The 57,178-nt window shown below is 68.4% G+C and carries 51 protein-coding genes (1 of these 51 cut by a window edge); 20 read left to right on the forward strand and 31 right to left on the reverse strand.

Annotation, left to right across the window (positions count from 1 at the left end; genetic code table 11):
• Window positions 1–132: 132 nt before the first annotated feature.
• Window positions 133–303 (reverse strand): hydrophobic protein, encoded by a 171-nt coding sequence (locus ACFXJL_RS33455; protein ID WP_329014540.1) that lies wholly within the window; start codon window positions 301–303, stop codon window positions 133–135.
• 254 nt (window positions 304–557) lie between these two features.
• Between ACFXJL_RS33455 and ACFXJL_RS33460 the strand changes: the two genes are divergently transcribed.
• From ACFXJL_RS33460 to ACFXJL_RS33495, 8 genes are all read left to right on the forward strand, one after another.
• Window positions 558–1,349: a SigB/SigF/SigG family RNA polymerase sigma factor gene (locus ACFXJL_RS33460; RefSeq protein ID WP_358882361.1), complete on the forward strand. Its 792-nt coding sequence runs from the start codon at window positions 558–560 to the stop codon at window positions 1,347–1,349.
• Window positions 1,350–1,424: 75 nt separating this feature from the next.
• Window positions 1,425–1,934: a DUF6328 family protein gene (locus ACFXJL_RS33465; RefSeq protein ID WP_384698958.1), complete on the forward strand. Its 510-nt coding sequence runs from the start codon at window positions 1,425–1,427 to the stop codon at window positions 1,932–1,934.
• Between the two features lie 260 nt (window positions 1,935–2,194).
• Window positions 2,195–2,683 (forward strand): beta-class carbonic anhydrase, encoded by a 489-nt coding sequence (locus ACFXJL_RS33470; protein ID WP_384698962.1) that lies wholly within the window; start codon window positions 2,195–2,197, stop codon window positions 2,681–2,683.
• A 257-nt stretch (window positions 2,684–2,940) separates the two neighbouring features.
• Window positions 2,941–4,044 (forward strand): TetR/AcrR family transcriptional regulator, encoded by a 1,104-nt coding sequence (locus tag ACFXJL_RS33475; protein ID WP_384698965.1) that lies wholly within the window; start codon window positions 2,941–2,943, stop codon window positions 4,042–4,044.
• The gene (locus tag ACFXJL_RS33480; protein WP_384643806.1) at window positions 4,041–4,673 is read left to right on the forward strand and encodes a transcriptional regulator; all 633 of its coding nucleotides are present in this window, start codon (window positions 4,041–4,043) and stop codon (window positions 4,671–4,673) included. Before ACFXJL_RS33475 ends, ACFXJL_RS33480 begins: the two co-directional genes overlap by 4 nt.
• An 80-nt stretch (window positions 4,674–4,753) precedes the next feature.
• Window positions 4,754–6,385: a pyruvate, phosphate dikinase gene (locus ACFXJL_RS33485; RefSeq protein ID WP_384698968.1), complete on the forward strand. Its 1,632-nt coding sequence runs from the start codon at window positions 4,754–4,756 to the stop codon at window positions 6,383–6,385.
• Window positions 6,386–7,108: 723 nt separating this feature from the next.
• Window positions 7,109–10,591 (forward strand): phosphodiester glycosidase family protein, encoded by a 3,483-nt coding sequence (locus tag ACFXJL_RS33490; RefSeq protein WP_384698971.1) that lies wholly within the window; start codon window positions 7,109–7,111, stop codon window positions 10,589–10,591.
• A gap of 229 nt (window positions 10,592–10,820) precedes the next feature.
• Complete coding sequence (locus ACFXJL_RS33495; protein WP_384643883.1) at window positions 10,821–12,923, forward strand: SpoIIE family protein phosphatase; 2,103 nt, start codon at window positions 10,821–10,823, stop codon at window positions 12,921–12,923.
• Between the two features lie 89 nt (window positions 12,924–13,012).
• Here ACFXJL_RS33495 and ACFXJL_RS33500 read toward each other — a convergent pair whose 3' ends face one another.
• The 3 genes from ACFXJL_RS33500 to ACFXJL_RS33510 all read right to left on the reverse strand — a co-directional run bounded on the left by ACFXJL_RS33500 (window position 13,013) and on the right by ACFXJL_RS33510 (window position 15,811).
• Window positions 13,013–14,059, reverse strand: a complete 1,047-nt coding sequence (locus ACFXJL_RS33500) for an enoyl-CoA hydratase/isomerase family protein (protein WP_384698974.1) — start codon at window positions 14,057–14,059, stop codon at window positions 13,013–13,015.
• A 90-nt stretch (window positions 14,060–14,149) separates the two neighbouring features.
• On the reverse strand, window positions 14,150–14,770 hold the full coding sequence (locus ACFXJL_RS33505) for an L-threonylcarbamoyladenylate synthase (protein WP_384698977.1): 621 nt from the start codon (window positions 14,768–14,770) through the stop codon (window positions 14,150–14,152).
• A 69-nt stretch (window positions 14,771–14,839) separates the two neighbouring features.
• On the reverse strand, window positions 14,840–15,811 hold the full coding sequence (locus ACFXJL_RS33510) for a LysR family transcriptional regulator (RefSeq protein WP_384698980.1): 972 nt from the start codon (window positions 15,809–15,811) through the stop codon (window positions 14,840–14,842).
• Between ACFXJL_RS33510 and ACFXJL_RS33515 the strand changes: the two genes are divergently transcribed.
• The 7 genes from ACFXJL_RS33515 to ACFXJL_RS33545 all read left to right on the forward strand — a co-directional run bounded on the left by ACFXJL_RS33515 (window position 15,810) and on the right by ACFXJL_RS33545 (window position 22,370).
• Window positions 15,810–16,076, forward strand: coding sequence for a putative leader peptide (locus tag ACFXJL_RS33515; RefSeq protein ID WP_384698983.1), 267 nt, complete (start codon window positions 15,810–15,812; stop codon window positions 16,074–16,076). The two genes, ACFXJL_RS33510 and ACFXJL_RS33515, sit on opposite strands and share 2 nt — an antisense overlap.
• A gap of 170 nt (window positions 16,077–16,246) precedes the next feature.
• Entirely contained in the window at window positions 16,247–17,389 is a 1,143-nt protein-coding gene (sfnG, locus tag ACFXJL_RS33520; RefSeq protein ID WP_358882371.1) for a dimethylsulfone monooxygenase SfnG, read from the forward strand.
• Window positions 17,390–17,557: 168 nt separating this feature from the next.
• The gene (locus ACFXJL_RS33525; protein ID WP_384698986.1) at window positions 17,558–18,778 is read left to right on the forward strand and encodes an acyl-CoA dehydrogenase family protein; all 1,221 of its coding nucleotides are present in this window, start codon (window positions 17,558–17,560) and stop codon (window positions 18,776–18,778) included.
• Window positions 18,779–18,875: 97 nt separating this feature from the next.
• Entirely contained in the window at window positions 18,876–19,427 is a 552-nt protein-coding gene (ssuE, locus tag ACFXJL_RS33530; protein WP_384698989.1) for an NADPH-dependent FMN reductase, read from the forward strand.
• 1 nt (window position 19,428) lies between these two features.
• A complete protein-coding gene (locus ACFXJL_RS33535) occupies window positions 19,429–20,622 on the forward strand; it encodes an SfnB family sulfur acquisition oxidoreductase (RefSeq protein ID WP_384698993.1) in 1,194 nt (397 codons plus the stop codon).
• Between the two features lie 24 nt (window positions 20,623–20,646).
• Window positions 20,647–21,816: an LLM class flavin-dependent oxidoreductase gene (locus ACFXJL_RS33540; RefSeq protein ID WP_384698996.1), complete on the forward strand. Its 1,170-nt coding sequence runs from the start codon at window positions 20,647–20,649 to the stop codon at window positions 21,814–21,816.
• A 383-nt stretch (window positions 21,817–22,199) separates the two neighbouring features.
• On the forward strand, window positions 22,200–22,370 hold the full coding sequence (locus ACFXJL_RS33545; RefSeq protein WP_358881894.1) for a hypothetical protein: 171 nt from the start codon (window positions 22,200–22,202) through the stop codon (window positions 22,368–22,370).
• A gap of 129 nt (window positions 22,371–22,499) precedes the next feature.
• Here the strand turns inward: ACFXJL_RS33545 and ACFXJL_RS33550 are convergent, their stop codons facing one another.
• From ACFXJL_RS33550 to ACFXJL_RS33560, 3 genes are read right to left on the reverse strand one after another with little or no spacing between them, the layout of a single operon-like run.
• Window positions 22,500–23,792: an amidohydrolase family protein gene (locus ACFXJL_RS33550; RefSeq protein WP_384699000.1), complete on the reverse strand. Its 1,293-nt coding sequence runs from the start codon at window positions 23,790–23,792 to the stop codon at window positions 22,500–22,502.
• Complete coding sequence (locus ACFXJL_RS33555; protein ID WP_384699003.1) at window positions 23,785–24,399, reverse strand: uracil phosphoribosyltransferase; 615 nt, start codon at window positions 24,397–24,399, stop codon at window positions 23,785–23,787. The genes ACFXJL_RS33550 and ACFXJL_RS33555 overlap by 8 nt, the downstream gene beginning before the upstream one ends.
• Window positions 24,396–25,688: a 4Fe-4S cluster-binding domain-containing protein gene (locus ACFXJL_RS33560; protein ID WP_384699007.1), complete on the reverse strand. Its 1,293-nt coding sequence runs from the start codon at window positions 25,686–25,688 to the stop codon at window positions 24,396–24,398. Before ACFXJL_RS33560 ends, ACFXJL_RS33555 begins: the two co-directional genes overlap by 4 nt.
• A 356-nt stretch (window positions 25,689–26,044) precedes the next feature.
• Here ACFXJL_RS33560 and ACFXJL_RS33565 point away from each other — a divergent pair, with 356 nt between their 5' ends.
• Entirely contained in the window at window positions 26,045–27,217 is a 1,173-nt protein-coding gene (locus ACFXJL_RS33565; protein ID WP_384699010.1) for an MFS transporter, read from the forward strand.
• A gap of 156 nt (window positions 27,218–27,373) precedes the next feature.
• On the opposite strand, the gene ACFXJL_RS33570 is transcribed toward ACFXJL_RS33565, so the two are convergent.
• The 5 genes from ACFXJL_RS33570 to ACFXJL_RS33590 all read right to left on the reverse strand — a co-directional run bounded on the left by ACFXJL_RS33570 (window position 27,374) and on the right by ACFXJL_RS33590 (window position 33,011).
• On the reverse strand, window positions 27,374–28,003 hold the full coding sequence (locus ACFXJL_RS33570; protein ID WP_384643832.1) for a histidine phosphatase family protein: 630 nt from the start codon (window positions 28,001–28,003) through the stop codon (window positions 27,374–27,376).
• Window positions 28,004–28,066: 63 nt separating this feature from the next.
• Window positions 28,067–29,803, reverse strand: coding sequence for an asparagine synthase (glutamine-hydrolyzing) (gene asnB, locus ACFXJL_RS33575; RefSeq protein WP_384699013.1), 1,737 nt, complete (start codon window positions 29,801–29,803; stop codon window positions 28,067–28,069).
• 41 nt (window positions 29,804–29,844) lie between these two features.
• Window positions 29,845–30,975 carry a hypothetical protein gene (locus tag ACFXJL_RS33580; RefSeq protein ID WP_384699017.1) on the reverse strand — a complete coding sequence of 377 codons (1,131 nt, stop codon included), beginning with the start codon at window positions 30,973–30,975 and terminating at the stop codon, window positions 29,845–29,847.
• Window positions 30,972–32,009, reverse strand: coding sequence for a hypothetical protein (locus tag ACFXJL_RS33585; RefSeq protein ID WP_384699020.1), 1,038 nt, complete (start codon window positions 32,007–32,009; stop codon window positions 30,972–30,974). The genes ACFXJL_RS33580 and ACFXJL_RS33585 overlap by 4 nt, the downstream gene beginning before the upstream one ends.
• A gap of 249 nt (window positions 32,010–32,258) precedes the next feature.
• Complete coding sequence (locus ACFXJL_RS33590) at window positions 32,259–33,011, reverse strand: SDR family NAD(P)-dependent oxidoreductase (protein WP_384699023.1); 753 nt, start codon at window positions 33,009–33,011, stop codon at window positions 32,259–32,261.
• A 265-nt stretch (window positions 33,012–33,276) separates the two neighbouring features.
• Here ACFXJL_RS33590 and ACFXJL_RS33595 point away from each other — a divergent pair, with 265 nt between their 5' ends.
• Complete coding sequence (locus ACFXJL_RS33595; protein WP_384699026.1) at window positions 33,277–33,849, forward strand: hypothetical protein; 573 nt, start codon at window positions 33,277–33,279, stop codon at window positions 33,847–33,849.
• A complete protein-coding gene (locus tag ACFXJL_RS33600) occupies window positions 33,846–34,835 on the forward strand; it encodes a phosphotransferase (RefSeq protein ID WP_384699029.1) in 990 nt (329 codons plus the stop codon). The genes ACFXJL_RS33595 and ACFXJL_RS33600 overlap by 4 nt, the downstream gene beginning before the upstream one ends.
• Here the strand turns inward: ACFXJL_RS33600 and ACFXJL_RS33605 are convergent.
• From ACFXJL_RS33605 to ACFXJL_RS33670, 14 genes are all read right to left on the reverse strand, one after another.
• Complete coding sequence (locus tag ACFXJL_RS33605; RefSeq protein WP_384699031.1) at window positions 34,830–35,978, reverse strand: hypothetical protein; 1,149 nt, start codon at window positions 35,976–35,978, stop codon at window positions 34,830–34,832. The two genes, ACFXJL_RS33600 and ACFXJL_RS33605, sit on opposite strands and share 6 nt — an antisense overlap.
• 28 nt (window positions 35,979–36,006) lie before the next feature.
• Window positions 36,007–36,816: a histidinol-phosphatase gene (locus tag ACFXJL_RS33610; protein ID WP_358881881.1), complete on the reverse strand. Its 810-nt coding sequence runs from the start codon at window positions 36,814–36,816 to the stop codon at window positions 36,007–36,009.
• A gap of 3 nt (window positions 36,817–36,819) precedes the next feature.
• On the reverse strand, window positions 36,820–37,608 hold the full coding sequence (locus ACFXJL_RS33615) for an SDR family NAD(P)-dependent oxidoreductase (RefSeq protein ID WP_384643847.1): 789 nt from the start codon (window positions 37,606–37,608) through the stop codon (window positions 36,820–36,822).
• The gene (locus ACFXJL_RS33620; RefSeq protein WP_384699035.1) at window positions 37,605–38,615 is read right to left on the reverse strand and encodes a hypothetical protein; all 1,011 of its coding nucleotides are present in this window, start codon (window positions 38,613–38,615) and stop codon (window positions 37,605–37,607) included. The genes ACFXJL_RS33615 and ACFXJL_RS33620 overlap by 4 nt, the downstream gene beginning before the upstream one ends.
• Window positions 38,612–39,802, reverse strand: a complete 1,191-nt coding sequence (locus tag ACFXJL_RS33625; RefSeq protein ID WP_384699037.1) for a methionine adenosyltransferase — start codon at window positions 39,800–39,802, stop codon at window positions 38,612–38,614. The genes ACFXJL_RS33620 and ACFXJL_RS33625 overlap by 4 nt, the downstream gene beginning before the upstream one ends.
• A gap of 32 nt (window positions 39,803–39,834) precedes the next feature.
• The gene (locus tag ACFXJL_RS33630) at window positions 39,835–40,902 is read right to left on the reverse strand and encodes an inositol-3-phosphate synthase (RefSeq protein WP_358881877.1); all 1,068 of its coding nucleotides are present in this window, start codon (window positions 40,900–40,902) and stop codon (window positions 39,835–39,837) included.
• A 111-nt stretch (window positions 40,903–41,013) separates the two neighbouring features.
• On the reverse strand, window positions 41,014–42,030 hold the full coding sequence (locus ACFXJL_RS33635) for an NAD-dependent epimerase/dehydratase family protein (protein WP_384699040.1): 1,017 nt from the start codon (window positions 42,028–42,030) through the stop codon (window positions 41,014–41,016).
• A complete protein-coding gene (locus ACFXJL_RS33640) occupies window positions 42,027–42,470 on the reverse strand; it encodes a type II toxin-antitoxin system RatA family toxin (protein ID WP_384643858.1) in 444 nt (147 codons plus the stop codon). Before ACFXJL_RS33640 ends, ACFXJL_RS33635 begins: the two co-directional genes overlap by 4 nt.
• A 33-nt stretch (window positions 42,471–42,503) precedes the next feature.
• On the reverse strand, window positions 42,504–43,673 hold the full coding sequence (locus ACFXJL_RS33645; RefSeq protein ID WP_384699043.1) for an acyl-CoA dehydrogenase family protein: 1,170 nt from the start codon (window positions 43,671–43,673) through the stop codon (window positions 42,504–42,506).
• A 372-nt stretch (window positions 43,674–44,045) separates the two neighbouring features.
• Window positions 44,046–44,702 (reverse strand): HAD family hydrolase, encoded by a 657-nt coding sequence (locus tag ACFXJL_RS33650; RefSeq protein ID WP_358881873.1) that lies wholly within the window; start codon window positions 44,700–44,702, stop codon window positions 44,046–44,048.
• A gap of 101 nt (window positions 44,703–44,803) precedes the next feature.
• A complete protein-coding gene (locus tag ACFXJL_RS33655; protein WP_358881872.1) occupies window positions 44,804–45,586 on the reverse strand; it encodes an ABC transporter permease in 783 nt (260 codons plus the stop codon).
• Complete coding sequence (locus tag ACFXJL_RS33660) at window positions 45,579–46,685, reverse strand: ATP-binding cassette domain-containing protein (RefSeq protein WP_384699047.1); 1,107 nt, start codon at window positions 46,683–46,685, stop codon at window positions 45,579–45,581. The genes ACFXJL_RS33655 and ACFXJL_RS33660 overlap by 8 nt, the downstream gene beginning before the upstream one ends.
• Window positions 46,675–47,247 (reverse strand): hypothetical protein, encoded by a 573-nt coding sequence (locus tag ACFXJL_RS33665; RefSeq protein ID WP_384643866.1) that lies wholly within the window; start codon window positions 47,245–47,247, stop codon window positions 46,675–46,677. The genes ACFXJL_RS33660 and ACFXJL_RS33665 overlap by 11 nt, the downstream gene beginning before the upstream one ends.
• The gene (locus tag ACFXJL_RS33670; protein WP_384699051.1) at window positions 47,244–48,287 is read right to left on the reverse strand and encodes a hypothetical protein; all 1,044 of its coding nucleotides are present in this window, start codon (window positions 48,285–48,287) and stop codon (window positions 47,244–47,246) included. Before ACFXJL_RS33670 ends, ACFXJL_RS33665 begins: the two co-directional genes overlap by 4 nt.
• 329 nt (window positions 48,288–48,616) lie before the next feature.
• Here ACFXJL_RS33670 and ACFXJL_RS33675 point away from each other — a divergent pair, with 329 nt between their 5' ends.
• Window positions 48,617–49,891: an aspartate aminotransferase family protein gene (locus ACFXJL_RS33675; RefSeq protein ID WP_384699054.1), complete on the forward strand. Its 1,275-nt coding sequence runs from the start codon at window positions 48,617–48,619 to the stop codon at window positions 49,889–49,891.
• Window positions 49,892–50,108: 217 nt separating this feature from the next.
• Entirely contained in the window at window positions 50,109–51,005 is an 897-nt protein-coding gene (locus ACFXJL_RS33680) for a class I SAM-dependent methyltransferase (protein ID WP_358881867.1), read from the forward strand.
• A gap of 204 nt (window positions 51,006–51,209) precedes the next feature.
• Here the strand turns inward: ACFXJL_RS33680 and ACFXJL_RS33685 are convergent, their stop codons facing one another.
• The 5 genes from ACFXJL_RS33685 to ACFXJL_RS33705 form a co-directional block, all read right to left on the reverse strand.
• Entirely contained in the window at window positions 51,210–51,941 is a 732-nt protein-coding gene (locus tag ACFXJL_RS33685) for a helix-turn-helix domain-containing protein (protein WP_358881866.1), read from the reverse strand.
• A 686-nt stretch (window positions 51,942–52,627) separates the two neighbouring features.
• Window positions 52,628–53,749, reverse strand: coding sequence for a PP2C family protein-serine/threonine phosphatase (locus ACFXJL_RS33690; protein WP_384699059.1), 1,122 nt, complete (start codon window positions 53,747–53,749; stop codon window positions 52,628–52,630).
• A 181-nt stretch (window positions 53,750–53,930) separates the two neighbouring features.
• Window positions 53,931–54,899 (reverse strand): alpha/beta hydrolase, encoded by a 969-nt coding sequence (locus tag ACFXJL_RS33695; RefSeq protein WP_384699062.1) that lies wholly within the window; start codon window positions 54,897–54,899, stop codon window positions 53,931–53,933.
• A 173-nt stretch (window positions 54,900–55,072) separates the two neighbouring features.
• Window positions 55,073–55,900 carry a hypothetical protein gene (locus ACFXJL_RS33700; RefSeq protein ID WP_384699065.1) on the reverse strand — a complete coding sequence of 276 codons (828 nt, stop codon included), beginning with the start codon at window positions 55,898–55,900 and terminating at the stop codon, window positions 55,073–55,075.
• An 86-nt stretch (window positions 55,901–55,986) separates the two neighbouring features.
• Window positions 55,987–57,178 carry the 3' portion of an LLM class flavin-dependent oxidoreductase gene (locus ACFXJL_RS33705; RefSeq protein WP_384699068.1) on the reverse strand. It continues 359 nt past the right edge of the window, so the window shows 1,192 of its 1,551 coding nt (coding positions 360–1,551); its start codon lies beyond the right edge, outside the window; it ends in the stop codon at window positions 55,987–55,989.

The following is a 57,178-nucleotide window of genomic DNA, read 5'->3' on the forward strand; positions in this document are numbered from 1 at the left end:
CTTTACAACCCCACCCCCCACTCCCCCTTCGGGAGCTGTTGGGGGGGCTGGTTTTTTTTTACAAGAGCCCGCCCGGGAGGGGGGGCCCCCCGAACGTTCGTCTGCCCCCCCTTCCCTGCGCCGCCTCGGGAACTACCAGCGGTACCAGCGTGACCGGCCGCCCGCCGGTGTGGTGCTGCGCATGGCGAATCCCAGCAACCAGACGACGAGAACCGCCAGCGCTATCCACCACAACGCCTTCACCGCGAATCCCACACCGAAAAGAAGAACGGCTAGCAAGAGCACGAGCAGAATGGGAACCATGGGTGTCACCTCCGTGGGAGCGGCTTCCCCCATTCAACTGCCCTACGCATAGCCGCTGTCGGAGAATCCATGCGGATGCAGCCGTGTTTGCCGGATCGAACCCGGGGCAGGCGCGCTTTGTGCTTCGGACCGGAGGCACGCCCGCGGAGAAGGTGACCACCGCGAATGCCGGAGATCGCACGCGACATTCGTTGATGTCCCCCCTTTCGCGGTCGCCAACATCCGTCCGCACCGCTGAGGGAGTGGCACACACCATGCCCACACAGGCGAACCCCCTGCGCCCGCACGACGACGCGCCCGACACCGAGGCCGCTTTCGTTCGATTGGCCGATACACCGTCCGGCCCGGAACGGGATGCCCTGCGGCAGGAGTTGATCCGGGCCTGGCTGCCGATGTCCGAACGGCTCGCAAGCCGGTTCAAGAATCGCGGGGAGACATTCGAGGACCTCTGCCAAGTGGCAGCGCTCGGCCTGGTCAAGGCGGTCGACCGCTATGACCCGCAGCGTGGCAGCGCATTCGTCAGCTTTGCCGTGCCGACCATCACGGGAGAGGTGAAACGCCACTTCCGTGACCATATGTGGACCCTGCATGTGCCGCGGCGCGTTCAGGACCAGCGCAATCGCGTCCGTACCGCCCAGCGCGAACTGCTCCAGACCATCTCGGGTCGCACTCCCACGGAGGCCGAGATCGCACGCCGGGCCGGTCTGACCGTGGCCGAGACCAAGTCGGGAATGGAAGCCCTCGGCTGCTACAGCACTCTTTCCCTCGATGCCCAGCCGTCGGGCGGCGACCACGGCGTCGCCCTCGCGGAGGTCATCGGCGCGCCCGATCACGCGCTGGACGTCGTCATCGATCGGGAAGCGGTCAGGCCGCGCCTACGGAAACTGCCCGAGCGGGAACGCAAGATCCTGTACATGCGGTTCTTTCGCGATATGACGCAGAGCAGCATCGCGAAGGACCTGGGCATCTCCCAGATGCACGTATCCCGATTGATCAGCAACTTATGCGATCGGCTACGTCGGGAAATCATCCAGGATGCCGTGTAGAAGGTAGAAGTCGATCAGCATGGATATCCGGACCGAGGATATCTTCGCGACAGAACTTTCCCGAAGGGTCCTTCTGTGGAGTCCAGTGATCAAGCGAAGAGGCGCGGTCGACACGAGACGGAGGAAGAGCGGGCCGATCGACGCTGGAGTGATCTCCTCCAAGAATTGCGGGTCGCCCAGAACGGCGTGCAGATCCTCTTCGGATTTCTGCTGACGATGGTGTTCCAGCCGCGCTTCACCACCCTCTCGGAGACCGACCAGAACATCTATCTGACCACGGTCATGCTCGGCGCCGCTGCTACCGGCGCCCTGATCGGCCCGGTCTCCTTCCACCGGCTCCTCGCCGGTCGCCGTCTTAAACCGCAGACGGTCGTCTGGGCTTCGCGGCTGACGATGACCGGGCTGGTCCTTCTCCTCTTCACCATGGCTTCCGCACTGCTCCTCATCCTGCGGGTGGTGCTCCACAACGATGTGGCGGTCTGGCTGGTCATCGGCATGGTGTTCTGGTTCGTCCTGTGTTGGTTCATCCTGCCGTTGTGGACCAGGGCACGACACGCGAGCGAGATGGAGGCCCCCTCGAACTGACGGCAGGGTTTCAACGGCAGTGCTCGAACGTCACGATGGCGCGTGATATCCGTGAACCACCAGACGGTGAGACCTGCTTCGTACAAGCGTGCGTCGATGGTGTGTACGGTTCCTGAATCGCTTCCCAGCTGCCGTTATGTCGTCACCCGACGGCCGTTGTTGCCGGCGTATTGCGGTCTCGTGGCGAGTGCGGAAGGGACGTTCCGGTCGGTACGGGGCGTCACTACGTTGGCAGCTTCGTCGAAAGAAAGCGAGACGAGATGTCCGTCACCGACCGGTACCTCGCCAACAACGAAACCTACGCGGCCTCCTTCAACGGGCCACTGCCCTTGCCTCCCGCCTCCGGTGTCGCCGTCGTCGCCTGCATGGACGCTCGGCTCAACGTCTACGGAATCCTGGGTCTCGAAGAGGGCGAAGCCCACGTCATTCGCAACGCGGGCGGTGTGATCACCGACGATGAGATTCGATCGCTGGCCATCAGTCAACGGCTGCTCGGTACCCGGGAGATCATCCTCATCCACCACACCGACTGCGGAATGCTGACCTTCACCGACGATGCCTTCGCCGGTCAGTTGGAGAAGGAGACCGGGCAGGCGCCGACCTGGGCGGCTGAAGCCTTCCCCGACCTCGACGACGATGTACGGCAGTCGGCCCACCGCATCACATCGAGCCCGTTCCTGCTGCACACCGACGCGGTACGAGGCTTCGTCTTCGACGTCGCCACCGGGAAGCTCAACGAGGTCGTCTGACCGGACCGACCTGCCCGCGCGGGGCAACCCGTCTTCGAGCCGCCCGTGTACCGGCCCGCCCCACGAGGGCGAGGACCGGGGCACGGGGGTCGGGGCAACGGGGCGAGGGGCACGGGGGCCGGGGGTCGGGGGTCGGGGAAGAGAGGCGCACGGGGGCGGGCATCGCCCCGGTTCGGCTTTCACGGCGTCTCAGATGTCGTCATCATCGGGATGTTCTGTGTATCTTGGTTCCCCGGGGCGAGGGAGGCAAGCAGGGCATGGTCCGACTGACACGGGCTCAGCAGCAGGAACGCACGCGCGCAGCCGTACTGGTCGCGGCGGCGGCGGAGTTCGCCGCCCACGGTTTCGTCGCGGCCAAGGTCGACCAGATCGCCGAGCGGGCCGAACTGACCCGCGGCGCGGTCTACTCGAACTTCCCCAGCAAACGCGCGCTCTATCTGGCCGTGCTGGTCGAGACGGTCGAGGGCGAGGCCGTCGCCGATCTCCCTACGGCCTCCCCCCGGACCACGGCCGAAGCGCTGGGTTCGTTCGCCCGTGCCTGGCTCGAACGACTGCCCCTGGTGGACGACACGGAAACCCAGGTGCATCCGCGCTCGCTCGCCGCCGTGGTCGATGACACCCCGAGCCGCATGGCCCTGGCGCGGGTCGCCCGTCTGGAGGTGCTGCTGCTGGCTCTCGCGCTGGAGTCGTGCGCGCCCCCGGATGCGGAACCGATGCGGCAGGTACGGCGGGCCGATCTTGTCCTGAGGTTGTTGAACGGCTCGGGCCCGCTGGCCGATCCGGTGCTCGGATCGGACCCCTTCGACGTGGCAGCCGCTTGCCGGCACCTCGGCGGGCTCGATCTCGCTGATGTCTGGGACCCGCCACACCTGCCCTACATCGCTGCCGCGCTCCCCTGCCGGGAACCGTGGGTGGCTCCCGCGGAGTTGCCGGACCTGATCACCGGACGTGGGGTGGGCTTCGAGGAGGACGGCGTGATCGCGGTCCTCGGCACCCACCGGCTGGACGCGGCCGAAGAGCTCGTCAGAGCCGCCCGCCCGGGCGAACGGGTCACCGTGGCAGTGGTGACGAGTGACCCCGACGAGATCGGGCGCCTCATCCGGCTCAGGATCGGTGACTTCGCTCGTTGTCTGCGCCGGGTGTTCGCACCGGACGATTCACCGCGCCTCCGTCTGGTCCTCGATGACGGTGCCCTGCTCGCATCGGCCGTCACGGCGGCGGGTGTCGACGATGCAACCGAGCACGCGGTACGCATCCATCAGGGCGAGGTAGTCGCCCGGGCCCAGGGCCGCGGCGCCGCGCACGCCGCGGCAGCCGTCGATGCCGCGGCCATCGTCCGCCCACCCGGGGGAACACCGTGAAGCCGCCTGTTTCACCCCATGCGACCAGCGCCGACCTCCTGGTGCTGCACACCCTCCGCTGTATCGGCTTCACGAGTCTCGCTCGAGTTGCCGCAGCCGTGGGGCTACCTGCGGATGAGGTCCAGTCGGAGTTGATCGACCTCGCCGTGGCCGGACTCGTCACCCACACGGCAGGTGACTTCGGTGGTTGGGGTCTCACCGAAGCCGGACGTGCCCAGGACGCCGAACAGATCACCGCAGAGCTTGAAGCAGCCGGCACCCGCGCCGTGGTGAACACGGCGTACGAGGGCTTTCTGGTGCTCAACCCCGAACTGCTCGATCTGTGCACGGCATGGCAGTTGCGGACCGTTGACGGTGTCATGATCATGAACGACCACACCGACTCCGACCACGACCGCCGTGTTCTGCGCCGGCTCACGGATCTCGACCAGCGGGCCGAGACGGTCTGCGCCGACCTGTCCGCGACGATGCTTCGATTCCGGCGCTATCGGGCCCGCTTCACCGGCGCACTGGATCGTGCCAGGTCCGGTGAGTTGGACTATGTCGCGGACAACCTGGACTCCTACCACACGGTGTGGTTCCAGCTCCATGAAGACCTGCTCACCACCTTGGGGATCCCACGGCATTGAAACCACCGGCCGGCGCGTCGTACCTCCCGGCTCGTCGCCGGCGGGACGTCGAGCGCGGCCACGGGAGGTCGAACGACGAGATGAACTGGATTCACCCGCTCGCGGCAGAAGTCGATGAACCGGCGGATGTCCTGGGCGGCAAGGCCCATGGTCTGGTGGTGCTACGGCGCCTCCGGCTTCCCGTCCCACCAGGATTCGTCATCGCCACGAACGCGTGCCGGGCGTTCCTCCGCGACGGACGACCACCCCGGGACCTCGCTGCCGAACTCACAGCTGCCACCGCCGAACTCGAAACGGCCACACACCGCAACTTCGGCGGCCCCTCAAGGCCCCTGGTGGTGTCCGTACGCTCCGGTGGCGCCGTGTCCATGCCGGGCATGATGAGCACCGTCCTCAACCTTGGGCTCACCGCCGAAGCCACCGTCGGCTTGGCCGATGAGACGGGTGACGCGCGGTTCGCTCTCGACTCACGGCTGAAGTTCCTGTCCAGCTTTGCCAGCGAGGTCGCCGGCGTGGACCGCGGCAGCCTCGAAGACATCGAGCGAGGGACCCGCGAACGGAACCTCGTCGACGCCGAAGCCCTTCTCACCGAGGGAATCCGAGCCGTCGAAGCCCTGATCAGGAAACACACCGGGGAGCCCGTCCCGGAAAGCGCGCCTCGACAGTTGGAGCGCGCGATCGAAGCCGTCTTCTCCTCGTGGAACACCCCACGGGCGAAGACCTACCGCGATCTGCACGGTATCCCGGGCGACCTCGGCACGGCCGTGACCGTACAGACGATGGTGTTCGGGAACCGTGACGAGCGCAGTGGGACCGGAGTGGTGTTCAGCCGTAGTCCCAACACCGGTGAACCGGTTCCCTACGGTGAGGTTCTGTTCGGCAGCCAAGGGGACGAGGTCGTCTCCGGCAGGTCCTTGACGCGGCCACTGACCGAAATGGCCGACCGGGAGCCGACGGTGTGGGCGTCGCTTCTCGATGCTTTGAACCGGATCGAGGAGCACTATCGCGACGCATGCTATGTGGAGTTCACCTTCGAGGCGGGCGAGCTGTGGATCCTCCAAGTGCGCCCGGGACGACTCGTCGGACGCGCCGCAGTCCGGGTCGCGGTCGACCTCGCCGACGACGGTGTGATCGGACGACGAGAGGCGCTTTTGCGCGTATCCCCCCATCACCTCTCCCAAGTGCGTACCCCGCGCCTGGAAGTCGCGGACTCGGTTGACCTCCTCACCCGAGGGCTGGGCGCGTCTCCGGGGGTTGCGATCGGTGCCATGGCCACCACCGCCGACACCGCGGCCCGAATGGCTTCGAGGGGCCCGGTCGTCCTGGTGCGGCCGGAGACCTCTCCTTGCGATATGCACGGCCTGGCCGCCGCCGCGGGCGTCCTCACGACGCGCGGCGGGCCGACCAGCCACGCCGCCGTGGTCGCCCGCGCCATGGGTAAACCAGCCGTCGTGGGGGCCGTGGAACTCACCGTCGACGTGACCGCGGGCCGTGTGCGCGCCGGTCGACGAACCATCCACGAAGGGACGCTCATCGCCATCGACGGGACAGGTGGTGAGGTCGTCGTCGGTGCTCCGCGCATCGCCTCGAACTCGGCCGATCACCATCTGGGACGACTGCTGCGCTGGGCCGACGACGTCGCGGATGGTCCCACGGGCCACAGTGAAGAGGCCCGCCTCACTGCGGCACACCGCGTCCTCGGATCAGCCTAGGGACCATGGTTCAGGTCGTGATGAGTCGGCCGGTCGCGATGTGTGGTGGGTGAACGGTTGCACGGCGAGGCGCGGTCTGTGCGCCGGTGGTCCCACTGATCATCGCGGCCCTCGCCGAACCCGGCTCGCCCGCCCGTCTGCCGACAGCGGACCATCGGCCGCCATGAGGACAACCTTCTCCGACGGGCTCGCCCCCTACGAGCCCATGTCCTTCGGGCGAGAGCTTCCAGGCCGGCGTTTGCTCGCTCAGCCGGGCGGGAGTTCACCCGAACTGGGCAACGGTTGGGCAAGTCCCGGTGGTGTCCACCAGCTTCGGCCGAACTCCCCTGGCGCTGGCTCGTTGTCCTGTGCGAACCCCTGCCGCTCGCCGTGTGCTGCGGCGGTCCACGGCAGCCAGCGCCGAGGGGCTCATCACCAAGGGAAGGCGGAGTGCCTTGACGAGGTCAGCCGCGACTACGCGCCGCCCGGCTCCGGGCGGTGCGTCAGCCCCCGGGGCGTCCAGCCCCAGGAAGGTGCCCGGCACACCCGAAGGCCCTGGCCATGATGCCGAAGGCGAAGCGGACTGCCCTATCGCAGCCGGAGGCATGGGCAGCGCGGACGGCCGTCGGGCGATGGCAGGCGAGGTCCGTGCAGAGCTGCGCCGGTGCAACTCCTTGAAGCGCCGCCGCGCCGCCCTCGACACCCAAGGCCCTGAACTCGAACGGACCGTATCCAGGAGTGGTCGTGCGCCCAGGTCGTAGAAGTCGGCGGGCAGTCGCACTCCTCGCCACCCTCACCGCCCTGACGGCGGTCTCCATGCCCGCCTCCACAGCGGATTCCGGCGTCGACCCGCATCCGCAGCGACCCGCCGAAGTCCAACGCCCCATTGCGCCTCCGGCTGCCAGTACCCCCGTGGGGCCCTCCCGCCCGGTGAGCGACCCGAGCGGCATCGAGACCGCCCGCACCTCGCGCCCCGTCGCCCCCGGCATCCGGCTCACCTCGTACGACCGGTTCGAACCCGACGGATGGCTCCGGGTGGACGCGCTCGCCGTCGACCTCACCGGCGACATCACGGCGGACTACCTCTCCGCCGACAAGGTCTCCGAGCGCGACACCCTCTCCGGGCTCGCCGCACGCCACGATCCCGGACCCGGCCGCCGAACCGTCGCCGCCGTCAACGCGGACTTCTTCGACATCACCCAGACCGGGGCTCCGTTGGGGCCGGGCATCCGCAACGGCCGCATCACCCACTCACCCGCACCCGGTGCGCATCGGGCCGTCGGCATCGGGCCCGGGGGAGCGGGGCGCATCCTCCAGCTCTACTTCTCCGGCGCCCTGACACTGCCGTCCGGTCCCCACCCGCTCCACGCCTACAACGCGGCCGACGTACCCGCGGACGGCATCGGCGCCTACACCAGCGCCTGGGGTGCAGCGGACCGTGCCCTCACCGTGAACACCGCTGCCACCACCGCCGAAGCACTGGTGTCGGCGGGCCGGGTCGTCTCCGTCACCTCCCGGCCGGGAAGCGGTCACCTCCCCCCGGACACCACCGCCCTGGTCGGTCGGGAGGCCGGTGCCCGCAAGCTCGCTGCTCTCCGCCCGGGCGACCCCGTGTCCTGGGAGTTCCGACCGCGTACCAATGCCGGACCGGTTCCCCGTACCGCGGTGGGGGGCCGTGAGCTGCTGGTCGTCGACGGAGTGCCGCGGAGCCACGAAGGGCGGCCCAACAACGCACCGGCCCCTCGTACCGCGGTCGGCTTCTCCCGGGACGGTCGTACGCTGCACCTCGTCACCGTCGACGGGAGACAGGCCGACAGCGCAGGAGTCACCCTCACCGAACTCGGCCGTATGCTGCGGCGCGCGGGTGCACATCAGGCGCTCAACCTCGACGGCGGCGGTTCGTCGACCCTTCTCGCCCGCGCGGCGGGCGAGGACGTCCTCCAGGTGGAGAACAGCCCATCGGACGGCAGTGAACGCACCGTTCCCAACGGAATCGCACTCACCGTGCCGGACGGCAGCGGGTCGTTGCGAGGGTTCCGCCTCCACACCCGCACCCCCGCAGCTTCGGCACCCACTGCGGACCCCGTCGCCGGGGGCCACCCCGACCGTGTCTTCCCCGGACTGACCCGACAACTCGACGCGGTGGGGTACGACGAGACGTACGGCCCGGCTGCCGGCACACCGCGTTGGCATTCGTTGCGGCCCACCGTGGGACGGGTCGATGCGGGGGGAGTGTTCCACGCCCGCACCAGTGGTACCGCGGTCGTGCGGGCCGAGCGCGCCGGTGTCCACGGCTCCCTGCCCCTCACCGTCCTCGGTCCGCTCGCCCGGATCGAACCCACCATCCGTCGGGTCTCCCTCGCGGACGGCCGGACCACCCGGAGTTTCGGCCTCGTCGGTTTCGATGCCTCCGGTACCAGCGCGCCCATCGAACCCGGCGATGTGCGCCTCGAATACGACCGGTCCCGGTTCACCGTGCGCGCGAACCCTAAGGGTTCCTTCACGGTGGCCTCTCTGACCGGCAGCGGGGCGGGCCGGATCACCGCGAGGGTCGGTGACACCACCAGCTCCATCGCCGTCAGCGTCGGCCTCACCATGCACCCGGTCGCCGATTTCGACGATGCAGAACGCTGGACCTTCAGCCACGCACGGGCGGCCGGTGCCCTGTCCGCCGTCCCCGACGGCCAACAGGGCACCGGGCTCGGACTGGACTACGACTTCACACGGTCCACGGCGACCCGGGCCGTGTACGCGGCACCCCCGCGCCCGATCGACGTACCCGGTCAGCCGCAGTCCTTCGGCCTCTGGGTCAACGGCGACGGCCAAGGGGCCTGGCCGACCCTGCACCTCAGGGATGCGGCAGGCTCCAACCAACTGCTGCGCGGGCCCTTGGTGACCTGGACCGGCTGGCGGCATCTGACCTTCCCCGTCCCGCAGGGCGTCGCGCACCCACTGACGGTCCACCGCTTCTACCTCGCCGAGACCGCGGCGGCACGCCAGTACCGGGGACGGATCGTCATCGACGGGCTCAGTGCACAGGTGCCGCCCGAAGTCGCCCTGCCGCCAGTGGAATCGACCGCGGACCCGCTGATTGACACGGCGGCGCTCACTCAGCGCAGGGAGTGGCGGTTCGCCGTGATGTCCGACGCACAGTTCGTCGCCCGGGAGCCCACCGGCCCCATCGCGCGGCAGGCGAGGCGCACCCTGCGGGAGATCAAGGCGGCACGACCCGACTTCCTGATCGTCAACGGGGACCTGGTCGACGAGGGTTCACCGGCGGACCTCGCCCTCGCCCGGAGCGTCCTCACCGACGAACTCGGCGATGATGTCCCCTGGTCCTACGTGCCCGGCAACCACGAGGTCATGGGAGGCCGGATCGACGACTTCATCGCCGCCTTCGGCCCCGCACACCGCACCTTCGACCACCGCGGCACCCGCTTCCTGACCCTGGACACCTCCCGTCTCTCCCTGCGCGGCGGCGGCTTCCCGCAGATCTCGATGGTGCGAGAACAACTGGACGCGGCGGCCCGCAGTTCCCACATCGGATCGCTGGTCATCGTCCAACATGTGCCGCCACGCGACCCCACACCCCAGCGGGGCAGCCAACTCGGCGACCGCAAGGAGGCAGCACTCCTCGAACGCTGGCTGGCCGAGTTCCGGCGTACGACCGGCAAGGGCGCCGCGCTGATCGGTGGACACGTGGGCGTCTTCCACGCGGATCGGATCGACGCGGTGCCCCATCTCATCAACGGGAACTCCGGCAAGTCACCCGCCGGTCCGGTCGACGCGGGCGGATTCACCGGCTGGTCGCTCATCGGCGTGGACCGGGTGGGCATCCGGGACCGCGTTGATGCGGTGCGACGACCCTGGCGCGGCGGAGCCGACTGGATCTCGGTCCAGACCCGTGCCCACCTCGACTCCCTCGCCGTCGCAGCGCCCGCGACCCTGCTGCCCGGCGAGAGCGGCGAGGTCCGCGCCACGGTGACACAAGGACCGCGCACGGTACCCGTGGGCTTTCCGATGAGCGCGGACTGGAGCGGCTCACCGGAACTCCACATCGGGGCCGAAGACGGGGCCCGCGGACACCACCTGGCGTCCTTCGATCCCATGACAGGAAGGATCACCGCCCTACGGCCGGGCAGTCTGACCCTGGCCGTGACGGTGAACACCGTCACGGAACGTGTTCGGATCAGAGTCGGCACCCGAGGCACCTCGGTCGGCAGATAGGACGGGACGCCGGTCCCTGCACCCGTACGCCCGGCCGCTCTCGGTCGGCGCAGAACCGCCCCGACCGAGCGTGGCCGGGCACGGGATCCACCGCCGCGGTGACACCCCGGCACGGGGGTCGATGCGGAGCCCGTCTCACCGTGCGGGAAGCCCTCGTAGCGGGCAGCCTTGGTCATGAGCGCTACGGAGGAGGTGGTGCCCTGTGGCAGGGCCGAGTGCCTCCGCGGCGATGCCCTCCGGCCATGGTGACGAGGGCTTCCCACCGTTGCTGTCGCTGGCCCTCACCGGGATCCTGGACGATGTACGCGCCCAGTCCGGGGGCCTCTACCTGCTCTCGTCGAGCGGACAGATCCTGGAGATGGTGGCGAAGGAGGGGCTGCCGCGCGACTTCTCCGCCCCTTGGGAGCGCATTCCCCTCTCCTCACCCGTTCCGGTGGCCGTCGCGGTGCGTGAGCAGCAGTTGGTGTGGGTCTCGGGGGAGGAGGAGATGGCCCGCCGCTATCCGCGGATCGCCCTCGTGCTGCCCTATCCGTACTGTTTGGCGGCCCTCCCCATCGCCGTCGCCGGCACCATCTACGGCGCGGTCTACCTCACCTGGCCCATGTCCCACGCCCGCGAACTCGCGCCGGCGGAGCGTGAGCAGCTCGTCGCCGCCTGCGACCTGCTGGCCCTCAATCTGCAACGTGCCGCCGAGCAGGGCAGCCCCATCCTTCCCGAGGCGTTCCTCCCGGACACCGACACCCCGGCCGTCTCCGCTCCACAGGTCGAAGCCATCCGCACGCTCGCCAGACTGCCCGACGGCATCTGCTCCCTCGATGTGCACGGCCGCATCACCTACGCCAACCCCGCCGCCGCCGATCTCCTCGGCACATCCGCCGCCGGCTTGGTCGGCCAGCATCTGTGGGGCGCACTGCCCTGGGTCGACGACCCCCTCTTCGAAGACCGCTACCGGGCGGCGATGCTGAGCCAGCGAGAGACCTCCCTCACCGCACTCCGTCCGCCCCGTACCTGGTTGGCCTTCCGCCTCTACCCGGGCCGTGGCGGCATCACCCTGCGCATCACCCCCGCGTCCCGCGAACCCGTTCGGACCGTGGCGGCGGGCGACTCCGCCGCCCCGTCGGTGCGCCTGGTCACCATCTCCCACATCCTCAGCCTGGCCAGCGCACTGACCGAAGCGGTGGGCGTCGAGGAAGTCATCGAACTGGTGGCCGATGAGATCATGCCCGCGGTCGGCAGCAGTGCCCTCGCGATGCTGGCGGCCGAGAACGGCCGGCTGCGAGTACTGGGACAGCGCGGCTACCAGGACCGCCACCTCGTGGACCGGTTCAACGGCACCCCCCTGACCGCGCGGATACCGGGAACCCAGACCCTCGCCACCGGCATACCCTCCTTCTTCGCCTCCCGGGCAGAACTGGAACGCGCCTATCCCGCGCGGCACGCCACCCCCGACGGCATGTCCGCCTGGGCCTACCTTCCCCTCATCGCCTCCGGACGACCGGTGGGCACCTGCGTCCTCGGATACGCGGAGGAGCACCGCTTCTCCCCCCACGAACGCGCGGTCCTGACCAGTCTGGGCGGGCTCATCGCCCAAGCCCTGGAGCGCGCGATGCTGTACGACGCCAAACACCGGCTCGCCCACGGCCTCCAAGCCGCCCTGCTGCCGCGTTCCCTGCCCGCCCTGGACGGTCTGGAAGCCGCCTCCCGCTATCTCCCGATCACCCAGGGCATGGACATCGGCGGCGACTTCTTCGACCTCGTCCCCACCGACGGCAAGGCAGCGGCGGTCATCGGTGATGTGCAGGGACACGATGTGACGGCGGCCGGCCTGATGGGGCAGGTGCGCACGGCGGTGCGCGCCTACACCGCGGTCGGCCAACCGCCGGGACAGGTGTTGGAGTCCACCAACCGGCTGCTGATCGAACTGGAAGGGGACCTGCTCGCCAGCTGCATCTACGTACATCTGGAGCTTGAGGAGCAGCGCGCCCACATCGCCCGGGCCGGCCATCCGCCTCCCCTGCTCCGCGAGCCGGACGGCCGGGTCCGGTTGCTGGAACTCGCGGGTGGTCCGCTCCTCGGCGTCGACCCGGCCGGCACCTACCCCGTCACCACGATCCCCCTGTACCCGGGATCGGTCCTGGCGCTCTACACCGACGGGCTCGTCGAACTCCCCGGCATCGACGTCGACACCGCGCTCGCCGCACTCGCGGAACGGCTCAGCCGCGGCGGTGGCGACTCCCTCGAAACCCTCGCCCGCGATCTGACGGGACCGGTGGGCAGCACCGGTGAACGCGCGGACGACACCACGCTCCTGCTGCTGCGCCCGCTGTACTGAGCCCACGCGGTTCGAGCCGGCCCACCCTGCTCCCGCACGGTGCCCACCGACCAACCGGGGGAGCGTCCAGGCCCGGCAGCCCGTTCCTCTCAGGCCGGAGAGAGCCCCAACTCCCCTTCTCCGAGCGGGGCGAAGAAGCCTTCGACGTCCGCATCCGTCACCCCGTCGAGCGAGGGCGGCAGCCAGCGCGGTGTGCGGTCCTTGTCGATGATCTGGGCCCTCACGCCCTCGATGAGATCGGGCGATGAGTGCGCCGCGCAGGAAACCCGGTACTCCTGGTCCAACACGGCCTCCAGAGTGCTCAGGCCACGGGCGCGTCGCAGCGCGGCCAGTGTCACCTTCAGCGCCGTGGGCGACCGGGTGAGCAGTACTTCGGCGGTGTCCTTCGCGGCGGGATCGCCATGATCGAGCAGTCGGGTCACGATGTCCTCGACCGTGTCGTGCGCGTAGCAGGCGTCGATCCACTCCCGGTGCGCCGCCAGTTCACCCCCGGGAGCGGCCTGCGCATGCCGGGGCAGGACCTCCGCCACATCGGCGGTGGCGAGTTCGGCCGAGAGCCGTGGCAGCCGATCCGACGGTACGTAGTGGTCGGCGAGCCCGCAGAGCAGGGCATCGGCCGCACCGACCGGGCGGCCCGTGAGGGCCAGATGGGTACCCAGTTCGCCGGGCGCCCGCGCCAAGAGGTGCGTACCGCCCACGTCCGGAACGAAACCGATACCGGTCTCGGGCATCGCCACCGTCGACTTCTCGGTGACGACACGCACGTCACCATGGGCGGACACGCCGACTCCGCCCCCCATCACCAACCCGTCCATCAGCGCCACATAGGGCTTGGGGTAGCGGGAGATCCGGGCGTTGAGCCGGTACTCGTCGCGCCAGAAGTCGGCCGACGCCCGTCCGCCGGCGACCGCGTCAGCATGGATCGCCCGGATGTCACCGCCCGCACAGAGTCCGCGATCGCCCGCACCGGCGATCACGACCGTGGCGATCGCCCCATCGCCCTCCCAGTGGTCGAGGGCGGCAGCGATGGTGCGCACCATGTCGTGGGTGAGGGCGTTCAGCGCCCTGGGCCGGTTGAGCAGGATGTACGCCGCCCGTCCCTCGGTGCGCAGCAACACGGAATCGTCCTGGACCATCGGCTGCCCTTCTCTGGAGGTCGTTCTCGCCCGCGGTCGCCCGCCCCTGCTGAGCTGAGGGGAGAAGGGTCCGCGGGACGGCGGTCACGTCTACTCGAACCGCGAGGGGTCGCCCGCTCCCCGACGTACGATCTCCGGCTCTCCACTGGAGAAGTCGATCACCGTGGTGGGTTCGGTGCCGCAGTCGCCCGAGTCGACCACCGCATCGACGACGTGGTCGAGCCGCTCCTTGATCTCCCAGCCCTGGGTCAGCGGCTCGTCCTCGTCGGGCAGCAGCAGCGTGCTGGAGAGCAGGGGCTCACCGAGTTCGGCGAGGAGGGCCTGAGCGACGACGTGATCGGGAATGCGGACCCCGACCGTCTTCTTCTTCTGGTGCAGCAGTTGGCGCGGTACCTCCTTCGTCGCAGGGAGGATGAAGGTGTACCGACCGGGAGTCGCTGCCTTGATCGAACGGAACACGTCATTGTCGATCTGGACGAACTGGCCGAGCTGGGCGAAGTTCTGGCACACCAAGGTGAAGTGGTGGCGGTCGTCGAGGCGGCGGATCGACCGGATGCGGCTGATTCCGTCACGGCTGCCCAGCTGACTACCGAGCGCGTAGCACGAGTCCGTGGGGTACGCGATGAGCGCACCGGCCCGGATGCTGTCGGCCACACCGGTGATCGTGCGCCGTTGAGGGTTTTCGGGGTGCACATCGAAGTACTTAGCCATTCGGCGAGTCTAAGGGCTTGTCCCGGCACCCCCGCGGGCGATGATCCACCGGGGATGGCGGGACAGCCCTCAGCGGATCGGAACGGTGCCCCCGCTGCGATCGGGCGCCCCACCGGATCGACGCACACCGAGTGCCTCGTGCGCCGTGTACTCCGCCGCACTCCGCACGAACATCGCGTGCAGATCCCGAGCGGCCCTCGTGGTGGTCGCGGACAGCGGTCGTTGGATCACCATCAGGACCGCCGGCACATCCCCGGCGATGGGGCGCTGAGTGATGATCCCCGAGCGCTCCAGAGGGTCACCACTAACACTGAAATCAGGCAGCACCGTTGCGCCCAGACCCTCGGCGACCATGAGCTTGCCCATTTCCGCACCGTCCGTGGAGTACGAGAACGCCGGGTTGCGCCCTTCCAGAAGTCGATGGACGTAGCGGTGCATCACATAGCCGGAACGCATCACGATGAGCGGTTCCCGCAGCAGGTCGTTGACGGAGACCGAGCGCAGGGCCGCGAGCCGGCTGTCGGAGCGCATGCAGACCACGGGGCGTCCACGCAGCAGTTCGGTGGTCTGGAGACCGGGGGGTTTGTCGTCGCCCTGGAGGTAGTTGACCAGCCCGAGGTCGAGGCCGCCTTCCGCGAGTTCCCGGTGGATGTCCACCTGTTGCCCGCCCGTGACTTCGATCTGAGTCTCAGGATGGTTGCTGCGGAACGCCTGGATGGTGGGCACCAGGAGCGGCACGGTGGCCGCGTTGACGGTCCCCAGTCGGATCATGCGCGTGGTGCGGTGTTGATCGTCGGAAGCTCGCCGCAGGGAGTCGACGGCGTCGAGCACACCCATGATGTGGGGCAGGAGCTCACGTCCCGCGGCGCTGATCCTGGCTCCTGAGCGCCGCCGGTCGAGCAGGTCGACACCCAGTTCGCGTTCCAAATTGCGGACCGTTTCGCTCAAGGCCGGTTGGGACACGTGGAGCGCCTCGGCCGCACGGCGCAATGATCCGAATCGGGTGACGGCCGCGATGTATTCGAGCTGCTCGATCCGCATGGAGTGTCATCACCTTCCAGCCCTGTCGAACTCATGTCCGCGGCGGGCCCATTTCGGTGAAAGGGAAACCCTATCACCGGCTCGATTATGCCGAATCGACCCCAAGAAGTCCCAGCGGTACGCTCCATGGCCAGAGAGCTGTCGAGGGTGCGGAAAGGCGGGTGGCACGGCGGTGAAGGAACTTCGGAGGCTTGCGGGCCTCACGCGTCGCCGTCACGTTGACCTCGTCCGTGTCTCCAGTGCCCTGTGTCCCATCGCGGACTGAGCCGCCCGGAGAAATCGGGAGCCCCCGCCTTCGCCGGGCTGTCATTCCCCAAATTCCTCCCACCTCTTTTCTTGTGCCCAGGGCCACTGATGTAACGAATTCTTCATGAATTCCATCGACGGCCCATGGGTTCGGCAGACTCCATCCCATTCCGCAAACCGGGAGACCCGATGTCCGTCCCGTTCGCCGCCGAACCGCTGCGCTTCGCCTACTGGGTGCCCAATGTCAGTGGTGGCCTGGTCACCAGCACGATCGAACAACGCACCGACTGGGGATACGACTACAACCGGGAACTGGCGGTCCTCGCCGAGAACAGCGGCTTTGACTACGCCCTCAGCCAAGTCCGCTACATGGCGAGCTACGGGGCCGAGTACCAGCATGAATCCACCAGCTTCAGCCTGGCCCTGCTGCTCGCCACCGAACGGCTCAAGGTCATCGCGGCGGTCCATCCGGGCCTCTGGCACCCGGGTGTGCTGGCGAAACTCGGGGCCACCGCCGATCACCTCTCCCAGGGCCGGTTCGCCGTCAATGTCGTCAGCGGCTGGTTCAAGGACGAGTTCACCGCCCTCGGCGAGCCCTGGCTGGAGCACGACGAGCGCTACCGCAGGTCCGAGGAGTTCATCCGCGCCCTCCGCGCGATCTGGACCGAGGACCACGCGGAGCTCGCCGGGGACTTCTACCGGATCAGGGACTTCTCGCTGAAGCCCAAGCCCCTGAACACCCCCGAACGGCCACACCCCGAGATCTTCCAAGGGGGCAACTCGACCGCGGCCCGAGCCATGGCCGGTCGGGTCTCCGATTGGTACTTCAGCAACGGCAAGGACTTCGACGGGGTGACGGAACAACTCGCCGACGTCAGTGCAGCGGCAGCCACCGCCGGCCGTCGGGTGCGGTTCGGACTCAACGGATTCCTCATCGCCCGCGACACCGAAGCCGAGGCGCGCGACGTACTGCGGGAGATCGTCGCGAAGGCGGACACCGAGGCGGTGCACGGCTTCGGTGCGGCGGTCCGGCAGGCCGGACGGTCGGCCGCCGACGGCAAGGGCATGTGGCAGGACTCGTCGTTCGAAGACCTCGTCCAGTACAACGACGGCTTCAGGACCGGTCTCATCGGTACGCCCGAGCAGATAGCCGAACGCATCGTGGCGTACAAGAGGATCGGTGTGGACCTCCTCCTGTTGGGCTTCCTCCACTACTTGGAGGAGGTCGAGTACTTCGGCAAACGAGTGCTCCCCCTCGTCCGCGAACTGGAAGCCCAACTCCCCGACACCGAAACCGCAGCGGTCAGTGTGTCGACTGCCGCCACGGTGTGAGCCCCGGCCACGACCTCGACCGACAGTCCATCCGTCGTCTCCTGATCCAGCTCGACTACGTCAGTTCCGTCAGTTCCGTCAGTTCCGGCAGGTTCCTCAATTTCCGGCAGCTTTCCTCAGACTCCGTCAGATCTCGCGAGAGACCGTCAAGACCAGGGAGAACCCCGTATGAGCACCACCGCATCCACCGACTGGACGGCACTTCCCGTCCCCACCGACGCATCCGGTTGGATCGCGCGGGCAGCCGAGGTGAGCGCGGTCCTCGCCGTCGACGCTGCCGCCCGGGACAAGGCCGGGGACACTCCGTACGCCGAAGTCCAACTGCTCAAAAACTCCGGACTCGTGACGCTCCTGGGCCCCGTGACCCACGGTGGCGGCGGGCAGAACTGGACCACCGCGTACCGGGTGGTGCGCGAAGTGTCCAAGGCCGACGGCTCGATCGGTCAACTGCTCGGCTACCACTACCTGTGGAACTGGGCCGCCCGGCTCGTCGGCACCTCCGAGCAGTGGCAGCAGGTGGAAGCCCAAGCGGCAGAACACCGCTGGTTCTTCGGTGGCGCGGTCAACCCGCGCGACAACGACGTGGTGGTACGGGAGGAGGGCGGCGACACCCTCGTCTTCACCGGTCGCAAGTCCTTCTCGACCGGGAGCAAGATCTCCGACGTCACCGTGCTCGAAGGGGTGTTGGAGGGCACCGACCAGCACATCTTTGCCATCGTCCCCTCCGACAGCGAAGGTCTCACCTTCCACGACGACTGGGACAACATCGGCCAGCGACTCACCGAGAGCGGAAGCGTCACCATCGACGGCGTACGAGTGCCCTGGACGGCGGCAGCCGGGTACACGGACAAGAAGTTCACACCGCGGGTCTACAACACGCTCAACGTTCCCACCATCCAACTCGTCTTCATCAACTTCTACCTCGGCATCGCCGCAGGAGCCCTGGAGACCGCCGCCACCTACACCCGCACCAAGACCCGCCCCTGGCTCCACGGCGGCCAGGAGCAAGCCGTGGACGAGCCGTACGTCATCGACGTCTACGGCGACCTGACCGCCAAGCTCTGGCAGGCCGAGGCATTCGCGGATCGGGTGGCCGAGGAGGGGGAGCGGCTCCACGCCGACCCCGATGCCATCACCCCGCGCGACCGCGGCGCGTTCGAGGTCCGGGTGGCCGCCGCGAAGGCCGTCTCCACGGAAGTGGCGCTGGAGATCACCAGCCGGATCTTCGAAGTCACCGGAGCCCGCTCCACAGCCAGCGGAGAGGGTCTCGACCGCTTCTGGCGCAACGTCCGCACCCATACCCTGCACGACCCCGTCGCCTACAAGCGGCGCGAGGTCGGTCGACATGTGCTGACCGGTGAACTGCCCGAACCCACCTGGTACTCCTGACGCCGCCACGCCCGTCATAGTCCCCGCGTCGTCCCGTTCCGTTCCGCCGGTGCCATCGCACCGGCGGAACGGAACCGCCACCCGAGGTGAATCCCACATGGCCACGATCCTCTCCGTCTCCGGTAGTCCCTCCCACACCTCCCGCACCGCCCGACTGCTGCGCCACCTCGACGGACGGCTCGCAGCCCAGGGCCATCGGGTGAACCCCCTCGACGTGCGGAGCCTGCCCGCCGACGCACTCCTCACGGCCGACTTCGCCCACCCCGAGATCGTCGAAGTCCAGCGGCTCTTCCAGGAGGCCGATGCCGTCGTCGTGGGAACGCCCGTGTACAAGGCCGCCTACTCGGGCCTGCTGAAGGCCCTGTTGGACCTGCTGCCCCAGTACGCACTCGAAGGGAAGACCGTGCTGCCGCTCGCCACGGGCGGCTCGATCGCCCATGTACTGGCCATCGACTACGCCCTGCGGCCGGTGCTCTCGGCGATGGGGGCCGCACACGTCGTCCAGGGCTGGTTCGTCCTCGACCGGCACATCACCCTGGTGGAATCGGGAGGGATCACCGTGGACCCCGTGGCGGGCGACGCCCTGGAACGCGTGGTCGACCGGTTCTCGCAACTGCTCAGCGCCGGACCCGTTCCCCTGGCGGCCTGAGATGGCGATACGAGTGATCGGCGACGACCAGGAGGCACTGGCGGTCGCGGCCGGGTTGGCCGTCGAGTTCCGAGCCGGAGCCGCAGCGCGCGACGCCGACCGCATCCTGCCCCGAGCGGAGGTCGACCGGCTGTCAGCGTCCGGACTGCTGGGAATCACCGTGCCCGCAGCCCACGGCGGAGCCGATGTCAGCGCCCGCACCCTCGCGGAGGTCTTCCGACGTCTCGCGTCGGCGGACCCCAGCCTGGCGCAGATCCCCCAGAGCCACTTCGTGTACATCAACGTGCTGCGACGCCAGGGCACTGCGACGCAGCAGAAGTTCTTCTTCGGTGAAGTGCTCGCCGGACGACGGTTCGGCAACGCCCAATCGGAACGGAACACCCGGCACGTCCAGGACATCCGTACCCGACTCTCCCCCCGCGCCGACGGCACCCGGCTGTTGAACGGCGAGAAGCACTACTGCACGGGTGCGTTGTTCGCCGACTGGATCCCGGTGCTGGCGCGGGCGGAGAACGACGCCCTGCACGTGGCGTACGTGGCCAGCGGCGCACCCGGAGTCACCGTCGTGGACGACTGGGACGGCATGGGCCAGCGCACCACCGCCAGTGGCACCGTGCGGTTGGTGGACGTGGTCGTCGACGCCGAACGGATCGTCCCCCATCACCTCACCTTCGAAGGCCCCCAACTGCACGGGGCCGTTGCGCAACTGCTGCACGCCGCCATAGACGCCGGCATCACGACCGGAGCGCTCGCCGAAGCCGCGGCCTTCGTCCACGCCAAGAGCCGCCCCTGGTTCGAGAGCGTCGCGGAGGGCTACGAGAAGGCCGTCGACGACCCACTCCTGATCCAGCGCTTCGGTGAACTCGACATCCAACGGCGCGCATCAGATGCACTCCTCGCCGTGGCGTCCGACAGCGTGGACGCGGCCACCCGCGAACTGACGGATGAAACGGCCGCCCGCGCATCGATCGCGGTGGCGGCGGCGAAGGTGCACGCGGCACGAACGGCGGTCGAGGCGAGCAGTGCACTCTTCGAGGTCGCGGGGACCCGCGCGGCCCTGGCGCCCCTGAATCTCCATCGGTACTGGCGGGACGCGCGCACGCACACCTTGCACGACCCGGCGCGCTGGAAGGTCCAGCACATCGGCCGCCATGCGTTGAGTGGTGTCCGGCCTCCCCGGCACGGTCTGCTCTGACCCCATCACGTTCTGGAGAGTCCCGTGAACCTCACCTTCCACTGGTTCCTGCCCACCTACGGCGACAGCCGCCATGTCATCGGCGGTGGCCACGGGGTGCCCGCGGGCACGGCAGGAGCCGCGGGTGGACAGCGCCCCGCCGACCTCGGCTACCTCACCCAGATCAGCCGCGCGGCCGAGCAACTCGGCTTCGAAGGTGCACTCACACCCACCGGCGCATGGTGCGAGGACGCCTGGCTGACCACCGCCATGCTGGCGCGGGAGACCGAGCGGTTGAAGTTCCTCGTGGCCTTCCGACCGGGCTTCGTCTCACCCACGCTCGCGGCGCAGATGGCCACCACCTTCCAACGCCACGCCCCGGGGCGGCTGCTGCTCAATGTGGTGACGGGAGGCGAAAGCCATGAACAGCGTGCGTACGGAGACTTCCTGGACAAGTCCGAGCGCTATGCGCGGACGGGTGAGTTCCTCCACATCGTGCGGGCCCTGTGGCGGGGGGAGACGGTGACCCTGGACGGCAGTCACCTCCGGGTCGAGGGCGCCCGGCTGGGCCGCCTCCCCGATCCCGTGCCCCGGGTGTACTTCGGTGGTTCGTCCGACGAGGCGGGCGCAGTGGCCGCCCGGCACAGCGATGTCTATCTGACATGGGGTGAACCACCGGCCCAGGTGGCGGAGAAGATTGCGTGGATACGCGGTCTCGCCGCCGGGCAGGGCCGTACCGTCCGCTTCGGCATCCGCCTCCATGTGATCACCAGGGACACGTCCGACCAGGCGTGGGCCGAGACACGAAGGCTCCTGGACGGGTTCTCGCCCGATGCCGTTCGCACGGTGCAGGAGGGCTTGGCCCGCAGCGAGTCCGAAGGCCAGCGCCGCATGCTGGCCCTCCACGGTGGCTCCACGGACGGGCTGGAGATCTCCCCCAACCTCTGGGCCGGGATCGGATTGGTCCGCGGCGGCGCAGGCACCGCACTCGTGGGGAACCACCGCGAGGTCGCCGAACGCATCGTGGAGTACCACCGGCTGGGGATCGACGAGTTCATCATGTCCGGTCACCCCCATGTGGAGGAGGCGTACTGGTTCGGCGAAGGCGTGTTGCCCAGGCTCGCCGAGGCAGGGCTGTGGACACATCCGACCGAAGGGGCGGCGAAGAACGGACGCACCGTCTCCGTGCCCTTCGCCGGACAGCTCGGACGGTGAAGCCCTCCGCTGGACGACGTTTGGACCTACAGCATGTGCCCGATGGGTTCCTCGCACCAGAGTTCCGGCGCATCCGTCTTTCCGGAGGGAGCAGAATTCTCCCCATCGGGCACATCACACACTGAAGGGACCCAACTACACAGCGGTGTGCATCGGTGTCTGAGCACACCTTCGCCCAACTCATCGCACGCCGTGTATCTCCTGCTCACATGGCCTGTGCGGCGTCGCCGCCGTGCCCTTGCCGCTGCGCGAGCAACGTGCGACGCACCCGTGCGCACCTCCGGGCGCACCAGCCGTGGTGACAATGAATCCGCGAATTCCACCACCACGGTCCGCGTTGGGCGCTACGGTGACGCACCCGCCCCCACTTGCCAGAGGTCCCCATGCGAAGACCACTTCTGACCACCCTCGGCATCATCCTCATCGCACTGTCCGTCTGGGCCATCGCCTCCGCCACCAGGTTCCAGGACGGCCCGGCACTCATCGTGGACGTCCTGATCGCCTCAGCCCTCGCCGCCGCAGCCTGGCTGAGCCTCAGTTCCGCCACCCGCTAGCGCCACTCCGTCACATCCCCGGCGACTCGACACCAAGACGGCCACCAACAACGATGTGGCCGCTTCCCCCCCCACGAGCGAACTGGCGCCTGCGTCCGATGATTTCCGCCGTTCGGCCGGCACCTCGGGTCACCGTGTGGGTGAGGTCCCGGTCGGACGGTTCGCCGACGAAGTCCACTCCGGGTTGGGAGTGGTGAAGTACCGTTCGTGCCGGGTGCGGCAGACCAGTCGCCCCCGGTGGAAGACGGCCCGCTCAGCGCGGGCGTCCGCCAGGGCTCCTTCCACCGTGCTCGTCCGCACGGCCAACAGCTCAGCCGGAGAACCGGGTTCAACAGCACCACCCTCCAAACCCATGGCCCTGCGCGCCGCGCCACTCACCGCCTCATAGGCGGCACGGGGCGACAGATGCCCCGCGAGCACCAGCAACGAGGCGGCCTCCATCGGGTCGAATCGGCCCAGGGGGTTGAACGGGTCCCGCGCGTTGTCCCCGCCCGCCGCCACGGTGACCCCGGCGGCGCGTAGTTGGGCGATCGCGGTGAGCCCCCTCGGCATGGGCGGTGGGTGTGTCCGGGCCTGGAGATAGAGGTTCGTCGCAGGGCAGGTCACGACCGCGATACCGGCCCGGGCCACCTGGACGGCCGTACGCTCCACGACATCGGGCCGCTGGATGCCCAGGCTCACACAGTGGCTTGCGGTCACCCGGTAGGGGAATCCGCTCCGCAACACCCACTCGGCGAGTGCGCCGAGGGTGTGGGAATCAGGGTCGAGCGTCTCGTCGATATGGAGATCGACCGGCTTGCGGCAGTCGAACGCCGTCCCCATCAGGATGTCCAGACACGCGGACGGATCCTCATCGCGGTAGGGAGCGCCCCCCACCGCGTCGGCGCCCTGCGCGAGGGCGTCGACCAGGAGTGCGCGGTTGTCGGCGCCGGCAACTCCGCGGAGGGGAAAGTCCACGAAGGCGACGATCTGGAGGTCCAACTGCCCCAGCAGTAGTCGACGCACCTCGCAGAGAGCCTCGACGAAGATGAGCCCGGTCTCCGTTCCCACGTCCACGTGGGAACGGATCGCCGTGGCACCGCTGGCCAACAACTCCTTCGCCGCGCGCAGGGCACGATCGCGTACGTCCGACGGCGAGATCGACTGCCGGGCCGTGTACCACGCCGCCACCGCCGTATCGAGGCCCCCCGGCCCCCCGCCGATGTCCACTCCCCCCAGGAGGACCTTGTCGAAGTGACCGTGCGGTTCGGCGGGGGCAGGCAGCAGGAGGTGCCCGGAGAGGTCGATCACTTCACCGATGGGATCCTGTGCCCCGGTCGCCGTGACCGCCTGGATGCGTCCGGCCCCGAGGTGCACATCGGCCGTTGAACCGTCGAGGAGTTGGACGTTCGCCAACAACAGTGGTCGGGCGGCTTCATGCATCGCTGTTCGGCCCGTCGGCCCCGGACCTTCCGGCACCGCCGCTGAACAGGTCACCCGCGTCAAGTCTGCCCATGTCGGGTGTCACCACCGGGCCGTACAGTTCCTCGTAGAGGCTGAAACCCAGGAGGTCGATGCCCGCGAGATGGAGTCGCTCCGTTGCCGCGGAGGCGCTGTTGATCACCGCGGCCAGTTCAGGACCGGTGTGGCACCGGGCGGACACCAACGCGCCCACCGCGAGCAGTGTGCCACCGGTGGCGGCAACGCAGTCGATGTAGATCGTTGCCTGATAGGAGTCGCGGGGGATGTCGGTGAGGTACTCGTGCGCGACGGAGTTCCCGTCGGGCGACCGCCGCATGCCGACCATGCAGAAGTCGGCGTGCGGAAAGGCGGCGGCGAATCCGGGATACATCAGCGCGCCGCCCCTGAGGACCACCACACAGAGCACATCGTCCAGCGGGCCGAGCTCGCCATGGACGATGTCCGCGGTCCGCGGACCCAACACATGGCCCAACTCGATGATTCCCTGCCGTACCTCGAAGGGGTCGGTGGCTTCTTGGAGTCGGGCGACGCGCTTCTCGGCGCCGGAGATCTCCGTGGGAAGGGTCATCGCGCCGGGCCGCCCGTCCGGACGATGTCACGACAGATTCTCGCCATGTCGATGCCCGGATCGCTCAGGAGTTCGGCCAATGGATGCTCCGGGTCGAGAGTCGCCCGGCTGCGGGTCAACAGATCCTGAGTGGCGATCAGGGTGGCTGCGAGACGTACGTCGTCGGGAGCCAGCAGATCGTCCACCAGGGCTGCGGAATCGTTCTTGTCCAGGGCTGCGGAATGGGTTTTGGGGTCCAGATCCATCACGAGATCGGAAAGCGCCCAAATTCCCTCGTCCACGAGCAGATGGGTGAGCGGATCCTCAAAGAAGTAGGCCACTGCTTCGGCGAAGTTCTGCTCGCCCAACAGGAGTTTTCGATCCGGTGCGGTTCCGCAGAAGATCCAGAACGTGCCATCGGAGTTGAGGGTGACGGCGAGCCCCGAAGTGGCCGTGTAGTCACCTCGAATCGCATCGTTGACGGCGGTGGCCAGGGAGAGGTTGCCGGGCTGCTTCTCGAACGGCCCGTAGTATTCCCGGAGCGTTTTGCTGGCTCCTCGGTGATCCTCTGCGAGTTGCAGCGCCTTTCCGCTGCGGCGAAAGACATTGAAGGTGATGGGGACCGATCCTCCGGAAGGGAGCAGGAGGGTTCGGTTCCAGTCGTCGACCTCGTGCAGCTCCGCGCCCAGCTCCTCAGCGATCATCCGATCCACGATGCCGATGTCCGGTTGGATGCTTCGCAATCCGGCAGCGAACCGAGGTTGGGTCTCCGACCAGCACCGCAGCACATTTCCATAGTGCTCGATCCGGACGGGGCGGGGTGCGTTGAGGTGATAGCGGTCGATGCTCAGTCGCAGCAGCAGTTCCGGGTTCACGGGATTGCGGGCCCTTGCCGCGTCCAGTTGACCCATGATGCGCGCCGTGCGCTTGGGGGTGGTGGCCCAGTGTCCGGCGGTGACGATCTCGATCCTGGGGACGTCAACGGTCGCCAGCAGCCTCAATATGCTGGAGAACTTGAGGAAGGGCTCCCCGCCACCGGTGATGTTCAGCTTCTGCGACGACGACTCCGAGATGAAGCGAATGGCTCCTTCCAGTTCACCCCTGGAGAGGGCCACCTTCTCGGACTTCCGCTCCAGGTCCGACGAGTACATGCAGTGCTCGCAGGCCACGGGGCACAACTCGCTCAGATGGATGAAGAAGCTCGATCCGCGTGCAGGTAGGGATTCCAGCCGATGGTGAAAGGACCGGATGATCCTCTCGCGAGCCGGCACCGGATCGGCGAATGCTTCCAGAACGTGCGGATAGTGCAACCTTGCCTCCTCATCAGGGAATGCCAGAAGTGAACTCCGGTCAGGGAATCCACTTCTTCCGTGCAAGATTCTTTCTGCAAGATCCGCTATTTGGCTCAACTGTCAGCTTCCTGCTTCGCTTATCCGCCGTCAAGGACCCGGAACGGTTGGCGTCGGGTTGGCCTGAATGAGCGTGTCGGATCAGATCGATTTCCTGTCCCCGGGTGATCTGTCGAGCTTTCGCTGAGATGCTGTGGGCCGTTCGGGCTATCTGGCGGCGAAGTCCGGGTCGGACATAGCGATGCCCGATAAGCTGAAGCCTTGTGTGTCGTGCCTCCTGGTAATTTCAGCCGGCATTTGGGAGGGAGTGCTTCCGGATGTCGGAACGCACATCGGTATCGGTGGTCCTGATCGCCGGGGTACTGGCAGCGGTCTCGCTGGGGAAGTTCTCCCCCTTCCTCGATGAAGTGCGCGACGGCTTCGGTCTCTCATTGACCGCTGCCGGATGGCTGACCTCCAGCGTCACCGTGGTGGCCGCCGCAGCCGCCACCACGGTGGGGCGGTGGTCAGGCGCGGAGCGGTCCCGGCCGGTGCTCGCCTGGGGACTGGTTGCCATCGGACTGAGCGGGCTGTTCACGTCGGTGCTCGTCGAAGTGGCCTGGCAGCTCTACGCCCTGCGGCTGGTGGAAGCCGTCGGCTATGTGGCGATCATGGTGGCGGGGCCCGGTCTGCTGGTCCAGGTGAAGGACCACGCCGTACGCAAATGGGCACTGGCGCTGTGGGGGATGTGCATTCCGGCCGGGCTCGCCACCGCCGCCGCGGTGGGGGGCCTCCTCTCGGACGCGGGCTGGCGGGTGTGGGTCGTGGCGCCGGCCCTGGCCTCGCTCCTGTTCGGCCTGCTGGTGCCTTGGACGGTGGCGCCGTGGAGTGCTGGATCGCCAGCGGACGACGATTCGGCGCAGGTGTGTCAGCCCGGGCGTTCCGATGGGGCCGTGTGGTTGCTGGCGGCCGGCTTCGCCCTCATCACCATGGTCGGCTTGGCGGTGGTGACGATGCTCCCCGTGTTCCTGTCCACCGAGAAGGGGCTTACGCAGGGCCGGGCCGGCGCTCTCACCTCGGTGGTCGCGGCCTCCAGCATCCTGGGCAGCGTGGCCGCGGGATATCTGCTGCAACGAGGACTCCGCTCGATGTCCCTGTTCACCTCGGCGCTGTCGATGCCGCTTCTGGGCGCCGGGGTCTTCCTCGCGCCGGCCTGGTCCGCATCCTTCGTCGCAGCGGCACTCCTCATGGTCGTCAACGGGATCGTCGTCGCCGCGGTGTTCTCGGCACTCCCCACGGTGTCAGGGGTCGCAGGGGCCGCCCGGGCAGCGGGTACCGTCACCCAAGTAGGCAGCCTGGGCACGTTCTTGGGGCCGCCCGTGTTCGGCGCAGCACAGGAACTCATCGGCTGGTGGGCAGCCGTACCGCTGGTGATGGCCGTCGCACTGGCAGGAGTGGCGGCCCTGTCGACGGCCGTCAGACGAAGCGCACTGGCCGTATCGGAAGCCTGAAGGTGCAGCCTGCTGGCAGCCCGATGCAGGCTGGTGCTGTGCCCGGCGCATGACAGACCCCTCGTACCAGGGGCGGTGTACGACTGCTCGTACCGCCCGTGTGGTGGGTGACCGTCGGACTCCCTTGCACCGGGGGAGGGCGGGAGCCCATCCGTCTCACTCGGGGAGATGACGGGTGTCACCGAGGCTGACGACCTGACGGTTGTGGAAGAAGTCGTCCTCCCGCAGGGTGGTGATGCTCCCCGATGGCGCCCGGAAGTTCGCATAGCCGAGGGACTCGATCGGCATCCCGATCCACCAGGCCACGATGAACGTCAGAGCGAACCCATGGGTCACCACGATCTGATGTTCGTAGGGGTGCTTGAGGATGTCGTCCATGACGGCGTAGACGCGCTCCGCGAAGGCCCCCTTGGTCTCCGCTCCCACCACGCCCTCATCGTGCCCCAGCCGATCGCCGACGGCCGGCGGGGTGATGAAGCGCTGGTCGAGCCATTCCTGTGGCCTTCCCTCCGCCTCTCCGTACGACTTCTCCCTCAATCGGCGATCGAGGACGGGCTTGACGTCGAACGCGTCGGCGATCTCCTGCGCCGTTTGGACCGTCCGTTGGAGGTCCGAGGAGATCAGCTCGACCTTGGACTCCTCGGGGACCGCCGACCGCAGCGCCCGGGCGACTGCGGCAGCGGCGCGCCGTCCGTCGGGAGTGAGGTCGGAGTCATGCCACCCGCCGACGATCCGTTCGACGTGGTGTGTCGCCTCCGGATGCGTGACGACGTAGAGCGTGCGCACGAGTGGGTGCCCTTCTGTTGATGAGGTTCGGACCGAGGCCGGGCCGTATCCGGCGGACACGGTTCAGGGAAGCGCCAACTCCAGCACCATCAGCCCCCATAACAGACGGGAGTGGTCCTGGCCTTCCCCATGTTCCCCGATCACCTTCCGCACGGCTGCCGCACTCAGATATCCATCGGTGCACAGACGGGGTCTGCTCAGCACATCGACGGTGAAGTCCCACAGGTGCGAGCCCTCGCGCATGAAGGCACTGATCGGAAAGGTGAACGGCTGCTTCTGGCGGCCCTGGACGCCGGGAGGAACGACCCCGATTCCGGCGTCCCAGAGGATCTGCTTCCGACGTGCGCCGTCCACCTTCATCCCATCGGGCGCTCCGCGGGCGAAGGCGGTGACGGCCGGCTGGCAGTACGGAACACGGCACTCGATCGCGTACGCCATCGAGAGGTGGTCGAGTTTGCGCAGGTTCAGGCTCGGCAGCTTGTACAGGCGGTCGAATGCCAGAAGCTGCTCCAGACGGGAGGGGGCCGGGCGGTTCAGCAGGTCGAGGGACCGTTGTCGGCTGCTCGTGCCCGAGTCGACGAGTTCGCGGTACTCAGGGGTGTAGAGCTGTCGGTACCGGGCTTCGGGGATGAGCGACAGCCGGTCGAGATAGCGGGACGGCCAGGTGTCGTCGGACACCGCGAGTGCCGTGCTGTACCGGCGGTAGCCGCCGAACTGCTCATCCGCCCCGTCTCCCACGAAGCAGACCCGAAAGCCCCGCCCGGAGATCTCCCGGAACAGCGCGAACGCACTCAGCGCATGGGGTGTCGCATTGGGTGGGCCCAAGGCCCGCACCATGGCCGGAATCAGTTCGGGCAGCTCTGCATCCCGGACCTCCACCACCTCCAACTCGATCCCGGCGTGTGTGGCTGCCTCCTTGGCATGGACCAGCTCGTCCGATGAGTGGGTTCCCTCGTGGGTCACATGGAATCCGGTGACGTCGCCGCGCAACTCACCGAGGAGCGTCGCGAGGATGCTGGAGTCGAGCCCGCCCGACACCTGGACGGCGATCGGCGCCGACTGGAGCGACATATGGGCCACCTCCCGGCTGAGCAGGGCGCGCAACCGGTTCGGCGTGTGCACTTCGCCGGTCACCGACGGATCGGCCGACTGCGCGCCTTCCACGGTGGTCCTGCCGTCGCAGACCAGCCGCTCACCGGCGCGCAGCGAGGAGGTGTGCCGGTACCAGGGTGAGCCGTCCGGTAGACACTGCCAGTTCATGTAGTCGTCGACGGCGGACGGCGCCAGTTCCCGGGGCCCGGGCAGCAGGGTGCCGAGCCCGCTGAGCTCGGAGGAGAAGGTGACGCCCCCGCCCTCGACGGAGTAGTACACGCTCTTGACCGCCAGGGGATCGCACCACAGCTTCAGCCGCCCGCCCGTCCGTAGGTCCACCACGGCGATGGCGAACATTCCTTCGAGCCGCTCGATGAATCGGTCGCCGTGGAGCTCGTAGTACGGCAGGAGGACCGAGCCGTCCGAGTCGCCTTCGACAGGGACGCCGTGCGAGGCGAGTTCCTCCCGGATGGCCCGGAAGTTGTAGATCTCCCCGTTGAACACCGCGTACACCGAACCGTCGGCGTTGACGAACGGCTGGCACCCGTGGGAAGGGTCCTGGATGGAGAGGCGATTGCATCCCAGGCCCCAGTTCGCCCCCCGGACGTAGTGCTGTTCATCGGGTCCGCCCGACAACTGAGCGTCCCGGGCGGCCTCCAGAGCGGTCACCTCGACCGCTCGCCCGAAGTAGCCGTAGATCCGACACACATTCCTCTCCCCCCGGTCCGGTGTGTTGGGTCGTTCCGGTCTCAGGCGGACGTGTTGTTCTCGCCCGCGGGCGCCCTGCGGCGCAGTGCCCACTGTTGCAACGGGAGCCGGTGCTCGACCGCGTCACGCGCCTCCATCGCGCTCAGCAGCTCGCGCAGCGGGGGAACGTCGCCCGTCGCCTCCCGGGCACGGAAGCAGTACTCGTTGGAGATCTCGGCGTTCCAGCCCATCGTCTCGTGCAGCTCGTGTTTCAGCAGGTCCAGAAAACCCTGCCGGCTGACGAATGCCTCGGCCGCGTCCCGTGCCTGCCGAATCTCGCCGAAGGCCGCATCGATGAGATCGAGCCACTCCAGAACGGCATCTGGCGCCTCCGCCGCGCTCGGCACACCGTAGGCGTTGAGGTGGCGGAACCGAGTGGTGAGTTCGGACAGGGACACGGGCAGTCGGGCGAGGAAACGAGCCAGGTACTTGGGATTGCGATTGGTGTTCCCGTGGACGTGGGTCAGCCCGCGGAAGGTGTCCACACCGAGCTTGCGAGCCGCGATCAGGGCGGACTCGTAGTCCTTCTGCGCCCACATGCCGGCCAGATCGCGGAAGTCGGGGTAACTGCCGACGGCCGTGCGGAAGGCCGTGTAGGCAAGCTCACCGGGCCGCAGCCCAGCCGTGATCCGTTCGAACTCCGGTACGTTCGTCAGAGGGACGCCGTACGTCAGACGGGACAGCAGCCGGAAGTCCACGGCGGACGCGGCGAAGCTGGACGACTTACGGGCCCGGCTCCTCATGTGCTCGTACAACTGAGCATGGGCCGTGAGCATGTGGGTGATCTCCTGGACCGTCCAGTACTCCACATCGACGCCGAGCAGGCTGTGGGGCAGGTAGTCGAAGCTCGCCTTCACCCGGTCACCGCTGGTGTAGTACCTCATATGGCCTTCCCTGGGGAAGGTGTCCCGGTGGAACCTCTCGTCCCTGGTGGGCGCGAAGACCGAGAAGTCAAAGTCCGAGGACGGGGTGCCCGAACCGTCCACGAGGGAGCCGGACAGCATCAGTACATCGCCGTCCACGAGATGGATCTTCGCCCGGACCGCTTCCTCGTCGAACTCGTCCATGCCACTGACTGCGGAGATGTGTTCACGGAAGGAGAGCATGGCTGTGGTGGATCCTCTCTGCGTCATGGCCCGTTCGACAGCCGGCCTCGGAGCAGGTCGGCGAGTCGATCGACCTCTTGGCGCACATCGCTGAACGAGTAGCGGAAGCGGAAGGTGGGCAGTGCGGTCACAGCGTTGTGGGTACGCAGAAGGGCCTCGGGCTCGGGCTGGTGGCCGAAGATGTTGAGGTGCTTGTTGGGTAGTGGCAGAACACCGCGGTCCAACAGTTCGCCGCGGTGGGGTGGGGGTACGGGGGCGAACTCCGCTTCGGTGGGATCGTCGGCCAGGCTCAGATGGACGATCGCATCCACCGTGAGGGACCGCCCGATCTTGGTTTCCAGGAGGTCTGCGTACTCCCAGGGGTAGATGAGGGCGGTTCCGTGCTGCTCGATGCCGGACGCCCGCAGGCTCGGCAGCGTTTCATTGGCCGGGTGCGACAGCGAAGCCAGAACGGCTCGCGCCCGATCCTCTCCGAACAACAGGTCCAGGGTGTCCAGTCGTACGGAAATGGAACGGGGCCAGCCCGTACCCGTCACCGTGCCCCCGGTGGAGTCCACCGTGAGGCTCACATCGTCGTTGCAGACCATGACACCGGAACCGTTGAGCACGCTGGCCATGACGAAGGAGGTCTTGCCGGCTCGACTGCCGCCGACCAGGGCCACCCCGAGGCCGTTCAGTTCGACGAGCCCGGCATGGACGAACAACACTCCCCGTCTACTGGCGGCCGAACGGTGGATCGCCCGGGTGGCCCGCAACAAGGACTGGGTGACCCAGGCTTCGCCACGGGGCGCGAGATGGACGAGGGTTCTGTCGGTGTGGTCGACCGCGTAGTCGACGGCTACCTCGCCGAGTGCCGTGACCGACTCCGTGACCGATCGGTCCGAAGGCGTTGCGTGCGCGGTCACTCGCCAGGTGTCCGGCGCGGAGGAGCCGGGTTGCAGATGGAGATAGGGCGCGGCGAGCCGCTGGACGTGGTCCGCGACGCTCTGAGTGCACAGCAGACCGGTGGAGGCAAACGGGGAGCGGACGGTGTAGTGATCGGTTGCAGTGTTGGAGTCCATCGTGGTGAATCACCCCCGTGTCTCAGGCCGGGCGGAAAGGACGCCGGCGACAGCGGACCACCCCGGGGCGCGAGCCCTTGGTGGCCGGGTTGGGCAGGTGATGTGTTCCTCCAGGATGCTAGTTCGGTGGATTGACGGATGACAAGGGCGCCCCGAACCGACGCGGGGGCGCGTGAGAGCGGCCGGCACCGCTGCCGCAGACTCCCAACGGCGCCACTGCGCCGACTCGGTGGCTCCGCGGCGGCGAAGTCATGGCGCCCGTGCCTCGGGCTCGGTCCGTCGTGCTGGTCCGCTCCGGTCCGACACGAACGGACCGCGGACGTCCCACCCCAGCTCGTCCCGCCCGCGGAAGAAGACGCCGTTGGTCTGCGCCGACGGCTCTTCCAGTAGTCGTACGAGGTCCATCGCCGCGGGCCCGGGGCCGCGCGGGGCCGAATCCGTTCCCATGTCGGTTCTGATCCACCCCGGGCAGTAGGAGAAGGCCGACAAATCACCAGGTGCAGCGGCGAAGTGGTGTGCCAGTGTGAGGACGAGTGAGTTGAGGGCGAGCTTCGATGACCGGTAGGCGAACGAGGCCCCGTCGGCATCCTGGAGCCGTCCCATCCCGGATGAGATGCAGACGATCCTGCCGAAGCCTCGCGCGATCATCGAAGGGGCGAGCGCGCGTGCCAGTTGAACGGCGCCGAACAGATTGACCTCGAAGGTGTCCCGCAGGTCGTCGGGGGAGAGGGAGAAGAAGTCCCCGTACGACCGGCGGGGGTCATCGAGGTACACCCCCGCGTTGTTGACGAGCAGGTCGACGGCCTCGCCGGCGAACGGATCGACGGCCATGGGCTGTCGTAAGTCGATCGTCCGGTAGTCATCGAGGGCATCGTTGTGGGGCAAAGCCGTCCGTCCCGCTCCCAACACCCGATAGCCCGACGCCTTGAGGGCTTGGCAGATGTGCCGTCCCAGCCCACGGGAGACTCCCGTCACCAGTGCGTTCGGCGTGTCTTTCACCATGGTTGCCTGCGCTTCCATCCCTCGTGGCGTGTGGGCGTTGCACGGGCCGGTGGCTACCGCACTCGCGCGATCGATCGGTGGCGGACGGTGTGACGACCGGGCATCGTCAACCGAAACCCATCGGTGTGAGTGAGCGGTTCGTCGGGTGACAGCACCCCCTGGCCGATAGAATCCGATGGACCGGGAACCGCCCCAGGAGTGGCCCAAACACATCTTGGCCAGGGCGGGTTGTTCGGCACTCAGGACTGGACGAAGGAGAGGGCACATGCGCGGGCATCGGTTACTCGTGACGGGGGCGAGCGCAGTGGGCACGACGACCCTGGGCCGCACCCTGGCCTCCTTGCAGTCGGTTCCACACGCGGATGTCGATGACTACCTCTGGCTTCCCACCGCCCCGCCGTACACCCACAAGCGCCCCGTGGAGGAACGGCTCGCCCTGATGCACGCGCTGTTCGTCCCGCGTGACGCCTGGATCCTCTCGGGGTCGTTGAAGGGGTGGGGTGACAGCATCATCGATCGGGTTGACGGTGTGGTGTTCCTGGCGCTCGATCCCCGTACGCGCATGGAGCGGCTGATGAGTCGCGAAGTCCTGCGCTACGGGGACACGATCGAACAGGGCGGGGCCAACGAAGCGGCCCACCGGGACTTCTTGGACTGGGCGCAGGGCTACGACGACACCTCCCTCTCGGGTCGAAGCCGGGCCAAGGACGAGCGTTGGCTCGCAGAACTGCACTGTCCGGTGCTGCGGCTCGACAGCGCGGAACCCGTTGCCCAGCTGGTGGCGCAGGTCATCGAGTGGCTCGACCACGAGGTGGCTCCGGGCGACCCGCAGTCATGACGGGCTCGCCGGCGCCCTCGATCCCATGTCTGATCGAACGCATCGCGGCAGGCGATGCGGATGCGCTCGACGGCAGGGGCGTGAACACGTCCCATCGCATCGTGGCTGGCGAACAGCGCCTCTCCGTGAAGGTCCACTGTGCGGAACGCTCGTCGGGACCTCAGCTGCAACGCATCCGGAGCGTCGACGCGGAGCTGCGGGGGACCGCGTGGTATCCCCCTGTGATCGACATCGGGTTCGACGGTGGGAAGCGCCCGCGGCTGGTCGTGGTCCGCCCCTTCGTCCCCGGCGAACCTGCGGATGACGCGCGCCGACACATCGACCCACTCTTCTCCGTCCTGGCCGATCTGGCGGGCGGCACCGACCGCACCGAGATCGACCAGGCCCTGATCGCGGACTACGCGTCGCAGTGGCTGACTCCCGGGGAGCGGGAGCTCACCGTCGAAGCCTTGGCCGGTGACCGGCGGGGGCTGGTGCGCGCCATGGACGACCACCTCGATGACCTGCGGGCCAGTGCGTTGCGCCTGACCCGTCCGGGCGAAGCGATGATCTACCACGGTGACCTCCACGGTCGGAACCTGCTGACTGATGGATCCGGCTCCCCGACCGTCATCGATTGGGACGAGACGGGCTACTCACAGCGACCTGCCGACGCCGGCAAGGCGTTGTGGCTCTCCTGCCGTCGTGGCCGGGGGGACTTCGAACTGGACCCGTCAGCAGCCCGTCGTTTCGTCGAACAACTGTGGACGCGCTTGGGGATTCCGCTTGCGCAGGCGGGCGATGTGGCGAACCTGGGGGCGATCTGGTTTCTGCCGCGCTCCGACCATGTGGCGCTGCTCGCCCAACGAGATGTCGAACTGGTCCCTTGGTACCTCGACTGGGTCTCCCGCTTCTGGTCGCGCTTCGAGGCGAACGTGGAGCTGTTGCGCCGCACAGCTGAGGAACTCGACGCACGGGGGAACGCGGTCGAGGGAGAGCGGTCATAGCCGCACCGCACGCGCGAACTCGTCGGCGAGCCGCGCCACATCCGCCGCACTGCCCAAGGAGCAGCGCAGTACCGGAAGCTTTGCGAGGTGTTCCAGGAAGTCCTCGACCGACGGCGGTGGGGCCTGGTGGCGGACGGGTACCTTCAGCCAGTCCTCGCCGTACAGATTGTCATCGAGGGAGAAGCAGTTCCGTCGGATGACTTCGCTCGTGTGGTCGAGTGTCGAAGGCTCCAGCCGGTACGCCGCTTCCCTGTCGATCCGTGGCAGGATCACCCCGGCGAGCGGTGCCTGCGGTACGACGTCGACCCCGAGGAAGCGGTGCACTTCCCGCGAACTCAGTTTCAGCTTGTCCTCGCCCTGGAACTGGTCCCAGTCCGAGCCCGCGCCGGGCAGGCCCGCTCGTACCGGCCAACCGTCGAAGTCGCTGACTCCCATCACATCGAGCGAGCCCTTGTTGATGGCCAGGGGCAGTGGACAGGCCGTCACATCGTAGGAGTGCCCGTGCCGGTCCAGATGCATGCGGTCATTGCCCATCCAACCCGCCCCGGACAGCAACCGGGCCAAGGCGATCGCGGTGGTGGACTTGCCCGCGCCGGAGTCACCGATCACCAGGTAGGCGCCATCGTCGAAGACCAGTGCCGAGGAGTGCAGCACGAGCGAGCCCTCGGCCTTGGCGATCCGGGTGGCCACATCGCGGATGATGCGGGTGAGCCATCTGTCGCCGAGACCGGACCGGGGACGCACGATGACAGCCCGGTCCTCGGTGCGTACCAGGGCCGCCACCTCGTCGGAGTTGACGTCCCGCAGGGTGAAGACCGTGTGGGTGTCCGCGTCGTACCGGGGCAGTCGATAGTCGCGGGTGAGCTCGAACTCCCCCGGTACGCAGTGGTCCGCCGCCCGTCGGAGCAGTGCATGGATGTCGATGGGTGGGAGAGGCAGATCGACCACCGTCAGGTCCGGGCGCGGTGTCGACCCGGGAGGTGTGTCGAAGACACCCAACATGCCCGGCGGCCAGAAGGTCTCGGACACCAACGCGTCCGCCTCGGGCGAGGCCGTGACGACCTTCAACAGATGCCCACGGATCTGTAGGTGGCGGACCGACGCGCCATCCGGCTCCGCGGTCACGAGTTCGCTGACGTTCATCAAAAGCTCCCGTGGTGAGGACGGAAGGTCACGCCAGTGGGCACTGCCGAGCAGCTCCGCGGCGGAAGACCGTCCAGGTGGTGAAACCCATGTCGAGCAGGACTTGGACCACGTCCGGGTACTGGTCGCAGATGCGACCTGGAACGTGGGCGTCCGAAGCGAAGGTGATGGGAACCCCGAAGTGGAGTGCCCGTTCGAGGAGGTCGAACTCGGGATACCATCCTCCGCACTGCTTGGTGCCACCCGAGGTGTTGATCTCCATGACCGCACCGGAGTCGCGGATCGCGAGCAACATCTCATCGGCCGCGGCGGGCGCCGGGACCTCGCCCAACTCGGGGAAGTTGCCCTTGAGCGCGTCCACATGGCCGATGACGTGGAAGAAGTTGGATCGGGCACAGTCCGCCACCGTGCGGAAGAACCGCGATTTGAGCGCGGGAAGATCCGCCGGGTCGACGGCCCCCCATCTGCTGACGTCGAAGATGTCCTTGCCCTCGAACATGTGCACCGACCCGATGACGTAGTCCAACGGGTAGGAACTCAGTGCGGCGGAGTACGCGTCCACCTTGCCGTGGAAGTAGTCGGCTTCCGTGGAGACGAGGATCTCGATGCTCCGCGCGAACTCCTCCTTGAGGGCGAGCGCCTCGGCGATGTAGGACGGGAACTCGGACTTGGGCATGGCAACCGGCGGCAGTGCGTGGTCCTCTTCGGCGGCGAACATCGGCGCGTGGTCCGACAGCCCCAGGACGCTGACGCCCTTGTCCAACGCCTCGATGACGTAGTCGCGCAGTGTGCCCGTGGCGTGCCCGCACCGCTGGTGGTGGGTGTGCAGATCGATCACCCGTCACACCGCCAGATATCCGCCGTCGACGACGAGGTCGGTGCCCGTGATGAAGCTCGCCTCCGATGACAGGAGAAAGGCGATCGGCGCCGCCACCTCGGAGGGGTCCGCGAAACGACGCAGGAGGAACTTGCCGCCGTGTTCCGGAGCGGCCTCGGCCGCCGCCCGGTCCAGCCCCAGTGCCTCACGGTGGTACCGCTCGTTGTTGGCGTTCCACACGGTCCCGGGGCTCACCGAGTTGACCCGGATGCCTCGGGGGGCCAGTTCCTGGGCCAGGCATCGAGTGAGGCCGAGCACCGCCGTCTTGCTGGTGTTGTACGTCAGATAGCCGCTCTGCGCGATGTGCGCCGAGATCGACGCCATGTTCACGATGGCCGCGTCGGCGTGGTGTTCCGGTAGCCCCGCGACGAAGCGCCGGGTGATCAGGGTCAGACCGATGACGGTGGGATCGAAGGCGGCGTGCCAATCCGCGGGGGTCGCGTCCAACCCCTTGAACACGAAGCCCGCGGCCAGGTTCACCAGGAGCGTGGGCGTCGACCAGCCCGCCGGGACACCGGCGAAGGCCGCATCCACCGCCGCCGCGTCCATCACATCGCCGACGGCCAGGTGCACCGCATGCCCCTTGTGCTGCCAGTGGTCCACCACGGCGCGGCCGTGTTCGGCGCTCCTGTCGTAGACGACGACCCGGCAGCCCTCGAAGCACAGCCGTTCGACGACCGCCGCCCCGATGCCCTGTGCACCGCCGGTCACCACTGCGGTGCGTCCTGCCAGCCCGCGCGGGAGTTCGCTCACTCTTCGCCTTCCTTTCCGGTCGCCGTCCATTGCCCCACGAGGTCGAGGACCTCGGGGCGCGGGAGGTGCTCCGTCGCCCCGTGGGGAGCGAGGGTCTCGCCGGAGTCCCCGGTCAGATTGTGGTCACCGGCCAGGGACATCAGGGCCGTCGGCGACACCCCTCGGTCGACCAGGGACCGCCCCAGAGCCGTGCTCGTGATGTCCTGCCCGTCGGCCGCCGAGAAGTACCGCCAGACCTGGAACATCCCCTCCAGGTGCCCCGCCGACAGATGAACCGCGTTGCGGCCCTCGGAGAGCGACGGGGATCCCCTCCTCTCGACCAGGGAGTGCAGTGCGCCGCGGAGCGAGTCGGGTGCCGCGGCGGCAGGGTGCAGGGCCCCCAGGAGGTGCGTGCGCAGATCGTCGATCTCCCGAAGGCTGTGGCACTCCACCAAGCCGACGAGGCCGGTCGTGTGGTCGTAGTGCCCGACCAGCGCCGGGAGGAAGCCGTTCAACACGACCACGGGGCGGCCGTTCGACTCCACCACCGAGGCGTAGGAGCCGGAGCCCAGTTTGTGGATGCCCGCCCGTCGGCAACGCTCGTCGAGCACCGTCGGCGAGAGGGCCGTGTCGTACGTCATCGCTTCGAACGACCCGAGAGCCCCGAGCGCGCCGGACGAGTCCAGGAGCGAGCGCAGCTCACGGCGGGCCGCGGTGCACAACGCATGGACTCCATCGGCGGCCACTCGGTGCAGCCGGGGGTAGTGCAGCAGGAGGTGGCGTCGTTCGGCGAAGTGGCCGGCGGGCACCAGTGCACAGCGCAGGATGTCCGCCTCGCCCGCGCCGAGCACCCGGACGACCTCCGACATCGCATCGGCTGCACCGTCGGCGTCGAGGACCTCGGGCTTGACCAGGGTGACGAAGTGGCTGCCCCTAGCCGGTACCGGATGGTGGTGCGGTCCGGTGTCCTGCCGCTGTCGCAGCCGGTGGGCGTCGGTGACCAGGGCCCGCACACGGGCCTCGGTCACCACAGGGTGATGCCCGTCTCGATCAGCTCTGCGGTCAGATCGCCGGTGCTGGCCACGGCGGTGTCCACCAGGTCCGTCAGCGCGGACTCGTCCGCGCCCCCGGTCGTGACGACGACCTCGTCCGGCCGCTCCAGTGGCGCTTCCTTGGAAGTGAAGATGTGCACCTGGGCGGGGCCGCCGAACTCCTCGTGCACCTGCTGGGCCAGGCGCATGGCCATGATGTTGTAGATCTTGCCGGTGTGGTCCAGGGGGTTCTTGCCCGCGGGCGCCTCGATGCTCATCGGTCGCATCGGGGTGATCAGACCGTTGACCCGGTTCCCCCGCCCGACCACACCCACATCGCCGGTGTCCGCGACGGACCCCAACGCCGTCAGATAGGGCCGGCCGTTGCGGTCGGTCGCGTTCATCAGCATCCTGAAGTCCCCGATCTCCAGGGACGTCACGAACGCCTCCAACTCCTCCTGCACCACGGCCTTGCGTGCGCGGTAGTGATCCATCGAATCGATGTGAGAGGCGAGGAAGGGCATGTTGACGACCAGGCTGAACGCCTCGCCGCGACGGCTCCCGAACACCTTGACGTCCCAGCCGGAGTCCGGGTGCCGCTGCTTGAACGCCGCTCCGTTGATGAGGTGCTCCAGCTCCAGGACCGCGGTCTCCAGGCGGGACAACGGTGCATAGCCGTGCAGCAGGTTGGTGTCGTTGGAGACCAACCCGGGCGAACGCAGGGGTACCAACTCAGCCGGTGAGGTGGGTTGGTACCGCGACACACCGCGGCCGGAGCCCTGATGGTCGACCACACCGACCTCGATGACCAGATGCCGGCCCGCATCGAAGCCGGTGGTGACCTGGCCCAGTACGTCCGCGGCGGCCTGGAACAGGATGTCCTGTACCGGAATCTCGACACTGCCGACCCGGAAGGCCCCCTTCCCGAAGACCTTCACCCGGTAGGGCGCGGTGAGATCCCCCCGGCCGTAGTCGATGTCGGCGCCGCCCCCGTACAGCGTCACCTTGTCGAACCAGTGGTGCGCCACACCGCCGAACTCCTTGAGGCAGTGCAGCGAGTAGTAGCGGGACATCCGCTCGGCCATGGCATCGCACATGGTGTCCGGGTGTCCCACTCCCTTGCGCTCGACGAGTTCGTAGGGCAGGTCCTCAACCGTGCGGGAGTCCCGTTGTATCGAGAGCATTGACCTTCTCCCTTGCTCGTAGCCGGCAGACGTCAGGAGACGAAGTCCAGGAACGCGGCCCTCGCCTCGGATTCGGGCAGGCCGCGCGGGGGGCTCTTGAAGAGGATGGCGGCGGCGTCCTCCACGGAGCCGGACAGACCCCGGTCGGTGGCCGTCTTGCCCAGCCGGACGGCGTTCGCGATGACACCTGCGGCGTTCGGGCTGTCCTCCACGGTGAGCTTCACATCGATCTCCACCTCCGAGCCCAGGACGGACGTCGCCTTGATGTGGGCGAAGCACACCTTGGTGTCGGCGAGGTGCCCGATGAAGCCGGTGGGGCCGGCCACTCCGTCGACGTCCGTCACTCCGGCCGCCCGGAGCGCATTGGCCTTCGACGCGAACTTGGAGGCCGAGCGCCCGGCGTCCGCCAGGTTGAGGAAGTCCGTGTTGCCACCGACGTTGAGTTGGTAGGTGCTCGCCAGTACCAGGCCCCGACTGAGCAGCAGTTCGATGAGGGTGGTGTGGAGGGAGGTGGCACCGACATGGCTGCGCAGGTCGTCCCCGAGCAGTACGAGCCCCGCGTCCGCGAACCTACGGCGCAAGTCCACATCCCTGGCCAACTCCTCGGGGGTGGCGTTGACCACGGCGACCCCGGCGGCGAGGGCCGCGTTGGCGAACATGCGGATGGCCTGCGAGGCTCCGGTCGGCAAAACGATCACCAGGACGTCGACCTCGTGCTCGGCCAGGGCCTTGCTGACGTCCTCCTGGGTGGTGTCACGAGCGGATTCGGCGAGCTCCACCACGGCACCGAGCGGGCCCGCGAGGCCGTCGAGGACCGGCGCGGCCAGTACCGGTGCGTTGCTGTCGACACCGAGCGGGGTGAAGCCGGTCGCACAGATCGCGGGAGCGGTGAACGCCTCGGCGAGGGGCAGTCCGACCTTGGCCGCATCCACGTCGAACGCTGCGACGATGCGCACGTCCGAGAGCCGGTAGCCGCCGACCGTATGACACATGAGGCCCGGTAGCCGAGTGTCGGGGTCCGCCTGCGCCTGGGCGACGAACTGGCTGAAGCTCCAGGCGCAGTTGCCTGCACCGGCCAGCGCAACACGTACGGATTTCATGACAGGGGTGGTTCCTTCCTACGCGAAGACCAACTCCAACTCGGCAGCCCAGCCCTTGACGTCCGTGATTCCCTCCATGGCTTGACTGAGATCCCCGACCTGATCGACACCTCAGGCTCCCCACGGTCGGGGAACTCGGCGGGCCGATGCGCCGTGCACATCGGCCCACCGCCGTATGGACCGATGCAGCACCTGTGCGGTGTCCGCCACCTGGTCGGTGACCGCGAACGGCTCGGTGACCGAGAGGTAGCCCTGATACGCGCGAAAGGCGGTGACCCGCACCAGTTGCGCACGGTCCAGATACTGCTCGGCGAAGGGCAGGTAGAAGCGATTCCACTGGTCGGGAGTCACATAGGGCAGATGGTCCAAGCGCGGCACACCCGCCTCGGCGCGCCAGGAGTTGAGGGCGTCGAGGATGGTGTCGAAGACCTCGTCGACCCGTTGGGCCCGATCGCCGCGCCCCAGTACAGCCAGCCGGTGGTCCGAAGGGGGCCCACCCGCGACGGTGCGGACGATGTGATCGGCCACATCGTCGGTGCTGACCATGTCCAACAGCGCCTTTCCCTCCGCCACCAGAGCGGGCACCGCCCCGCTGCACAGCGACGAGGGCAGCCAGAAGAACCCGCTGTAGCGATCCAGCCGGCCGTCGGACCTGGCTCCTATCACGATGGGGAACCGCACGATGTCCGCGCTCTCCCGTTCGGCACGCACCAGTCGTTCGGCCGCGGCCTTCGACCACTCGTAGGAGTTGCGGTAGGCGTCGGGCGCGGACGAGTCGGACGTGCCGTTCAGACCGGTCACGTACGAGGAGGACAGATGGATGAAGTGGGTCTCGGGTCCGATGGTCGACAACAGGGCCCGCAGCGGGGTGATGTTCGCCTCCGCCGCCCGCTCGGTGGGGAGGTTCCAACGGGTGTCGGCGGCGCAGTGCACCACGACGGGCCACGGGCCGCGCAACGCGTCGGGCGCCGCCTCCTGCCCGATCTGCCACGCGTACTGGCGCGCCCCTGTCCCACCGCGGCGGCTGACGCTGTACGTGTCGTGTCCCGCTGCGTCCAGTGCGCGTTGCACGGCACTGCCCACCGCGCCGGTGGCGCCGGTCACCAGAATGCGCGCGGGCGCTGTCACGAGACCGTGATCCGCCGCTCGATGGCCCGGAGCATGTGCTCGGAGTTCTCCCGCAGGGCCTTGGCGGCGACGGGGTTGAGCATGTCGGCCAGCAACGGGATGCCGATCTCGAAGTCGACCGAGAAGGTGACCACGGAGGTTCCCCTCCCACCGTCCTCGACCCGCCAGTACCCACGGAACTCGTCGAGGTCGCCGGAGACCTGGGTGAACGTCATGGTGCGTGTCGCCTCGTCCAACTCGTCCTCCTCGACCCACTCCAGTACGGAGCCCTTGAGGAGGACCGACCATTCGCTGACGCGTGCGCCGGCATCGGTCTGTCCGCGCACGGTCACCGATTCGACGTTCTCCATGTAGTCGGCGTAGTCCTCCAGCCGGGTGACAGCCCGCCAGGCATCACTCACGGGGGCATCGATCGGCAGATTGACTTCGACGTGGGGCATGGCTCTCTCCTTTGGCAGGGACGGCCGGGCGGCTCAGCCGGCCGGATCGAAGCTGATCTCACGTCCCGTACAGAACGCACCGACGACCTCGTCGCACATCAGGAGCGACGGTGGATGGTGATGGACGGCAAGTGAATCGACCAGGAGGTCTGCCGCCCGTTGGCCCCGTCCGTACAGTCGGCTGCCGAGGACCGGGGTGACAGCACTCAACACTCGATCGCGCGTGTCGCTGAGCGTGGCCCGCAGCCCAACCGCCGCCGCCAGCGCTGCCCGGCCGGCGATCGCCCCGGATTCGACATCGGCCCCGAGTTGACGGCAGGCACCGCCGAGCGTCAGTAGTTCCCGGGTGGCGCGACCGAGGAGGGCGGTTCTCGGCCCATGGGCGTCGGCGCGCACCACACCGCGGTGGGCGAGGTCCAACAGCCCGCTGAGGACCCCGTGGTACGTGGCGCTCAGCAGCACCGCGAACCAGACCATCCCGGAGATGAGGTTGTCGTCGATGACGTCCGCCGGGCCGCGGTGGAAGACGAGCCGGTCGTCCAGCTCGACGTCGTGCAGGACGAGTTTGGCCGTGTCGGACTGCCTCATCCCGAGCGATGGCCATTCCCCCTCGACCGTGAGGCCGGGGGAGCTGCTGGGACACAGGGCGAGGATCGTCTCGTCGGTCCCCGTGACCCGGGCCGTCAGACACACCAGGGTGGCCGTGGAGGCGAGCGAACAGGGGTACTTCACCCCCGACACCCGGTAGCCCTTGGGGGTCTGAACGGCTTCGGAGCGACTGCTCAGGAAGTTGGGGCTACCGCCAGGCTCGGCGAACGCGGACGCCACCAGCGCGCCGGACCGGGCGATCCCCTCCAGCAGCATCCAACTCGTGTCCCGGTGCCGCTTCCAGTAGTCGGTCATCAACCCCACCGTGAAGGCGTGCATGTTCAACGCGATAGCGGCCGAGGGGTCGACCATGCCCAACGCGCGTTGGGCCGAGGCGACTTCCACCAGGCCCGCACCCCCGCCGCCGAAGTCCGCAGGGATCGGCAGGGCCGCGTATCCACTCGCCGCGAGTGCACGGATGCGGTCCGCACCGGTGTGCGCCTCGGCCACGGCGCCGGGTTGCCACGCCGTGCTCCAGCCCGAGTCCAGGAGCACCCGGTGCGGGGCGTCGCCGTCCTCGCCCGGGCCCGCCGCCTGCTCATCGGCCACCGTCATGCCCGCCCCCCTCCGGCCCGACAGCGCGCGACCGGGCCCGCTCTCCGTCTCCGTACGGGCACCCCCGAGCACGATGCATGCGGCTTCGGCGCACACCGCGCGGGCCACCGGTGAGTCCCCGTGCACCGCGTTGTGACCGCGGTCGGGCTGGTGCGACACAGGCCGGTGGCGAGGGACTGCATGAGGTGACTCCTTCTGCACGGCGCGGACGGGCGCGGGGTGAACGACGAGGACAGAGGGGTGGAGTACCTGGACGCAGGCGTCCGACGGTGTCGGGGAAACCCTAGGTAGTTCCGGGACAGGAATCAGCCGGTGTTTCTTTGTGCGGAACACCGGATCGCGTGCAGCACGCGGTGTTGGGACAGCGCTGCCTCAGAGTTCCAGGAGTGACATGAGTTCGGTCAGATCAGGGCGATCGGGATCGATGAGTACGGTGTCCCATCCGAGGGCCGCGGCCGGAGCGATGTCGTCGGCCTCGGAGTCTCCTACCATCACGCGCCGTTCGAACTCGCCCGCTCCGATGAGGTGGAAGGCGCGGGGGTCCGGCTTCTTCGGGCCGCCGTCCGCGGTGAACAGCACCCGGTCGTAGACCTCGGGCACCTTCAGCCCGTTCAACAGCCGACGCATCAGCGTCCCCGGTAGATAGCAGTTGGACAGCACCCGGACCGAGTGCCCGGCCTCGGCGACTCGGATCATGGCCGTCGCCGCAGGCTCGCACAGGGCGTACCGGTCGGGGTCCGCGCAACCGAGCGCGTACCACAGCGCCCGTTCCAACGCGACCCGCTCCCGTAGGACGCCATGCTCGCGCAGGGCGGTGTCCAGCAGACCGAGTGTCGATGGCTGGAGTGCGGACCTGTCCGACATCGCCGCGTACACGGCACCGAACACCGTGCCGACCACGGCGTTCGCTCGCCCCTCGTCGATGGTCAACACATCGACCAGAGAGGCGGTGAACTCCTCGGGGGTCGGAAAGGGCCGGTGGGACGTCACGAGCGTGTCGAAGCAGTCGAAGACCACGGCTGCGGGCATGGCGCACCCTTCTGCTGAGCGAGGGCCGCTGTGCACGGCCGGGCCGATGTGTCGTCATGTCGCAGTGCGGCACGTGCTCTCGGACGGCGGCGCCGCACCGCTCAGGACCAGGAGACCTTGCGATGGTCGGTGCGGAAGAAGGCCAGGGTCACGGCGGTGAGCCCGATGGCGAACAGACACAGCAGGCTCGCAGGCAGCAGCACCGAGCGGACGCCACCGCCATCCAGCACCACCGTGGAGAATCCACGCATCGCCCAGTAGCTCGGTACCGCAGGAGCGATCGGAAGTGCCCACTCCGGGAGTGCGGAGTGCGGAGTCAGCGCGCCGCCGAGTCCGGCGAAGAACAACGCGGCAAGGTTGGCGAAGACGAGGAGTTGGGAAACGGTACGGCACAGTGCCACCAGGGCCATGCCGAGCATGACGACGCACAGCGCCAGCGGTACGCCGACCACCACCAGCCCGAGGTACGAGCCGCGCACCCGCAGCCCGAAGAGCAGCCCGCCGGCGGCGAAGACCACGGCGAGTTGGAGCAGTGCGACCACCAGTGGCACCACGACCCGACCGGCCACCAACTCGAACGGCCGCGCGGGTCCCGCCCTCAATCGGTCCCAGGTGTTCCAGCCGTGCTCCCGGAACATCGCGAATCCGACGACGTTGACGAGGAGGAACAGAAACATCACGGCCATCCCGGGCACGGCCTGTTCGGCTCCATTGGCGTCGTGCACGCCCTCGGCGCGCAGGGCCACCCGGAACAGCGGCTGCATAAAGCCCATGATGAGCAGCGGCATGATGGTTCGCACGATCAAAGGCGCCGGATCGCGCACCATGAGTCTGGCGTCATGGCGCACCAGCGCGAAGATCCGTCCCAGCGACCCGTCACCCATGATGCCCCGCCCTGTGGGCGACTGCCCGGCCGTCGGAGAGCGGTACGGAACCGTCGTCCGAACCGCCCTTCGGGTCGAGCTCTGCCGTTTCCCCCACCGTAGCCTCGGCGGCTCCCCACGGGTTCGACCCGGACGGAGCGGCGTCCGTGGACTCCCCGGCGTACCGGCGTCCCGTCAGCCGGAGGAAGACGCTCTCCAGACTCGGTTGGACCACCCGTAGATTGACCAGCCGCAAGGCCGCCTCCCCCAGGGCGGCGAGCACATCGGGCGCCGCGAGTTGTGGATGCTCGACATGGACGCGCAGCGCATCGGCCGTACGGGTCACCGGCCACGGCAGGCTCAGCTCGGGCGGCTCACCGGTGAACGTCAGTTCCACGGCGCTGTCGCCGTGACGGCGCACCAACTCCTTGAGCGGGCCGCGGGCGATCATGCGTCCATGGTCCAGTACGGCCACACTCGCATCGAGCGCCTCCACCTCGGCGAGATAGTGCGTGGAGTAGCAGACGGCGGTACCGGTCGCGGCCATCTCACGGACGAAGGCGATGAGCCGCGCCCGAGTCTCCACGTCCACGCCGGCCGTGGGTTCGTCCAGCAAGAGCAGCTTCGGCCGATGGAGCAGGGCCATGGCGGTGTGGACCCGCCGCTGCTCGCCGCCCGAGAGCTGGGAGACGCGGCGCTCCAGCAGGGAGGTCAGTCCGAGCGGCTCCGCGACCTCTTCGGTTCGGCGCCGCACCTCCTTTCCGCGCAGGCCGGCCAGTTCGGCGAAGAACCGGAGGTTGTGCCGCACGGTCAGCGGTGGGTAGACCCCCAGTTCCTGTGGGGCGAGCCCCAGTCCTCGACGGGCCCGGCGACGATCGCGGGCCGGTGAGACACCGAGGACCTCGATCTCTCCCGCGTCCGGGCGCAGGAGCCCCGCCACGAGGGACATCAGGGTCGTCTTTCCCGCCCCGTTGTGCCCGAGGAGGCCGACGATCTCGCCTTCGGCGATGTCGAGGTCCACTTCGTCGAGCGCGGTCGTCGTTCCGTACCGTTTGCTCACCCCGCGCAGGGACAGCGCACGGACCGGCTCCGCGCGAGTTCCCGCCACGTCAGTCGGCACGGCGCGTCCAGGCGTCCGGCAGCAGATCGGGCAGGCCGACGCGCAGCAGGTGCGGCTGCCAGGTGCGGGCCAGTTTGAATCCCTTCATCAGCCCGCTGGCGGAGCGGACATCGGGCAGGGGCTCGCCGTAGCCGAGGAGCGCCTCCGTGTCCCGCAGATGCTCACGCAGCCGCTCCAACCACTGTTCACCGTGGTCTCCCACCGCTTCGCGGCCCTCGGCCGCGAGGAGCAGGCCCGCCTCGACATCCGTTGCCGGGACCCCGGCGAAGGGATCAAAACTCACCTGGTCGCCTCCGATGCTCACTTCGCCCTCGGTGCGCAGACCGCGAACCGAAAGCGAGGACTGCACCAGGTCATAGGCCATCAGTACGGCGACTTCGGTCTGACCCGCCGCGACGGCCCCTTCGATGTCCTCCAAACGAGCCCGACACCGCAGCAGGAGACGCGCCGCCCCGTGTGCGCGGAACGCGAGGAGCCGTCGCAGGTCCGCCAGATGGAGGTCGGTCTGCTCCGGTCCGCTCGCAGTGGAGTCGGGGGCGCTGGGCGTACGGGCGCTCGTCACGGGGACACCTCCTGGGCCGGGTGGGCGACACCGAGCCACACCATGTCGTGGACGAACAGCGGCAGCACATCGTCGGGAGGGAGGTCTCCCACGGGCCCCGACCAGATGACGTCGTCGGACCCCGGTTCCGGCAGATCCTGGTGGAAGGTCTCCACGGCGCGCAGTTGCCAACGGTCCACCACGGTCCGGTCGTCCAGCACGGTCTGGCCGGTGCCCGTCGCCCAGCGCAGCACAGCGTGCAGGGGTGCGTCCACGGCGGCGAGCTGCTCGACGAGGGCGAGACAGCGGGCCACCCGCTCCCGGGGCGCGAGCGGCGGCTCCAACACCTCGTGGAGCACGGCGAGCCCCTCGGCGTCGTTGCGCAGCTTGAGCTTCTCACCCACCCACTTCTCGGTGAAGTACAGCTCACCGGCCGCAGCCGTCCGTGCGTTGAGCGCGGCGACGACGGCCTCCCGACCCCGTACGGCCGCGGCCATGGGCCGGGCTTCGAGCAACCAACGGGCTGCCAGCGCGAGCCGTTGCGCCTCCACCGTCCACCACTGCTCCACGACCTCCGCGAGCCAGGGGCCCCGCGCCTTCGTGAGCCAGTCGTCCCACGGCGGTGAGACCACCAGCGGCAGTCCCAGTGCAAGCCTGCTCACGGTGTTGATCGCCCGGCGGCGGTGGTTCCAGGCACTTTCACTGACGCCCGCGAACCGGGGCCAGGGCTCGGCGGTGAGCTCCGCCGTGCTCTCCCGGACGGCGCTCGCCCGGCGCACATTGATGTCGATCAGAGTGCCGTGTTCGTGGGACTGGATGGGAAAACGAGTGAGTCGGTCGTTCTCCACCAGCACGAGCAGATCCAGATCGCTGCGGTGGTTGCCGAACCCGGCCAGCACCGATCCGGCGACGACCGCGAGCGCGGGACTGCCCAGACCCTGGTCGATCTCCTTGCGCACCGCGTCCCGGTCCATTCCACGTTGTTCCAAGAATGCGTCGAGACGTCTTTCCAGCAGGTCGGATTCCGGGAACAGGGCGGTTCTCGCTGACGTGGTCTCCATGGCGGTCGGTACACCTCCCGATGACGGTGGCGACGGTGCGGCCCACTCCCCTCGGCGACCCGCGACCTCGACACCCTGGGCAGCTTCCCAAGCGCCGCGTCCCAGATCAACGAACGTTCCGGCAGCCGGAACGCGACCTTTCGTCGGTGCGGGCGGAGGGCTACACATCGTCTCAAGGCTGACCGCAGAGTCTCCCCGCAACAGCCTCCGGACGATCCGCACCCGCACGGGTGGCGGTCAGATGGTCGGGCGGTCGGGGCGGTCTGTGGTCCGTGCGGCTCGGCTCACGGCGGAGCCGGGCCGGCAGGCAGAAGGAGAGGAGGGGATCGATGACCGCAACCGTCGGACCCGGTACCGCCCGCGGTGCACTCGACGCCATCCGCAGACACCTCTCGCCCCAACTGGCCCTCGTCTACGGCATGAACGGCTCCGGTGCGATCGAATCGAACGGACGGGGAACCCGCCTCACGCTCTCCGACGGCCGAGGCGCGCTCGACTTCGGTAGCTATGCCGTGACACTGCTCGGACAACGCCACCCCGCCGTCGTCGTCGCGGTGCGCGCCGAGTTGGACGCGATGCCGGTCTCCACCCGGGTCCTCGGCAACGGCACCACCGCCCACTTCGCCGCCGCACTGGCCGCGTACGTCGATCCGGAGCGGCTGACGAAGGTGTGGCTCGGGCTGAACGGCTCCGATGCCGTCGAAGCGGCCCTCAAACTCGCCCGCCTCGCCACCGGCCGGACCCGAGTCATCGCCGTCGAAGGCGCCTACCACGGCAAGTCACTCGGAGCCCTCGCCGCGACCTGGAACGCGCGCTACCGACACCACTCGCTCGAACCGCTGCTGGGCGGAGTGACCCATATCGCCGCGGACCCGTCGGCGATTCCCGGAGCCTTCGCCACCGAAGAGGTGGCCGCGGTCCTCGTCGAGCCGGTCCAAGGAGAGGGCGGAGTCCGCCCGCTGGACACCGGATTCCTCCGTGCACTGGCGTCCGCCGCACACGAGCACGGCGCCTTCGTGATCGTCGACGAGATCCAAACCGGACTGCGCAGATGCGGCCCGCCCCTGGTCAGTACCGACATCGGATTGCGTCCCGACGCCGTACTCCTCGGCAAGGCGCTCGGCGGCGGGGTGTGTCCGGTGTCCGCCGTGGTGGCCACCGAGCAGTTCCACGCCCCCTTGACCGCCGATCCGTTCGTGCACACCACCACCTTCTCCGGGCATCCGCTGGGCGCGGCGGCGGGAACGGCGGCGCTCGTCGCCGTGGAAGCGCTGGCGGGGCGGGGTGAGCACCTTGCCGCACTGCTCAGCACGGGACTCGCACACCTCGCCCGCCGCCACCCGCAGCTGATCGCCGACGTACGCGGGCGGGGACTGCTGTGGGGCATCGAGTTCGCCCATCCAGCCGTCGCCGGTGACGTCCTGTTGGAGTTGGGCCGCCACGGCTTGCTGGTCTCCCCGTGCCTGGGCCAGCCGGAAGTGCTGCGGCTGCTCCCACCGCTGGTCGCAACGGACGCGGAGGTCGCGGAGGCGCTCGCCGTACTGGACGCCGTCTGTGCCGCCGTACCCGATGAGTTCCGGCACCCTGCTCCGGCACCGCCATGAGCGGTACCCGCGCCCGCACCCATCAGCCGTGACCGTCCGTACCGAGGAGCAGCACCGTGTCGAACACTGTGAAACCGCAGGCTGCAACCCACGCCAACGCCCCGCAAACCCGCGCCAACGCCGTGGTGCCGTCACCCGCTCCCGCCGTGACCCGGCCGAAGGCCCCCGATCGGTCGGTGCCACCCGGCGAGGCCGCCCATACCGAGGGGCGGCCACGTTGACCACCTCAGCCGGGGCGACGCCCGGAGCCGAAGCGCAGTACCGCTACCACCGGGAGCTGTTTCCCGCACTCCACGACTGGGAGCGCACCGAACGGTCCATCGTCGAGTTCACCGGAGACTCGGGGCCCAGTGGACTGCTCGGTCTCGATCAGATGGGGCACTTCGGACCGCAAGGTTGCGATCTGGTCGTCGAGGCCATGAGCACCAGGGCCGAGACCGTCTTCGCCGGCGCACCCGTGGAGCTGTGCGAGCTGGGCAGTGGCTTCGGCGGCGCCCTGCGCTATCTGGTCGACCGGCTCACCGCGGGGGGAATGACCGTCCGGCGTGCGTACGGCGTTGATCTCGTCGCCGAGCACTGTGCGGTCAGTCGACGCATCAGCCGTTCACAGGGGCGGGCCGAGCTGACGGAGATCTGCGCCTGCGCCACCTCCGTCCCCCTGCCCGAGGATTCACTGGACGCCGTGGTGGTGACGGGATCGATGCCGCACTTCCCCGAGCCCGGTGAGGTCGTGCGCGAGGCCGCAAGGCTGCTGCGTCCGGCGGGACTCCTCGTTCTCACCGAGGAGGTGAGTCTCACCCCCGGTGCTGACGGCCCGTCGGAGGCGTTCCGCGCGAGCCATCCACACGGCGTCTTCTTCACCACACCCGTCGCCGAACGTCAGCGTCAGTTGGAGCGAGCGGGGTTCGTCGACGTGGTGCGGCACGATCTGGGGACCTGGGCGGAGACACTGCTCGCGGAGCGGCTCAAGGTGGTGCGGATCTTCCGGGGGAGCGTCGCCGGGATCTACGGGGATGAGTCGGTGGACCTCATCCGACGTACTCTCACGGCCGCGCGTGAAGAGTATCTGGCGGGACGGCTGCTGCCCTCACTGTGGACGGCGCGACGGGGGTGAGGCCGTCGCATCCACGACGGGAGAACGGTGGATGCCGCGGGACGTACGACACCGCGGAACTGGAGCGAGCCCCGTGGGCTCGTGCGGGCGGGCTCGCCCTGGCCGCCCCAGGGCTCTCTGCCGGCTTCGGGGGCACGATGGTTTCGTGCCCGGCCGGGCCCGACGCGGCGTTGGCAGGCCGTTCGGGAGGCTACTGGGGGCGGTTCACCACACCGGTACCAACTCCGGTGTGCCTTGGAGTACGCGTGACACCGCGGCACACGCCGCCCGTAGATGTGCTGCAACCCGTGCCGGTTGCAGCCGGTCCACGGGTCCCGCGACGGCCAGCGCCCCGACGGCTGTGCTCGGCGCGGTCAGCAAGGGTGCCGCGATTCCGACGGCTCCGGTGGCACCGCGGACGACGGCGAAGCCCTGTGCCAGGACTCGGGCCCGGTCCTCCACCGCTGCTGGTACGCCTCGTGGTGGGAAGGCCCCGTTTCCTCCGTACGCATGGAAGATGCCGGTCGCGGCCAGGGCCGAGGCGCGGTTCTCCGCTTCGGCGTCAGGCCCGGCCCCCGGGCCGTAGACGCGGCGTACCGCGTCCACCAGCGCCGCGTCCGGTCCGAAGAGATCGGAGATGAAGACGAACGTGCTTCCGTGGGTGAGTCGGTGGAGCTTTTCGGTGTAGGGGAAGGTGAGATCTCGGAGTTTGATCTGACGGGGAACTCGTGCGCCGAGGACGAATAGGGCCACACCGAGGCGAAGCCCTTTCTCGCCGCGCTCCAGCATCCCTTCCTCAAGGAGTTCCGCAATGATCCGGTGGGCAGTGGCTTTGGGCATGTCGGCCCTGCGGGCTATTTCGGACAGTGGGAGTTCCGGTTCACCTGATCGAAAACAGCGCAGAATGCTCAGACCGCGGGCGAGCATGGAGCGGGATGACTGCGTCTGGACGGACAAAGGCATCTCCTCCGAAGGGGACTGGGGGAGGCGTGTGGGATGGCTGCACAACTGACTCTTGAGACAGGGCATCTGTGCAGTTCGGATCGTGTGTGCCTCAAGACTGCGGACGAGAGAGTTAAATCTGCTAATAGCAGTTATCGCAGAAGGGCACTGGAAAGCGATGCGGGACGTTCTGAGGCACGTTTTATGATCCTCACTGAATCCCCCGTTCACTCCCAGCGCGGTCAACAACCGGACAGCTGGACAGAAAGGAGACTTTAGCAGTGCCGTTCCCGGCGGAATGAAAGCCGACGCAGACATCCAGCCAAACCCTAGTCGATCAATTGATCCGGGTTTGAGGTGGGAGAGACGTCCTAGGTGCACGACGGTGTGATGGTTGGGATTTCCCGTTGAGGACCGAGTGGCAGGCTATAAGGTCCACCGATGGGGAATCGGCCATTTTTCGTGGCTGAACTGTCGTGTGGATCGGTTGATCATACTTCCCCTACAGCGCGAAAGCCCCTGTGGGGCGAACGGTCTGGGGCGGGGGCAGCTCCCCAGGGCACACCGGCCGGCTTGCAGGCGTTCCCAGCTCGGACGGTTGCAGCCGAAGGGGCGTGCCTCAGGCCCACTCCTGCTGAGCTACGAGATGGTGGGATCGCCGCTGGTGTGTCCTCGGGCGAGATTTTCGGCCGACCGACCGGTCACACGCTGCCGCGTCCGTTGTGCTCATCATGCCTGCCGCTTTCCTTGGCAGGGGGTGCGACGTAGGTCAGCGCGAGCAGGGCCATGTCATCGGTGACATGGCCATCGGTATGACGCAACACATCGTTCACCACCCAGTCCAACAGGAGGTGCGGATCGCTGAACGTCTTCCCCACCAACTCGACGGCCGGATCGTAGAAGACACCGTTGGCATCACGCGCCTCCGTCAGCCCATCGGTGTACAGCAACAGCGTCGCATCCCGCGGGATCACATACTCCTGCGCCGGAAAGGGCTCACCCACGACCCCCGACATCCCCAGCGGAAGAGCGTACTTATCGGGGGGCAGTGACTCGGGGTCGCCGCCGGGCGTGAGCAGCAGCGGGGCGGGATGGCCCCGGTTGATCAGGCGTACGACACCCCCTCGATGCGGGATCTCGGCCAGGACCGCCGTGGCGAACGACTCGCCCGCCTCCTCACCGCCCTGGCGCTCCGCTTCCCGCGCCAGTGCGCCGTCCAGCCAGTCCGCCACCGCCTCAAGACGGTCTTCCCGTTCGGACGCCTCACGGAAGGTCCCCACGGCCACCGCGACCATACCGACCGCACCGAGCCCCTTCCCGCGCACGTCCCCGACGACCGCCCGGGCGCCACAGCGAGTCTTCTGCACCGCGAAGAAGTCGCCCCCGACCAGGGCATCGGTCACCGCGGCCTGGTACCTCGCCGCCACCAGGAGACCGTCGACCTCCTTCGCGGGGGAGGGCAGCACGGCACGCTGCGCGGCCTGGGCGATCTCGCGGGCGGACGCCAACTGCTCACCACCGTGCCGCATCGTCACATTGATGGCGAGCCCCAGCGCGGAAACGGTCAGCAGGGTGAACTCCTCCGTGAACGCCTGAACCTCGTACACCGTCCGTTCCTGGGCGTGCAGTGCCGCCACCGCTAGGGTCGACGTCACACCGGTCCACAGGGTGCCCTTGAACGAGTAGAACGGCGCGGCCACCAGCGGCGCCGCGGCGAACAGGGGTATGGCGGTGAACTGCGGCGGTGTGGTGAGCACGATGACCACGCCCACCACGATGAGCAGCACGGGCAGTTGCCGAACGACACGGTAGGAGCCCTTCACCCTGTGGCTGTGCCCTGCCGACCCCGTGGGTGAAACGGACGCTAGGCCAATGGACTGGTGGGGGCAGGAACGGTCCCGCCCTGCCCCGGACCCATGAAGTGCCTGCTCATCGGCTCCCACCGACGACGGCGTCCGGTTGCTGAGTGAGTTCGGACCCCGGCGCGTCTGCTCGACGACCCTCCTACGCGGTGTCCAGCGCAGCGCGTAGGACGGCGGTGGCCTGGGCGACCGCGGCCCGGGCCGCCTGTGTGTCATGGAGGGCGTTGAGCATGACGAAGTCGTGGATGACGCCCTGGTAGCGCACGGCTGTGACCGGTACGCCCGCCTGCCGGAGCCTACGGGCGTACGCCTCGCCCTCATCGCGCAGCACATCGGCCTCGGCGGTGATGACGAGTGCCGGTGGCAGACCGGTCAACTGCTCGGTGCTGGCCCGCAGTGGGGAGGCGGTGATCTGGTTCCGGTGGGCGGGATCGTTCGTGTACTGGTCCCAGAACCACTGCATGGCGTCGCGGCGCAGAAAGTACCCCGTGGCGAACTGGTGGTAGGAGGAGGTGTTGAAGGCGGCGTCGGTGACCGGATAGAAGAGGACCTGATGGCGTAGGGGAACATCGCCGCGATCCTTGGCCATCAGGGTCAGTGCGATGCTCATGTTTCCGCCCACGGAGTCGCCCGCCACCGCGATGCGGCTCGGGTCGAGCCCCTTGGTGGCGCCGTCGGTGGCGACCCAGCGGGCGACGGCGTAGTTCTGCTCGATAGCGGTCGGGTACCTGGCTTCGGGGGAGAGGTCGTACTCGGGGAAGACGACGGCGGCGTCCGTGCCCACCACGAGGTCGCGCACGAGGCGGTCATGGGTGTGGGCGTTGCCGAAGACCCACCCTGCTCCATGGATGTAGATGATCACCGGCAGCGGGCCCCTCGCCCCCACGGGCTTGACGATGCGGGCCCTGACCGAGCCGGTCGGGCCGCCCTGGACCGTGATCCACTCCTCGTCCACCGGGGGCTTGGCGATGTCGCTCGACTGGACCTCGTCGACGGCTTTGCGCCCCTCGGTCGGCCCGAGGTCGAACAGGTACGGCGGATTTGCGGTGGCGGCGGCGAACTCCGCCGCGGCCTCCTCCAGCACCGGGGTGACGGGCGCATCAGCAGCCATCTTCGATCCCTCCACGAGCACACCGCTGGAAGGCCCAGGCCAGGGCCACCGCTCCATTCACCCATCAACCCCGCACGGCCGCCACCTCGCCTCGCCCACCCTGGGAACGCGGTGTTCCAACCTGCCACCGTGCTCCCCCGGCCTGGGCTGACCCGGTTCCTCACCGGGTGGGATCAGTTGCCGCGCGGGATCTGCATGAGCGGCACCCAGTCACGGGACTCCTGCCGGAGCAGGGTCTGGCAGTGCCTGCGCAACTGCTGGGGCCATCGATCCTGCCAGCCGTTCCAGATGGCGAAGTGCAACGGCACCAGGAGCACCAGGGAGAGCACCGCGGTGCCCAGCGTCGCCGTCATCACCCCCATGAGGAGCTCGGGGTCCTCATGGGGCGGGGCATCGGACTCACCCAGGAAGACGGTGTGCACCAGGAGGAAGCAGGTGTTGAGCGTGATCCATCCGGCGCCGATCAGCCCTGCGCCGAAGAGCGTGCGGTCGCGGAGGTCGGCATACCCGGTGCGGTACGCCGGCAGCTGTCCGGCGAGCCGCTCCGCATGGGACGTGCACACCGAGGTGAACGCAGGATCGGCGATGAGCGCCTTCACCGTCACCGGCCGGGCATCGGACCACGCCGCGCGGGTGAACCGCCATGCCTCATGGGTGATGGGATGCTCCGGGGGCGTCGCAGTCTGCGGTGCGGTCCGCGGTGCGGTCTCCTCGTGCGGCACGATCCCCGCATCGGTGTCGAGCCGTACGAGCCCGTCGGCGATCAACGACCGCAGCGCCACCTCGGCCCCGGTGTCCCTCCTGCTCCACTGCGCGGAGCTGCCATACCCCGGACCGGACAGCCAGGTCGCGTGGTACACGTCCAACTCGTCCGTGGCCAGCAGTCGTTGGGTCACGCGCCGGCCGGAACGGTAACTCCACAGGGCCAGTCCGCCGATGCCGAGGTTCACGAGCACCAGAAGCGCAACCGTACTCCACACGAGCCATGCGACAGCATCCATGACGACAAGACATAGAGCATGTTCCGCCGCCTGACCAGAGCGCATCCACCGGATCCGGTTTCCGCGCGGCGCATGCGATGAACGCCTCAGACGTTGATGCGCAGTCGGTCCAACGGCTCCACCAACTCCGCCTCCTCGTAGTCGAGGTGGGAGAGGAGGATGCGGTCCAGGACACGGGCGATGTCCTGTACCTCGCCCATGTGGCCGTCGTCCTGGACGAGGACGACCAGCGCCGCGTCCAGCCGGGCCAGGGCTTCGGCGATGACCTCGTGCTCCTGCTCCAGCCGCTCCACCACCGGGCCCAGTGACTGCTGCTTCTCCCGGAGCTCGGGAAACATGTACTGGTCCTCGATGGTGTGATGTGTCGTGAGGGTCCGGCTGTAGGCGGTGCAGAAGGATCCGAGGGTCCAGTAGTTCTGCCGCAGGGTGAGGCTGTTGATCATCGAGCGGGCCGAGGCCGCGTCCTGCTGACCGGCCGCCACCTGGGCCACTGCATCCCTGATCTGCCGCATCTCCTGGCGCAGGTTGTCATGGATGCGTACGAGTCGAGTGCCGGTGCTGCCGGGGTGGGAGGCCCCCGTCGACTGCTGCTTGGGGGCGCGGGGCCGGGTCGCCTCGTCGAGGGGGTCGGCGGACCAGAGGTCGAAGTGCTCGGGCGCCGGAGCCTGCGCGTCCTGGTCGGTGCCGGTCGCGGTGAGAGCCGTACGCGGACGCGCGTTCTCGGGGTCTGCGGGGGAGGGCTCCCCCCGCGCGGCGCTCACCGAGGCACGGACCAGCGGGGCCACTTCCTCGGCGAATACTCGCAGCTCACGATCGGTGTCAGGGCTGGAGGGAGCCAGTACGAAGCCGCTTATCCCATGGGTGAGGGTGAGGTCGGTCAACTGGCGTGCCCACTGTTCGGGCGGCCCGGTGAGGAAGCCGTCCGATGCGAGGCGGGAGAAGCGCCCCGTGACGGTGTAGATCCGTCGGACGTCGGCGGGGTCGCGCTCCGCGGCCCGGGCGGCGTCGTCGATGGTACGGGTCATCGCTGCCAGGGCGGCCGGGGGCGCATATGCCGAAGAGGGGAGCCAGCCGTCGCCGAGCCGTCCGGTGAGCTCCAGCATCCGCTTCTTGTACGAACCGATCCAGATCCCGATGGGATGCGCAGGAAAGGGGCCGGGGCGGGCACCGTCCAAGGAGTAGTGACGACCGGCGAAGTCAGCGCCGGCGCCCGGTGTCCACATCGCCCGGATGATCGTGATGGCCTCCTCCAGGGCGTCGACGGCTTCCCCCGGTGTG

This window comes from Streptomyces sp. NPDC059256, from assembly GCF_042753785.1.
GTDB lineage: Bacteria > Actinomycetota > Actinomycetes > Streptomycetales > Streptomycetaceae > Streptomyces.

What these genes read in the sequence shown, in the direction of transcription:
- ACFXJL_RS33455 (WP_329014540.1), bottom strand. Translation starts at nt 303, where the DNA reads ATGGTTCCCATTCTGCTCGTGCTCTTGCTAGCCGTTCTTCTTTTCGGT.
- ACFXJL_RS33460 (WP_358882361.1), top strand. Translation starts at nt 558, where the DNA reads ATGCCCACACAGGCGAACCCCCTGCGCCCGCACGACGACGCGCCCGAC.
- ACFXJL_RS33470 (WP_384698962.1), top strand. Translation starts at nt 2,195, where the DNA reads ATGTCCGTCACCGACCGGTACCTCGCCAACAACGAAACCTACGCGGCC.
- ACFXJL_RS33475 (WP_384698965.1), top strand. Translation starts at nt 2,941, where the DNA reads ATGGTCCGACTGACACGGGCTCAGCAGCAGGAACGCACGCGCGCAGCC.
- ACFXJL_RS33485 (WP_384698968.1), top strand. Translation starts at nt 4,754, where the DNA reads ATGAACTGGATTCACCCGCTCGCGGCAGAAGTCGATGAACCGGCGGAT.
- ACFXJL_RS33495 (WP_384643883.1), top strand. Translation starts at nt 10,821, where the DNA reads ATGCCCTCCGGCCATGGTGACGAGGGCTTCCCACCGTTGCTGTCGCTG.
- ACFXJL_RS33500 (WP_384698974.1), bottom strand. Translation starts at nt 14,059, where the DNA reads ATGGTCCAGGACGATTCCGTGTTGCTGCGCACCGAGGGACGGGCGGCG.
- ACFXJL_RS33505 (WP_384698977.1), bottom strand. Translation starts at nt 14,770, where the DNA reads ATGGCTAAGTACTTCGATGTGCACCCCGAAAACCCTCAACGGCGCACG.
- ACFXJL_RS33515 (WP_384698983.1), top strand. Translation starts at nt 15,810, where the DNA reads ATGGAGTGTCATCACCTTCCAGCCCTGTCGAACTCATGTCCGCGGCGG.
- ACFXJL_RS33510 (WP_384698980.1), bottom strand. Translation starts at nt 15,811, where the DNA reads ATGCGGATCGAGCAGCTCGAATACATCGCGGCCGTCACCCGATTCGGA.
- sfnG (WP_358882371.1), top strand. Translation starts at nt 16,247, where the DNA reads ATGTCCGTCCCGTTCGCCGCCGAACCGCTGCGCTTCGCCTACTGGGTG.
- ACFXJL_RS33525 (WP_384698986.1), top strand. Translation starts at nt 17,558, where the DNA reads ATGAGCACCACCGCATCCACCGACTGGACGGCACTTCCCGTCCCCACC.
- ssuE (WP_384698989.1), top strand. Translation starts at nt 18,876, where the DNA reads ATGGCCACGATCCTCTCCGTCTCCGGTAGTCCCTCCCACACCTCCCGC.
- ACFXJL_RS33535 (WP_384698993.1), top strand. Translation starts at nt 19,429, where the DNA reads ATGGCGATACGAGTGATCGGCGACGACCAGGAGGCACTGGCGGTCGCG.
- ACFXJL_RS33545 (WP_358881894.1), top strand. Translation starts at nt 22,200, where the DNA reads ATGCGAAGACCACTTCTGACCACCCTCGGCATCATCCTCATCGCACTG.
- ACFXJL_RS33550 (WP_384699000.1), bottom strand. Translation starts at nt 23,792, where the DNA reads ATGCATGAAGCCGCCCGACCACTGTTGTTGGCGAACGTCCAACTCCTC.
- ACFXJL_RS33555 (WP_384699003.1), bottom strand. Translation starts at nt 24,399, where the DNA reads ATGACCCTTCCCACGGAGATCTCCGGCGCCGAGAAGCGCGTCGCCCGA.
- ACFXJL_RS33565 (WP_384699010.1), top strand. Translation starts at nt 26,045, where the DNA reads ATGTCGGAACGCACATCGGTATCGGTGGTCCTGATCGCCGGGGTACTG.
- ACFXJL_RS33580 (WP_384699017.1), bottom strand. Translation starts at nt 30,975, where the DNA reads ATGACGCAGAGAGGATCCACCACAGCCATGCTCTCCTTCCGTGAACAC.
- ACFXJL_RS33585 (WP_384699020.1), bottom strand. Translation starts at nt 32,009, where the DNA reads ATGGACTCCAACACTGCAACCGATCACTACACCGTCCGCTCCCCGTTT.
- ACFXJL_RS33590 (WP_384699023.1), bottom strand. Translation starts at nt 33,011, where the DNA reads ATGGTGAAAGACACGCCGAACGCACTGGTGACGGGAGTCTCCCGTGGG.
- ACFXJL_RS33595 (WP_384699026.1), top strand. Translation starts at nt 33,277, where the DNA reads ATGCGCGGGCATCGGTTACTCGTGACGGGGGCGAGCGCAGTGGGCACG.
- ACFXJL_RS33600 (WP_384699029.1), top strand. Translation starts at nt 33,846, where the DNA reads ATGACGGGCTCGCCGGCGCCCTCGATCCCATGTCTGATCGAACGCATC.
- ACFXJL_RS33605 (WP_384699031.1), bottom strand. Translation starts at nt 35,978, where the DNA reads ATGAACGTCAGCGAACTCGTGACCGCGGAGCCGGATGGCGCGTCGGTC.
- ACFXJL_RS33625 (WP_384699037.1), bottom strand. Translation starts at nt 39,802, where the DNA reads ATGCTCTCGATACAACGGGACTCCCGCACGGTTGAGGACCTGCCCTAC.
- ACFXJL_RS33630 (WP_358881877.1), bottom strand. Translation starts at nt 40,902, where the DNA reads ATGAAATCCGTACGTGTTGCGCTGGCCGGTGCAGGCAACTGCGCCTGG.
- ACFXJL_RS33640 (WP_384643858.1), bottom strand. Translation starts at nt 42,470, where the DNA reads ATGCCCCACGTCGAAGTCAATCTGCCGATCGATGCCCCCGTGAGTGAT.
- ACFXJL_RS33645 (WP_384699043.1), bottom strand. Translation starts at nt 43,673, where the DNA reads ATGACGGTGGCCGATGAGCAGGCGGCGGGCCCGGGCGAGGACGGCGAC.
- ACFXJL_RS33650 (WP_358881873.1), bottom strand. Translation starts at nt 44,702, where the DNA reads ATGCCCGCAGCCGTGGTCTTCGACTGCTTCGACACGCTCGTGACGTCC.
- ACFXJL_RS33655 (WP_358881872.1), bottom strand. Translation starts at nt 45,586, where the DNA reads ATGGGTGACGGGTCGCTGGGACGGATCTTCGCGCTGGTGCGCCATGAC.
- ACFXJL_RS33670 (WP_384699051.1), bottom strand. Translation starts at nt 48,287, where the DNA reads ATGGAGACCACGTCAGCGAGAACCGCCCTGTTCCCGGAATCCGACCTG.
- ACFXJL_RS33675 (WP_384699054.1), top strand. Translation starts at nt 48,617, where the DNA reads ATGACCGCAACCGTCGGACCCGGTACCGCCCGCGGTGCACTCGACGCC.
- ACFXJL_RS33695 (WP_384699062.1), bottom strand. Translation starts at nt 54,899, where the DNA reads ATGGCTGCTGATGCGCCCGTCACCCCGGTGCTGGAGGAGGCCGCGGCG.
- ACFXJL_RS33700 (WP_384699065.1), bottom strand. Translation starts at nt 55,900, where the DNA reads ATGGATGCTGTCGCATGGCTCGTGTGGAGTACGGTTGCGCTTCTGGTG.